General features: G+C 61.9%; 52 protein-coding genes and 3 pseudogenes (2 of these 55 only partly in view). 23 read left to right on the top strand and 32 right to left on the bottom strand.

Translation table 11 applies throughout. The features are described 5' to 3' along the window. From QMO80_RS22130 to QMO80_RS22175, 10 genes are all read left to right on the top strand, one after another. Window positions 1-242, top strand: the final stretch of a protein-coding gene (locus QMO80_RS22130; protein ID WP_283200572.1) for a GntR family transcriptional regulator. It extends 475 nt beyond the left edge of the window; the window shows 242 of its 717 coding nt (coding positions 476-717); its start codon lies beyond the left edge, outside the window; it ends in the stop codon at window positions 240-242. Continuing rightward, window positions 239-1150: a dihydrodipicolinate synthase family protein gene (locus QMO80_RS22135; protein WP_283200573.1), complete on the top strand. Its 912-nt coding sequence runs from the start codon at window positions 239-241 to the stop codon at window positions 1148-1150. Before QMO80_RS22130 ends, QMO80_RS22135 begins: the two co-directional genes overlap by 4 nt. Next, window positions 1143-2660, top strand: coding sequence for an aldehyde dehydrogenase (locus QMO80_RS22140; RefSeq protein WP_283200574.1), 1518 nt, complete (start codon window positions 1143-1145; stop codon window positions 2658-2660). Before QMO80_RS22135 ends, QMO80_RS22140 begins: the two co-directional genes overlap by 8 nt. After that, window positions 2657-4003, top strand: a complete 1347-nt coding sequence (locus QMO80_RS22145; protein WP_283200575.1) for an FAD-binding oxidoreductase — start codon at window positions 2657-2659, stop codon at window positions 4001-4003. The genes QMO80_RS22140 and QMO80_RS22145 overlap by 4 nt, the downstream gene beginning before the upstream one ends. Before the next feature lie 77 nt (window positions 4004-4080). Next, window positions 4081-4932 (top strand): glycine betaine ABC transporter substrate-binding protein, encoded by an 852-nt coding sequence (locus tag QMO80_RS22150; protein WP_283200576.1) that lies wholly within the window; start codon window positions 4081-4083, stop codon window positions 4930-4932. A gap of 84 nt (window positions 4933-5016) precedes the next feature. Then, on the top strand, window positions 5017-6108 hold the full coding sequence (locus tag QMO80_RS22155; RefSeq protein ID WP_283200577.1) for a glycine betaine/L-proline ABC transporter ATP-binding protein: 1092 nt from the start codon (window positions 5017-5019) through the stop codon (window positions 6106-6108). A 21-nt stretch (window positions 6109-6129) separates the two neighbouring features. After that, window positions 6130-6978, top strand: coding sequence for a proline/glycine betaine ABC transporter permease (locus tag QMO80_RS22160; RefSeq protein WP_283200578.1), 849 nt, complete (start codon window positions 6130-6132; stop codon window positions 6976-6978). After that, window positions 6975-7826, top strand: coding sequence for a proline/glycine betaine ABC transporter permease (locus tag QMO80_RS22165; protein WP_283200579.1), 852 nt, complete (start codon window positions 6975-6977; stop codon window positions 7824-7826). The genes QMO80_RS22160 and QMO80_RS22165 overlap by 4 nt, the downstream gene beginning before the upstream one ends. A 14-nt stretch (window positions 7827-7840) precedes the next feature. Then, window positions 7841-8839 carry a 4-hydroxyproline epimerase gene (locus tag QMO80_RS22170; protein ID WP_283200580.1) on the top strand — a complete coding sequence of 333 codons (999 nt, stop codon included), beginning with the start codon at window positions 7841-7843 and terminating at the stop codon, window positions 8837-8839. A 40-nt stretch (window positions 8840-8879) separates the two neighbouring features. Further along, entirely contained in the window at window positions 8880-9893 is a 1014-nt protein-coding gene (locus QMO80_RS22175; RefSeq protein WP_097629755.1) for a GlxA family transcriptional regulator, read from the top strand. 7 nt (window positions 9894-9900) lie between these two features. Here QMO80_RS22175 and QMO80_RS22180 read toward each other — a convergent pair whose 3' ends face one another. Genes QMO80_RS22180 through QMO80_RS22190 form a run of 3 tightly spaced genes read right to left on the bottom strand, consistent with a single transcriptional unit; the run spans window position 9901 to window position 13556 of the window. After that, complete coding sequence (locus QMO80_RS22180) at window positions 9901-11181, bottom strand: Xaa-Pro peptidase family protein (RefSeq protein WP_283200581.1); 1281 nt, start codon at window positions 11179-11181, stop codon at window positions 9901-9903. Between the two features lie 40 nt (window positions 11182-11221). After that, window positions 11222-12313 (bottom strand): hybrid-cluster NAD(P)-dependent oxidoreductase, encoded by a 1092-nt coding sequence (locus QMO80_RS22185; RefSeq protein WP_283200582.1) that lies wholly within the window; start codon window positions 12311-12313, stop codon window positions 11222-11224. Beyond that, window positions 12303-13556 (bottom strand): SRPBCC family protein, encoded by a 1254-nt coding sequence (locus QMO80_RS22190; protein WP_131711821.1) that lies wholly within the window; start codon window positions 13554-13556, stop codon window positions 12303-12305. The genes QMO80_RS22185 and QMO80_RS22190 overlap by 11 nt, the downstream gene beginning before the upstream one ends. 110 nt (window positions 13557-13666) lie before the next feature. Here QMO80_RS22190 and QMO80_RS22195 point away from each other — a divergent pair, with 110 nt between their 5' ends. Then, entirely contained in the window at window positions 13667-14554 is an 888-nt protein-coding gene (locus tag QMO80_RS22195; RefSeq protein WP_283200583.1) for a LysR substrate-binding domain-containing protein, read from the top strand. Between the two features lie 15 nt (window positions 14555-14569). Here QMO80_RS22195 and QMO80_RS22200 read toward each other — a convergent pair whose 3' ends face one another. Next, window positions 14570-16222, bottom strand: coding sequence for an acyltransferase (locus QMO80_RS22200; RefSeq protein WP_283200584.1), 1653 nt, complete (start codon window positions 16220-16222; stop codon window positions 14570-14572). Window positions 16223-16365: 143 nt separating this feature from the next. Between QMO80_RS22200 and QMO80_RS22205 the strand changes: the two genes are divergently transcribed. Next, entirely contained in the window at window positions 16366-17058 is a 693-nt protein-coding gene (locus tag QMO80_RS22205; RefSeq protein WP_283200585.1) for a hypothetical protein, read from the top strand. Window positions 17059-17097: 39 nt separating this feature from the next. On the opposite strand, the pseudogene QMO80_RS22210 reads toward QMO80_RS22205, so the two are convergent. From QMO80_RS22210 to QMO80_RS22220, 3 genes and pseudogenes are all read right to left on the bottom strand, one after another. Next, window positions 17098-17320: pseudogene (locus QMO80_RS22210) on the bottom strand (cyclophilin-like fold protein); the annotation flags it as partial. 12 nt (window positions 17321-17332) lie between these two features. Beyond that, window positions 17333-18079: an SDR family NAD(P)-dependent oxidoreductase gene (locus QMO80_RS22215; protein ID WP_283200586.1), complete on the bottom strand. Its 747-nt coding sequence runs from the start codon at window positions 18077-18079 to the stop codon at window positions 17333-17335. Window positions 18080-18119: 40 nt separating this feature from the next. Then, a complete protein-coding gene (locus tag QMO80_RS22220; protein ID WP_283200587.1) occupies window positions 18120-18515 on the bottom strand; it encodes a hypothetical protein in 396 nt (131 codons plus the stop codon). Between the two features lie 158 nt (window positions 18516-18673). Here QMO80_RS22220 and QMO80_RS22225 point away from each other — a divergent pair, with 158 nt between their 5' ends. Then, the gene (locus QMO80_RS22225; RefSeq protein WP_283200588.1) at window positions 18674-19054 is read left to right on the top strand and encodes a helix-turn-helix domain-containing protein; all 381 of its coding nucleotides are present in this window, start codon (window positions 18674-18676) and stop codon (window positions 19052-19054) included. 12 nt (window positions 19055-19066) lie between these two features. Here the strand turns inward: QMO80_RS22225 and QMO80_RS22230 are convergent, their stop codons facing one another. Continuing rightward, entirely contained in the window at window positions 19067-19561 is a 495-nt protein-coding gene (locus QMO80_RS22230; protein WP_088685734.1) for an Lrp/AsnC family transcriptional regulator, read from the bottom strand. Between the two features lie 172 nt (window positions 19562-19733). Here QMO80_RS22230 and QMO80_RS22235 point away from each other — a divergent pair. The 3 genes and pseudogenes from QMO80_RS22235 (at window position 19734) to QMO80_RS22245 (ending at window position 26583) form a co-directional block, all read left to right on the top strand. After that, window positions 19734-19941: pseudogene (locus QMO80_RS22235) on the top strand (hypothetical protein). Between the two features lie 28 nt (window positions 19942-19969). Continuing rightward, entirely contained in the window at window positions 19970-23677 is a 3708-nt protein-coding gene (gene putA / locus QMO80_RS22240; RefSeq protein WP_283200589.1) for a trifunctional transcriptional regulator/proline dehydrogenase/L-glutamate gamma-semialdehyde dehydrogenase, read from the top strand. A gap of 368 nt (window positions 23678-24045) precedes the next feature. Continuing rightward, window positions 24046-26583: a methyl-accepting chemotaxis protein gene (locus QMO80_RS22245; RefSeq protein WP_283200590.1), complete on the top strand. Its 2538-nt coding sequence runs from the start codon at window positions 24046-24048 to the stop codon at window positions 26581-26583. 94 nt (window positions 26584-26677) lie between these two features. Here QMO80_RS22245 and QMO80_RS22250 read toward each other — a convergent pair whose 3' ends face one another. From QMO80_RS22250 to QMO80_RS22310, 13 genes and pseudogenes are all read right to left on the bottom strand, one after another. Continuing rightward, window positions 26678-27376: an aspartate/glutamate racemase family protein gene (locus QMO80_RS22250; protein ID WP_283200591.1), complete on the bottom strand. Its 699-nt coding sequence runs from the start codon at window positions 27374-27376 to the stop codon at window positions 26678-26680. Between the two features lie 179 nt (window positions 27377-27555). Continuing rightward, window positions 27556-28881 (bottom strand): FAD-binding oxidoreductase, encoded by a 1326-nt coding sequence (locus tag QMO80_RS22255; RefSeq protein WP_283200592.1) that lies wholly within the window; start codon window positions 28879-28881, stop codon window positions 27556-27558. Window positions 28882-29030: 149 nt separating this feature from the next. Next, window positions 29031-29655, bottom strand: a pseudogene (locus QMO80_RS22260) (aldehyde dehydrogenase family protein); the annotation flags it as partial. Window positions 29656-29681: 26 nt separating this feature from the next. Next, window positions 29682-31007: an FAD-binding oxidoreductase gene (locus QMO80_RS22265; RefSeq protein ID WP_283200593.1), complete on the bottom strand. Its 1326-nt coding sequence runs from the start codon at window positions 31005-31007 to the stop codon at window positions 29682-29684. Window positions 31008-31134: 127 nt separating this feature from the next. After that, complete coding sequence (locus QMO80_RS22270; RefSeq protein ID WP_283200594.1) at window positions 31135-32790, bottom strand: ABC transporter ATP-binding protein; 1656 nt, start codon at window positions 32788-32790, stop codon at window positions 31135-31137. Then, window positions 32787-33653: an ABC transporter permease gene (locus tag QMO80_RS22275; protein WP_283200595.1), complete on the bottom strand. Its 867-nt coding sequence runs from the start codon at window positions 33651-33653 to the stop codon at window positions 32787-32789. Before QMO80_RS22275 ends, QMO80_RS22270 begins: the two co-directional genes overlap by 4 nt. Continuing rightward, window positions 33650-34600, bottom strand: coding sequence for an ABC transporter permease (locus tag QMO80_RS22280; RefSeq protein WP_283200596.1), 951 nt, complete (start codon window positions 34598-34600; stop codon window positions 33650-33652). Before QMO80_RS22280 ends, QMO80_RS22275 begins: the two co-directional genes overlap by 4 nt. Window positions 34601-34687: 87 nt before the next feature. Continuing rightward, a complete protein-coding gene (locus QMO80_RS22285; RefSeq protein ID WP_283200597.1) occupies window positions 34688-36298 on the bottom strand; it encodes an ABC transporter substrate-binding protein in 1611 nt (536 codons plus the stop codon). Window positions 36299-36332: 34 nt separating this feature from the next. Continuing rightward, a complete protein-coding gene (locus tag QMO80_RS22290; protein ID WP_283200598.1) occupies window positions 36333-37046 on the bottom strand; it encodes an HAD-IA family hydrolase in 714 nt (237 codons plus the stop codon). A gap of 470 nt (window positions 37047-37516) precedes the next feature. Continuing rightward, entirely contained in the window at window positions 37517-38797 is a 1281-nt protein-coding gene (gene otnK, locus QMO80_RS22295) for a 3-oxo-tetronate kinase (protein ID WP_283200599.1), read from the bottom strand. 3 nt (window positions 38798-38800) lie between these two features. After that, window positions 38801-39577 (bottom strand): 2-oxo-tetronate isomerase, encoded by a 777-nt coding sequence (otnI, locus tag QMO80_RS22300; protein ID WP_283200600.1) that lies wholly within the window; start codon window positions 39575-39577, stop codon window positions 38801-38803. A gap of 2 nt (window positions 39578-39579) precedes the next feature. Beyond that, window positions 39580-40518 (bottom strand): L-threonate dehydrogenase, encoded by a 939-nt coding sequence (ltnD, locus tag QMO80_RS22305; protein WP_283200601.1) that lies wholly within the window; start codon window positions 40516-40518, stop codon window positions 39580-39582. A 170-nt stretch (window positions 40519-40688) separates the two neighbouring features. Further along, window positions 40689-42005, bottom strand: coding sequence for an MFS transporter (locus QMO80_RS22310; RefSeq protein ID WP_283200602.1), 1317 nt, complete (start codon window positions 42003-42005; stop codon window positions 40689-40691). Window positions 42006-42245: 240 nt separating this feature from the next. On the opposite strand from QMO80_RS22310, the gene QMO80_RS22315 reads away from it, so the two are divergent. Together QMO80_RS22315 and QMO80_RS22320 are read left to right on the top strand one after the other, a co-directional pair. Then, window positions 42246-43244: a LacI family DNA-binding transcriptional regulator gene (locus tag QMO80_RS22315; RefSeq protein WP_283200775.1), complete on the top strand. Its 999-nt coding sequence runs from the start codon at window positions 42246-42248 to the stop codon at window positions 43242-43244. 15 nt (window positions 43245-43259) lie between these two features. Next, complete coding sequence (locus QMO80_RS22320; RefSeq protein ID WP_283200603.1) at window positions 43260-43928, top strand: aldolase; 669 nt, start codon at window positions 43260-43262, stop codon at window positions 43926-43928. A 62-nt stretch (window positions 43929-43990) separates the two neighbouring features. On the opposite strand, the gene QMO80_RS22325 is transcribed toward QMO80_RS22320, so the two are convergent. Both QMO80_RS22325 and QMO80_RS22330 read right to left on the bottom strand, forming a co-directional pair. Continuing rightward, a complete protein-coding gene (locus tag QMO80_RS22325; RefSeq protein WP_283200604.1) occupies window positions 43991-45034 on the bottom strand; it encodes a tartrate dehydrogenase in 1044 nt (347 codons plus the stop codon). 304 nt (window positions 45035-45338) lie between these two features. Beyond that, window positions 45339-45545, bottom strand: a complete 207-nt coding sequence (locus QMO80_RS22330; protein WP_283200605.1) for a hypothetical protein — start codon at window positions 45543-45545, stop codon at window positions 45339-45341. Between the two features lie 339 nt (window positions 45546-45884). On the opposite strand from QMO80_RS22330, the gene QMO80_RS22335 reads away from it, so the two are divergent. Continuing rightward, the gene (locus QMO80_RS22335; RefSeq protein ID WP_283200606.1) at window positions 45885-46106 is read left to right on the top strand and encodes a hypothetical protein; all 222 of its coding nucleotides are present in this window, start codon (window positions 45885-45887) and stop codon (window positions 46104-46106) included. A gap of 61 nt (window positions 46107-46167) precedes the next feature. Here QMO80_RS22335 and QMO80_RS22340 read toward each other — a convergent pair whose 3' ends face one another. Beyond that, complete coding sequence (locus tag QMO80_RS22340; RefSeq protein WP_283200776.1) at window positions 46168-46479, bottom strand: hypothetical protein; 312 nt, start codon at window positions 46477-46479, stop codon at window positions 46168-46170. Here QMO80_RS22340 and QMO80_RS22345 point away from each other — a divergent pair. The 4 genes from QMO80_RS22345 to QMO80_RS22360 all read left to right on the top strand — a co-directional run bounded on the left by QMO80_RS22345 (window position 46424) and on the right by QMO80_RS22360 (window position 49159). After that, on the top strand, window positions 46424-46639 hold the full coding sequence (locus QMO80_RS22345; protein ID WP_283200799.1) for a hypothetical protein: 216 nt from the start codon (window positions 46424-46426) through the stop codon (window positions 46637-46639). The two genes, QMO80_RS22340 and QMO80_RS22345, sit on opposite strands and share 56 nt — an antisense overlap. Before the next feature lie 95 nt (window positions 46640-46734). Next, window positions 46735-47640, top strand: a complete 906-nt coding sequence (locus QMO80_RS22350; protein ID WP_283200607.1) for a LysR substrate-binding domain-containing protein — start codon at window positions 46735-46737, stop codon at window positions 47638-47640. A gap of 58 nt (window positions 47641-47698) precedes the next feature. Then, on the top strand, window positions 47699-48877 hold the full coding sequence (locus QMO80_RS22355) for an HPP family protein (protein WP_283200608.1): 1179 nt from the start codon (window positions 47699-47701) through the stop codon (window positions 48875-48877). Window positions 48878-48880: 3 nt separating this feature from the next. Continuing rightward, window positions 48881-49159: a DUF6522 family protein gene (locus QMO80_RS22360; RefSeq protein WP_283200609.1), complete on the top strand. Its 279-nt coding sequence runs from the start codon at window positions 48881-48883 to the stop codon at window positions 49157-49159. 12 nt (window positions 49160-49171) lie between these two features. Here the strand turns inward: QMO80_RS22360 and QMO80_RS22365 are convergent, their stop codons facing one another. From QMO80_RS22365 to QMO80_RS22400, 8 genes are all read right to left on the bottom strand, one after another. Beyond that, the gene (locus QMO80_RS22365; RefSeq protein WP_283200610.1) at window positions 49172-50101 is read right to left on the bottom strand and encodes an electron transfer flavoprotein subunit alpha/FixB family protein; all 930 of its coding nucleotides are present in this window, start codon (window positions 50099-50101) and stop codon (window positions 49172-49174) included. A 23-nt stretch (window positions 50102-50124) separates the two neighbouring features. Continuing rightward, window positions 50125-50886 carry an electron transfer flavoprotein subunit beta/FixA family protein gene (locus QMO80_RS22370; RefSeq protein ID WP_283200611.1) on the bottom strand — a complete coding sequence of 254 codons (762 nt, stop codon included), beginning with the start codon at window positions 50884-50886 and terminating at the stop codon, window positions 50125-50127. 10 nt (window positions 50887-50896) lie between these two features. Continuing rightward, window positions 50897-52327 (bottom strand): aldehyde dehydrogenase family protein, encoded by a 1431-nt coding sequence (locus QMO80_RS22375; RefSeq protein WP_283200612.1) that lies wholly within the window; start codon window positions 52325-52327, stop codon window positions 50897-50899. 13 nt (window positions 52328-52340) lie between these two features. Next, on the bottom strand, window positions 52341-53075 hold the full coding sequence (locus QMO80_RS22380; RefSeq protein WP_097628131.1) for an ABC transporter ATP-binding protein: 735 nt from the start codon (window positions 53073-53075) through the stop codon (window positions 52341-52343). Continuing rightward, the gene (locus tag QMO80_RS22385; RefSeq protein WP_283200613.1) at window positions 53072-53890 is read right to left on the bottom strand and encodes an ABC transporter ATP-binding protein; all 819 of its coding nucleotides are present in this window, start codon (window positions 53888-53890) and stop codon (window positions 53072-53074) included. Before QMO80_RS22385 ends, QMO80_RS22380 begins: the two co-directional genes overlap by 4 nt. Next, window positions 53887-55197: a high-affinity branched-chain amino acid ABC transporter permease LivM gene (gene livM / locus QMO80_RS22390; RefSeq protein WP_283200614.1), complete on the bottom strand. Its 1311-nt coding sequence runs from the start codon at window positions 55195-55197 to the stop codon at window positions 53887-53889. The genes QMO80_RS22385 and livM overlap by 4 nt, the downstream gene beginning before the upstream one ends. A gap of 15 nt (window positions 55198-55212) precedes the next feature. Beyond that, window positions 55213-56130 carry a branched-chain amino acid ABC transporter permease LivH gene (locus tag QMO80_RS22395; RefSeq protein WP_097628128.1) on the bottom strand — a complete coding sequence of 306 codons (918 nt, stop codon included), beginning with the start codon at window positions 56128-56130 and terminating at the stop codon, window positions 55213-55215. Window positions 56131-56206: 76 nt separating this feature from the next. Then, window positions 56207-56770: the 3' portion of an ABC transporter substrate-binding protein gene (locus QMO80_RS22400; RefSeq protein ID WP_131710463.1), read on the bottom strand. It continues 552 nt past the right edge of the window; the window shows 564 of its 1116 coding nt (coding positions 553-1116); its start codon lies off the right edge, out of view; the stop codon is at window positions 56207-56209.

The following is a 56770-nucleotide window of genomic DNA, read 5'->3' on the forward strand; positions in this document are numbered from 1 at the left end:
GTCACACGTTCTTCCGGCCGAGGAACGAGGACATGAAACGGCGGCTGCAGGTGGCGGTCGACCACCATGACGGCTTCATCGCAGCGCTCGGCGCTCATGACGAGAATGCCGTCGTCGATCTCGTTTTCGAACACTGGGAATTGTCCCGCGAGAACATGGAGATGTTCATCGCTCCGCAAGGCCTGAAAGCGGACGCCTTCCTCGGCGGTCCGGCCACGCAAGTATTGGAGAAGTCGTCGTGAAGTTTGAGGGGATCTATACGCCGGCGGTGACGCCGCTCGACAGGAATGGTCAGATCGACCGGGCCGGATTTGCCGACGTGCTCGAGTCGCTGATCGAGGCGGGCGTCCACGGCATCATCGTCGGCGGCTCGACGGGCGAATATTACGCCCAGAGCAGCCAGGAACGTTACGAACTCGCGGCCTATGCCAAGGACGTCATCGGCGCGCGGCTGCCACTGATTATCGGCACCGGCGCCACGCGCACCGAAGATTCGGTCGAATACGCCAAATCGGCGAAGGAAATCGGCGCGGATGCAATCCTGGTGTCGTCGCCGCCCTACGCGCTGCCGACCGAACGCGAGAATGCGGTCCATGCGCTGACGGTCGATCGCGCCGCCAACCTGCCGATCATGCTCTACAATTACCCGGCCCGCATGGGCGTGGTGATGGGCGAGGAGTATTTCGCCCGTGTCGGCAAGTCGAAGAACGTGATCGCCATCAAGGAAAGCTCCGGCGACATGGGCAATCTTCACCGGCTTGCCCGGAAGTTTCCGCATATCGCACTGTCCTGCGGCTGGGACGACCAGGCGCTCGAATTCTTCGCCTGGGGTGCGAAGAGCTGGGTCTGCGCCGGTTCCAACTTCCTGCCGCGCGAACATGTCGCCCTCTACGAGGCCTGCGTCGTCGAGAAGAACTTCGACAAGGGCCGGGCGATCATGAGCGCGATGCTGCCGCTGATGGATTTCCTCGAATGCGGCAAATTCGTCCAATCGATCAAGCACGGCTGCGAGATCATCGGCCTTAAAGCAGGCCCGGTGCGGGCGCCGCTGCGCGGACTGAACTCCGAAGAGAAAAGAACCCTTGAGACCGTCGTCGCCACGTTGAAGCGCACGGTCGCCCAGATCACGTCGGGAGCCAATCATGCATGAACCCTTGACCGCCGCCGAATACAAGGCGATCGCCGCCGAGCTTCAGTTTCCGACGAACGCCTTCATCGACGGCGCATTTCGTCCGGCAAATTCCGGCAAGATTTTCACCACCACGAACCCTGCGACGGGCGAGGTCCTTGCCGAAATCGCAGCCTGCGATTCCAGCGATGTCGATTTCGCCGTGCAGAAGGCGAAGGAAGCGTTCGAAGACGGGCGCTGGCGGCTCCGCTCGCCGGGTGAGCGCAAGGAAGTGCTTCTGAAGCTTGCCAAGCTGATGGAGCAGAACAGGCACGAGCTCGCCGTCCTGGAAAGCCTCGACAGCGGCAAGCCGGTGCGCGAATGCCAGACGGTCGACGTTCCCGATACCATTCATACGATCCGCTGGCATGCCGAGCTCATCGACAAAATCTACGACAACACCAACAATGTCGGCGCCAATGCGTTGGCCATGGTGGTGCGCGAGCCGATCGGCGTCGTCGGATGCGTGCTGCCGTGGAATTTCCCGCTGCTGATGCTGGGCTGGAAGATCGGTCCGGCGCTCGCCGCCGGCTGCTCGGTCATCGTCAAGCCGGCGCAGGAAACGACGCTCACCACGCTGCGGGTCGCCGAGCTTGCCCATGAAGCCGGTATTCCGGCTGGCGTGTTCAACGTCGTCACCGGCTCCGGCCGGGAGGTCGGCGAACCGATCGGCCTGCACATGGACGTCGACATGGTGGCCTTCACCGGCTCGACGCCGACCGGTCGCCGCTTCCTGCGTTACGCCGCGGACTCGAACCTCAAGAAGGTCGTGCTCGAATGCGGCGGTAAGAACCCGGCGGTGGTGCTGGCGGATGCCGAAGACCTCGATCTCGTCGCCGAGCAGGTGGTCAACGGCGCCTTCTGGAACATGGGCGAGAACTGCTCGGCCACGTCGCGCCTGATCGTCCATGCCAGCATCAAGGACGAATTGCTGCAGCGTATCGGCGCCTATATGCGCGAATGGAAAACGGGTGACCCGCTGAACCCGGAAAACCGCATCGGTGCACTGGTCAGCAAGAGCCATTTCGAGAAGGTGAAATCCTTCCTAGATGACGTGAAGACCGAAAAACTCTCGCTCGCCCATGGCGGCGAAACTTTTGAAGGGGCCTTCATCGAGCCGACGGTGGTCGACGGCGTCACGCCGAAGAGCCGGCTGTTCCAGGAGGAAATTTTCGGACCGATCCTTTCGGTCACCACCTTTGAAAACCTGGCTGAGGCCACCGCACTTGCCAACGACACCAATTACGGCCTGACCGCGTCGATCTATACCGGCAGTCTGCGCAATGCGATCCGGCTGTCCCGCGACATCCGCGCCGGCCTCGTCACCGTCAATTGCTTCGGCGAGGGCGATGCCTCGACCCCCTTCGGCGGCTACAAGGAGTCCGGTTTCGGCGGCCGCGACAAGTCGGTCTTCGCTCATGACAATTACTGCGAGCTCAAGACCATCTGGATCGACATTTCGGAACGCTCCGTCGACGAGACGATCCGATGACCCGCCATGTGATCAAGCACCTGCCGACTGATACCGGCGTTTCGGGATGGGAGGCGACCAGCGAACGCGCCTTTCCCGTAACGGCGCTTGAACACGACATTACCGCCGACTGGCTGATCATCGGCGGCGGATTTGCCGGCCTGTCGGCGGCCCGCCGCCTCTCGCAAACGCGGCCTGAGGACAAGATCGTCGTTCTGGAGGCGCGCGAACTCGCCAAGGGTCCGGCCGGACGCAATTCCGGCTTTATGATCGACGTGCCGCACAATCTGTCCTCCGGCGAGTATTCAGTCGCCGACGAAGCGGCGACCAAGGACGAGATCCGGCAGAACCGTCTGGCGATCTCCTTCGCAGCCGATGTCGCGGCCGAATACGGCCTGTCCCGGGAAACCTTCGATCCCTCGGGCAAGGTGAATGCCGCGGCCTCCGAGCGGGGAATGGGTCTCAACGACAATTATAGGAAGTCGCTTGAGAAGATCGGCGAGGAGCATCGCGTTCTCGATGCCGACCAGATGCGAGAGATGACCGGCTCGCACTATTATCGCGGCGGCCTCTACACGCCCGGCGCGGTGATGATCCAGCCGGCCGATTATATCAGAGGCCTGGCGCGCGGGCTCTATTCAAAGGTTGCCATCCACGAGCACTCGCCGGTGCTGGAGCTTTCGCGTGAAGGCGGGACCTGGAAGGCGAAGACCGCCCGCGGCTCCGTTTCGGCACCGAAGGTCATTCTCGGTGTGAACGGCCATATTCAAAGCTTCGGTCATTTCCGCGGAAGGCTGATGCATATCTTCACCTATGCGTCGATGACCTCGGCCTTTTCGCAGAACGAATTCGCAGGCGATGTCACCGGTGTGGATCGCTGGGCGCTGCTGCCGGCCGATCCGATGGGCGCGACGGTGCGCAAGATCACCAAGGACGGGCTTTCGAGGATCGTCGTCAGGACGAGGTTCACCTATGACCCGAGCCTGAAAGTGTCGGAGAAGCGCGTCGCCGGAATTGCTGCCGAACAGCGCCGGTCGTTCGATGCCCGTTTTCCGGGGATGGAGCGCCTGCCGATGGAATATAGCTGGGCGGGCGCGCTCTGCCTCTCCAGAAACCATGTGCCGGCATTCGGCGAGGTCGAAGAGGGGCTCTTTTCCGCCTGCTGCGAGAATGGTCTCGGCACCGTCAAGAGCACTTTCGCCGGCATGATGGCGGCCGACTTCGCGACCGGCGCCGCCAGCCCGGAGCTTGAGAAATACAAAAACCAGCCGGAGCCGACCAGGCTGCCGCCCGAGCCCATTGCGTGGCTCGGCGTCAACTCGGTCATCCGCTTTCAGGAATTGCGGGCAGGCCGCGAGGGATGATCCCTCGGCCGCGCAATATGAAGACTGCCGCCTGCAGACTTCGATGAGAATGGGAACGAAAACCAGGAGTAAGAACAATGAAGATTTTGTGGAAGGCGCTTTGCGCCGCTGCAGTAATCGGGATGAGCGTCCTTCCGGCTCGCGCTGAGGAAAAGACGATCACTCTCGGCACGATGGCTTGGGAAGACCTAACGCCCATCACCGGCATCACCAAGAAGGTTCTCGAAGACGCCGGTTACACCGTCAAGGTCACCGAATTCTCCGAATGGGGCATCGCCTATGCCGCTCTCGCCAAGGGTGACATCCAGGCTCTCACCTCGCAGACCGACTACGTCGCCCAAGACTATTGGGACAAGAACAAGAACCGTCTCGAAAAGATTTCGCCGGTTTCGCACGGCCTCTATCAGGGTGTCGCCGTTCCGAAATACGTTCCGATCGACTCGCTCGAACAGCTCAATGAAAACGCCGACAAGTTTGGCGGCAAGATCATCGGCATCGAACCGGGCGCCGGCCTGATGCGCGATACGTCGAATGCGGTCAAGGATTACGGCCTCAAGCTCCAGCTCGTCGAAGGCAGCACGGCCGCGATGACGGCGGCGCTGAAATCCGCCTACGATCGCAAGGAGTGGATCGCGGTCACGATCTGGGAGCCGTCATGGATGGTCCAAAAGTACGAGGTCAAGTACCTCAAGGATCCGAAGGGCGTCTTCCCGCCGCCGCAGAGCTATTACTGGATCGGCCATAAGGGCTTCTCCGAAGAATACCCGCACGCCCGCGAAGTCATGGCCAGCGTCTACGTGCCGATCGCCGACATCACCACCATCAACGGTGAAGTCAAGGACGGCAAGACTATGGATCAGGCCGTGCAGGATTGGATCGGCGGCCATGCCGACCTGATCAAGCGCTGGGAAAACATCAAGAAGAAGTAAGCATCTCGTGGCCGCCCGACACGTCGGGCGGCCATCTTGGAACCGAATAAAGAAGCCAGCGCCATTGGCTCAAAGGGGATCGCTATGAAAGCTGTCAATATCGAAGCCAAAGATGTCCTGATCGACTGCCAATCCCTCTGGAAGGTCTTCGGAAGCAAGTCAGCTGCCGCGATGAAATCGATCAAGGAACGCGGCCTCGGCAAGAATGAGGTCCTCAAGGAATTCAACTGCGTCGTCGGCGTCTCCGATGCAAGCATCGAGGTCCGGCGCGGCGAAATCTTCTGCATCATGGGACTGTCGGGAAGCGGAAAATCGACGCTCATCCGCCTTCTCAATAAGCTGATCACACCGAGCTCCGGTAAGGTCCTCGTCAAGGGACGCGACCTTGCCAGCCTGTCGCCCGTCGATCTCAGGCAGATGCGCGCCAAGAACATCGGCATGGTGTTCCAGAGCGTCGCGCTGCTGCCGCACCGGACGGTGCTCGAAAATGCGGCCTTCGGCCTCGAAGTCCAGGGTATTGCGAAGGCGGAGCGAAACAAGACTGCTTCTGCCGCTCTCGAGAAGGTCGGCCTCGCCGACTGGCTGAGCCGTTATCCCAACGAGCTTTCCGGCGGCATGCAGCAACGCGTCGGGCTTGCCCGTGCGCTCGCCTCCGACCCCGAGATCATCCTGATGGACGAGCCGTTCAGCGCGCTCGACCCGCTGATCCGACGCCAGCTTCAGGACGAGTTCCGCCAGCTGACCAAAGCTCTCGGTAAGTCCGCAGTCTTCATCACCCATGATCTCGACGAGGCGATCCGCATCGGCGATCGCATCGCGATCATGAAGGACGGCGTCATCATCCAGACCGGCACGGCCGAGGAAATCATCCTCAACCCGGCGGACGCCTACGTCGCAGAATTCGTCGCGGGCATCTCCCGCCTTCACCTGATCAAGGCGCATTCCGTCATGCGCAGCGTCGCCGAATTCCAGCAGGGCGCACCGAACTTCGACATTGCCTCGCTGGCGCGCACGACGCCGGACGCCGATATCGACGAGCTCATCTCTTTAACGATGCAGTCGGAGCGCGACGCCATCGCCGTCGTCGACAATGATCGGGTCGTCGGCGTGGTCACGCCGCGCAGCCTGCTGATGGGTGTCAAGGGGACCTCCGCCCCCGATCTCACGGCGGCGTGACCCCAACTGGAGGTGATTGACATGGATAGTTCAGCCTTCACCGATGTTTTCGACGAATGGACGGACTCGGCGCTCGAATGGGTGAGCGACAACGGGGAGTCCCTCTTCGACTATATCAGACAGGTTCTTGAAGGGCTTTATGACGGCATCCTCTGGCTCCTGCAGCTTCCGCCCTTCTATCTGATCGCCCTGGTCGTGGCGCTTATCGGCTGGCGGCTGGTCAATGTCTGGTTCGCCCTCTTGAGCTGCATCGCGCTGGCGCTTTGTTTTTGGATGGGGCTCTGGCCGGAGACGATGAGCACGCTGGCTCTTGTTCTGACCGCGACTGTGATCGCCTTGGCGATCGGCATCCCGATCGGCATCGCCGCCGGCTTCTTCACCGCCCTCGATCACTTCATGGAGCCGGGCCTCGATCTGATCCAGACGCTTCCGCCCTATATCTACCTGCTGCCGGCGATCGCCCTGCTCGGCTACGGGCCGGCAACTGCGTTGATCGCAACCGTGATCGTCGCGGTGCCGCCGGCAATCCGCCTGACCTCGCTCGGTATCCGCATGACCCCCAAGGAATTCATCGAACTTGGGGAGGCGCTCGGGATGACGCCGGCAAAGATGTTCTTCAAGATCCGTCTTCCCTTTGCCCTGCCGAGCATCATGGCGGGTATCAACCAGAGCCTGATGATGGCCTTCGGCATGGTGGTCATCGCCGGCATCGTCGGCTCCGGCGGGCTGGGAGAGACGATCTACGGCGCGATCAGGACACTCGACATCGCCACTTCAATCAATGGAGCGATCGCCATCGTGGTATTGACCATGGTGATTGACCGGATCACCCAGAGTGCCGCTCGCTTGGGAACAGGGAGGAAAGCATGAATCTTTCGACCTTGCAGTTTTCGCCCGGCGCCTTCCTGGCCCCATCAGTCGATTGGCTCAACACCAATCTTCACCCGCTGTTTGCGGCCATCAGCTATCTGGTGGAAACGGTGCTTTCGGCAATCGAGGCAGCACTGCTCTTCGTGCCGCCCTATGCGCTGATCGCGATAGTCGTCGTCCTGGCATTCTTTGCCGTCGGCCTGCGCGCCGCGATCCTTGCCGGTCTCTGCCTCGGCTTCTGCCTGCTCGTCGGGCTGTGGACGGCATCGATGCAGACCCTTGCGCTGGTCAGCGTCGCCGTGATGATCTCGGTGCTCATCGCCTTTCCGATCGGCGTCCTGTGCTCGCGGCATAAGACGCTGGAGACGGTGGTTCGGCCAATTCTCGACGTGATGCAGACCGTGCCGCCGTGGGTCTATCTCATTCCGGCGGTGATGATCTTCAGCCTTGGGCGCGTGCCGGCGATTATCGCCACCATCGTCTACGGCATTCCGCCGATGCTGCGCCTGACGACGCTGGCCTTCAACCAGGTGCCGAAGGTGTTCATCGAACTCGGCAGCGCGATCGGCGCGCCGCCGCGCTCGATCCTCTGGAAGATCGAAATCCCTCTGGCCAAGCAGACGCTGCTGGTCGGGCTCAACCAGTGCATTCTTTTGTCGCTGGCGATGGTCGTGCTGGCCGGCCTCGTCGGCGCAGGCGGTCTCGGCGCCGAGGTGACGCGCGGCCTGACGCGCATGGAGATGGGGCTTGGCCTGAGAGCCGGCCTGGCAATCGTCGCGGTCGCCGTTCTGCTCGACCGGTTGTCCCGTGGCCTGCTCGACCGCGACAGGCTGCCGAAGGCGAGATGAGCAAGGGCACGAGGATGAGAAACAGCTTTTTCTGCATCGATGCGCATACCTGCGGCAACCCCGTCCGCCTCGTTGCCGGCGGCGGTCCGCTGCTTCCGCACGTGCCGATGGGCGAGCGCCGGGAAATCTTCGTCCGCGACCACGACTGGGTCCGCAGGGCGCTGATGTTCGAGCCGAGGGGGCATGACATCATGTCGGGCTCGATCATCTATCCCCCCTATCGGGAGGACTGCGATTTCGCCGTTCTTTTCATCGAGGTCAGCGGCTGCCTGCCGATGTGCGGCGCCGGCACGATCGGCACCGTGACCGCCGCGATCGAAGAGGGACTGGTCAGACCGCGCAAGCCCGGCAGGGTCGCTATCGAAACGCCGGCGGGCAGGGTTGATGTGACCTATGAGGAGAAGGGCGGCTATGTCGATTCCGTTCGTCTCCACAATGTAGCGAGCTATCTCCATGAGGCGGATGTCGAGGTCGATGTGCCTGGTATGGGCCGTCTGCGCGTCGATATCTCCTATGGCGGCAATTATTATGCGGTCGTCGAGCCGCAAGAGAATTGGAGCGGGCTCGACGCCATGAGCGCCTCCGACATCGTCGGCTGCAGCCAGAAGCTCAGATCAGCGCTTGCCGATGTCTGCGATCCGGTTCATCCCGACGATGCCAGAATCCGCGGCGTACATCATGCGATCTGGTGCGACCGTCCGTTGAACGACGTTTCGGACGGACGCTGCGCGGTCTTTTATGGCGACAAGGCCATCGATCGGTCGCCGGGCGGCACCGGCACTTCGGCGCGCATGGCGCAGCTCCACGCCAAGGGGCGGCTCGATGTCGGGTCGAGATACCGGCATGAAAGCCTGATCGGAACCATTTTCGAGGGCCGGGTCGAAGCCGAGACGAGGGTCGGACCTTATCGCGGCATCCTTCCAAGCATTGGCGGCTGGGCGCGGGTCATCGGCCACAACACCATTTTTGTTGACGAGCGTGATCCACTGGCACACGGATTTCAAATTCGATGAGCGCATTTTCCGAGTTTTGAGAGGCGGCAAGGAGATGAATATGCGACCGGAGCAGCATCGGCAGGGAGACGGCGCCGCGAAACCCGGTGCTCGGCTTAAAGTGGGATTCGTGCTGTCGCGGTCATTTACGCTGTCGGCCTTTGCACTCTTCATTGATACGCTGCGGCTTGCCAGCGACGAGCAGGATCGCTCCGGGAGGGTGCTTGCAGATTGGCAGGTGATCGGCAGCACGCGGCATCTGATCACCTCGAGCTGCGGAGTTCAGGTTGCCCCGACCTCCGATTTCGTCGATCCGTTGAAATTCGATTACATCGTGGTCGTCGGCGGACTTCTGACTGTGGAGAACCCTGTCGACCAGCAGACCATCAACTTTCTCAGGCAGGCGGATGCCAAGAAGGTCCCGCTGATCGGCGTTTGCACGGGCTCGTTCATTCTTGCCGCCGCTGGCCTGATGAAGCGGCACGAGTCCTGCGTGAGCTGGCTGCATTACAAGGAGTTTCGCGAGCGGTTTCCCGACCTCGGCGTTCGATCCGACCGGCTCTTCAATCTCGATCGCCAGCGCGGATCCTGCGCCGGCGGCAGCAGTTCGGCCGACATGGCCGCGTTGCTGGTCAGGAAATATATCAGCCGGGATGCCGAGCGAAATGCGCTTGAGGTGCTTCAGATCGAGAAGGCCCGGGCGCCGGCGGACATCCAGCCCCGCCGCCCGCTGTATGACGACTATGACGACGCCCGCGTCAAGGCGGCGATGATTACGATGGAACAGTTCGTCGACGGCAGCATATCGATCCAGAAGCTTGCCGGGATGGTTGGGCTGTCACGGCGGCAGTTGGAGAGAATTTTCATCGACAAGACGGGAATGTCTCCCGCCAAGGCCTATAATCGGGTTCGCATGGAGCGGGCAAAATCGATCCTGGTCCAGTCGAAGGCGCCGCTTATCGAGATCGCGCTCGACGTCGGCTTCGAAAATGCCTCCCAGTTCACACGAACCTTCAAGCGGACCTTTGGGCAGACCCCATCACAGCATCGCGCGGCGGCTTTGAGAGCTCACTGAACGCACTTCAGATCTCTTCCCACGGAAACGTGTCCAGCCGCTCCGCGCCCTTTGATGTGATCAGCGCCTGGGTCTCCAGCTTGATGCTCTCCGATCCGGCTTCGGCGATCAGGCTTTCGACGTTGAGCACCATGTTCTCCTCGATGATGCCGCTGAAAGCGGGATCGAAATCCGGATGCAGCATCACGCCCGGCCATTCGTCGGCCATGCCGGTTCCGTGCAGGGCCAGCGTATAGCGATAAGGCTGGTATTTCTCCGGGATCTGCCAGGACCGTTCGTTGAACTCCCGGAACGTCATGCCGGGCCTGATGATGGACAGATTGTGCTCGATCTGATCCCTGGCTGCTGCGAAAAGCTCCCTCTGCTTGGCGTTCATAGCGACATGTCCACAGGTCCATGAACGTGAGAGATCGGCGCAATAGCCGTAGGGGCCGATCATATCGGTGTCGAAGGATATCATCTCGCCGCGCTTGATGACGTAATCGGAACATTCCTGATACCAGGGATTGGTTCTCGCGCCCGCGGTCAAGAGCTTGGTTTCCAGCCATTCGCCGCCGCTGCGCGCGTTTTCGAAGTGCAGCTCGGCCCAGATTTCCCGCTCGGTGCGGCCCGGCTCCGATACCTCGTACATCCGCGCCATGCCGGCTTCGCAGACGCGGATCGTCCAGCGCATCAACTCGATTTCTTCGGCGCTTTTGATCGACCGCGCCCGTTCGGCCAGCTCCTGGCCGTCGAGAAGGGTAAACCCGCGTTCCGTGAGTTCGAAGGCGCCTGATGGTTCGAGCCTGTCGACGGCGATGCGTCTGTTGCCGCCATTGCCGGTCACAAGATCCGCGACTTCGTCAGCCCAGGCTTTCAGGCGGGGTTCTATGAGGTTGCCTGCCGTGAAGAAGATCCAGGACTTCGCCAGCCGGATCTCGTCGATGCCGGGCAGCCCGTCATTGACGTGCTCGGCGCCTTCGAATTCGAACATGATGGCCGGGCCGTCGGCCAGGATCAGTGCGTAGCGCGACGGATTGTGCATCGTCCAGATGCTCATATTCGACGAGTCGAAGGCGTAGCGGATGTTGACGGGATCGTAGAGCAGCAGGGCGCCGCAATCCCATTCGAGCATCTTCATGCGCAGCCGCTTCAGGCGGTAGCGGCGCGCCCGGTCGAGTGTCGTGGCCGGCACAGGACTGATGAGAGGCCGGTCCGCTCCATCGGGATTGAGGTAAGCCTGCTTCCGCTCGTCCTTAAAGACGGTTGAGCCGGCCAGCTCGACGGATTCGTTTTCGTCTCGCAGCATCCGAGTTATCCCCTGTTGTCGGTGAATAGTGCGGTGTCGCTCAGCGTTCGATGACGAGATTGCTGAGCGGCTTCGAGCAGCAGGGCAGGAAAAAGCCGGCGTCGATTTCCCTCTGGCGGATGCCGCCATTGTGGTTCATGTCGACCGTGCCTGATGTCAGCTTCGACTTGCAGGTGCCGCAAACGCCGTTGGCGCAGGAAGATGGAATCCTGACGCCTGACTTCTTCGCGCAGGAGAGCACGCTCTGGTCGCCTGTTACCTCGATGCTGCGGGCCTGCTTCGAGAAAGTGACCTGAAAGACCTTGGCGGCCGCTTCCTGGATCGCGGGGATCTCGGGTTCGTCAATGACCGCGGCGTCAAAGCTTTCCTCGAGGTAATGCGAGGCGGGGACGCCGAGATCGGCGGCAATGCCGCGCGCTGCCGCCATGAACGGGGCGGGGCCGCAGCACATCACCGTCCGTTCCGCAATATCGGGAACCGCGAGCCTGACATAGTCCGCCGAAATGCGGCCGGTGAGGCCAGGCCATGACGCCTCGCCCGCAACGGTTTCCGGCAGGAAGTGCAGCCGAAGGCCCTTGAGCCTGCGGGCGATGCAGGCGAGTTCGTCGCGGAAGATCAGATCCTGCGGCGTGCGCGCCGCATGCATGAAGACGACGTCGGCAGGCTCGCAGCTGTCGGCGAGTTCCCGCAGAATGGACATGACTGGCGTGATGCCGGAACCGCCGGAGAGCAGCAGAAGTTTCGGCTTCGACGCCTCAGGCCGGATGAAATTGCCAAGCGGGCCGTTCGCCTTGACGGACGCTCCCGGAACCAGGGTGTCGTGAAGCCAGTTGGAGATCTTGCCGCCCGGAACGCGTTTTACCGTAACGGAGAAGGCGTTCGTGCGATAAGGCGAAGACGAGATGCTGTAGCATCGGCTTTCCGCCTCTCCGTTATGCTCTAGGTCGAACAGAAAATACTGTCCGGCCTTGAAGGCGAACCGCTTCCCGTCAGGAGATGCGAAGGTGAAAGTCTTGACGTCATGGGATTCCTGCTGGACGTCGAGACAGACGAGCGCATCGTCTTCCTCGGGATTCCAGACGTCGTGACGGGCGGCCCTTGCGAGCAGCACTTGCGGGGTCCTAGTATCCATGAGCGCGCATCCGGTCGATGTACCAGCTGGCGAACTTGTCGAGGTTCGTCTCGGAAAAGCGGGAATAGGGGCCTGGCTGATAGGCGGGATCGAGAGCGCCGGCATGGGAACGGGCGACGAGATCGGCGTCCTGATCCGTCGTGGCGACCCAGACATCCGTCAGCTTGTCGATGTCGTAATCAACCCCTTCGACGGCGTCCTTGTGCACCAGCCACTTGGTTCTCACCAGCGTCTTGCCGGCCGACAGCGGGATGACGGTTGCCACGACAGCATGGTCGCCCATGAAGTGGTTCCAGCTGTTATGACCCCAGAGATGCGTGTCGCCGAGATCCTTGCGGGTCATCTGGCCGAGGAGCTTGGAGGATGCGGCGGTGGCGTCGTGGGTCTGGGATTCGCCCGCACCTGATATAATCAGCCGCTGCGTGCGGAAGTTCGTGGCGCAGTCGGAAAGCTGCTCAACAGCAGCCGAAGGGAAACCGTCGGCCTCCCATGCCTGCGTGCGCTCCTCGTACATCCGGAAATGCTCCTCGGCCTGCTCACGATCCTCAGGGCTCAGCGTTTCCGGATCGAAGCCGAAGTCGAGATCGACGAAGGAGACGCAGAGTTCCGGGTGGTTGGCGGAGCAGTGATAGCACTCGCGATTGTTCTCCATCGTCAGCTTCCAGTTGCCGTCCTCGATGACGTCGGTCTGGTGGGCGATCTTGGCATTGCGGATATCATAGGGAGCAAGGCGCTCGACCATCGCCTGTTCGAGTCCGGCAATGTCCTCGGGCGGATTGTCGGACAGGCAGACGTAGATCAGGCCGCCGATCGATTTGAAGGTGACGGGTTTCAGGCCGTGACAATCCTTGTCAAATTCCTTGCCCATATGGGGGGCGTAGCTGAGCTCGCCCGTGAGCTCATAGGTCCAGGTGTGATAGGGACAGACGAGCTTCGAAACGATCGTCTTGCCCGGATTGAGAAGGCGAGAGCCGCGATGGCGGCAGACATTGTGCAGGACGCGGATTTCACCGTCGTCGTCGCGCAGCAGGATCAGGCTTGTCTTGCCGATATCGACGACCGTGGCGTCGCCGGGCTCCGGAACATCACAGTCGAGGCCGACGCAGATCCAGTGCTTGTGGAAGAAGACCTCGATATCCGCTTCGAATACGTCTTCGCGGATGTAGAGGCCGGCCGGCAGCGAGTGGCCTTCCGAGCGGGAGTCCAGCAGCGCCGAAATGGAAGAAGGAAGCCTGTTTAGCATGAGAACCTCTTATGCGAGAGTTTCCCTAGATTGCACTTGCAGTGCAGGGCTTTCAACGGCATAAAAAATCACGTTCGCATAATCTTTTCTCATGTGAAAAGGTCTCCAAGATGCAATTTCGAAGACGGCTTCCATCACTGACGGCGCTGGTGACGCTGGAAGCGGTGCTGCGCAGGAAAAGCTTCACCCTGGCCGCGACCGAGCTCGGCGTCACCCAGGCGGCGGTCAGCAGGCAGATTGCGTTGCTGGAGGAGGAGTTCGGCCAGTCTCTGTTCGTGCGCAAGCACCGGGCGATCGAACCCACGGCGGCGTGCATCAGCCTTGGCGCGACACTGGCGAAGAGCTTTGCCGATATCGCCGAGAGTGTGGAAGCGCTCCAATCGCGCAGTCAGGACGTGGTGACGATCGGGGCGACCGTCGCATTCTCTTCCTTCTGGTTGCTGCCGCGGCTCGCCGAATTCCGCCGGGCAAATCCCGGCATTCTGGTGCGGGTGATCTCACAAGACAGCCCGATCGCGCTCGACGGCGGAGAGGTCGATGTGGCGATCCGCTACGGTCTGCCGCCCTTCAGCGATGGAACCGTCATCGCCTCGCGCGGCGACGTCATTTCCCCCGTCTGCTCTCCGGATTACCTCAGGCGTCGGGGAGATGGGCCGCTGGGCTCGGCCGACGAATTCATCGAAACGGACGTCGTCGATCGGTCCTGGTACAACTGGTCGCAATGGGTTTCGCTGATTGGCGCCAATATCGAAGTCAAGCCATCGCTTCGGTTCAACCACTATACCGAAACCATCGCCGCCGCCCGCGCCGGGCAGGGGATCGCGCTGGGATGGCGCATGCTGGTCGGCACGTTTCTGGAGGACAGAACCCTGGTGCAGGCCGACAGCAGCGAGCTTGCCGCCGAAGGGCGTTACAATGTCATCGTGCCCGTCAAAGCCAAGCGAAGCAATACGCGCGATCTCGCCGCCGCCTGGCTGACGGCGTCATTGCACGGTTGATCGAGAAGGCCAAAGCTACAAGCCCAACCCCGGAGTCGCCGTCCGGTGCACGCCCTTCGGAACAAAGGCGAAGCGATCCGACAGGCCGACAAAATCGGCCGCCAGGTGGATGACGGAAAGCCACATTTCCGTTCCCTGCAAGCTCGGTTCGCCACCGTCGGCGAAGGGGAATCCTTCGCCATCCCGCCATCTATCCAGCGCTCGTGAAATGAGATTGCGGGCAATCGCCTCGCCATCGGCCCGCCTGTAATCGGTCTGCCGGGCAATCAGCAGCAACGGATGGATCGTATCGAGCAGGTTGCAGGCATTGTATTTCTGAGCAACGAAGCCCTTGTGATTGCGGTAATTCAGGTGAACCGTTTCGAGCGAGGTATGCGGATGCGGGAGCGGCATGCCGAACTGCGCGTAGGTGCCGCGTGTCAGACGGTAAAAACCGTTCACCGGCTGGAGCCATCCTTCGAGCGCCGTCGGTTCGCCCCATAGGCCCGAGACTCTGTTGGCATTGCGGCTCAGCCACTCGAAGAGCGCCTGCCGTGGCCCTTTGATGCCGAAATACCTGGCGTTGAAATACATAGCGGTTCCGATGGCATCGATGACGCTTCCGGCGTGCCACGCGCGGCTCAACCAGGGCAGCGCGCTCAGCCATTGCTCCAGTTCCTGCGCATCGATCTGAACCGCCTGGATCGGGTGTCGCGGCCTGGAGCCGAGCAGCTCGAGCGCATAGCCGACCGAAAGCACGTTGTAGAGTGCCTTCGGATCTTCTCTCAACGCCCGGTCCTGCCCATGCGAATGCGCCTCCGGAAAGAGGCCTGTCTCCCGATCCTGAAGACCCTGGAGTCGCTCGACGGTTTGCGCCGCATCGAGCCCGGGCGGCAGCTGATCGAAGCCGGCAGCGATCTCGATGGCGTCGCAGAGATGCCGGATCGCCGGCCGCCTGATCCCGTCCGCTTCCAGCGATTCATAGCCCTCGCGTGTTTTCCAGCGCGCAAGGATGTCAGGCCATTGTTCTTTCGCCTTCTGCCCGAGACTGGCCAGTCGATCTTCGATCTCTCCAATGCCGGATTTCCTGGCCGGTGCGCCCCGGCTCCGCAGCACCTTTGCCGGCACGCCGCCGGCAATCGCAAGCGCAGGAATATCTTGCGTGACCACCGCTCCGGCCGCAATGACGGCGCCGTTGCCGATCGTGACGCCATCGAGGATCACGCAATTGGCGCCGATCCAGACATCGTCGCCGATGACGATCCCGATGCTGACGACGCCCTGTCGATGGATGGGCCGGTCGGGATCGTCGAAGCCATGATTGAAGCCGACGATCGAGGCATGCGAGGCAATCCGGACCCCATTGCCGCACGTCACCTTGCCGGAAACGCAGGCATAGGGATTGATCGAGCAATCGTCGCCGAGGATCACATCGCCCCGCACGAGCGCATGCCCCGCAATCCAGGACCGCTCGCCCATCGCCAGGCTCTCGGTGAAGATCGCCGCATTTTCGGCGATATAGGACGTCTCGGCCAATTCGGCGCCGCACGACCGTCGAAGCTCCGCTTTGCGGGCGAGGTGAGCGGGATGATGAAGGTCCGAGGCAATGCGTTCCCAGGGGAGATATTGAAGCCTGTGCGCTTCCCGTTGTTCGTTCGCCGATGCTGGCGAGCTGTTGGCCTGATCCATCTTTTCCTCATTCCATATTTCGGCAGCAATGCGCTATAAACGGACATTGCCTCCATTGTAGAACGTTATTAGGCATACACAATTTCAATGTCCGCATGCCTTTTTGAGAATTCAATCATGTCCTGGACAGGTTACGAGTGCATATGAGTTTCGTCGTTTTTACACTGGTCGCGCTCGCCATTTGCGCCCTGCTGTTCATCGCCGCCATAGCAATTGTCTTTCTCGGGCTGCGCCGTATCTGGCGGCGGACGCAGCCCAACCAATTCGTTCTAAGAAGCGTCATCATAGCTTGTGGTCTCGGGGCTATTGCATTGCCCTACGTTGCCAACAAAGTTGGCGAGCGAAACTACGTTCTCGCACGTGTTCCCGAACCACTTGAAGTGGCTGAGATCGAATACCGCCTGGAAGAATCTTGGGGTGTCGGTTTCATGCCCGGAGACAACGAGACCGGTTTTGTTGTCTATCGGCTGACCAATGACAGCGCAGACTGGGCACGGAAACAGGGAAGCCAGCTAGGCGATATGCTTTCGGGAGCAAAGGGAACGTGGCATGAAACACCGGTCGACGACAGGAGCGACGAGACCGCGATAAGCCAATGGCACCCCTACGACCGTGATCCGGAGATGATGGCAATGGAGCGTCTTCAGCGCCACCCTCCTACAATATATGAATACCTCGAAAAGTACGGTTTCATGATCTCGATCGAAAAAGATCGCGATCACGAAGCCGACCGGGCAATCCAGTCAGGTGGGTCGTTTTACTCCTACGGAAAGGGCGGCAGCGTCACGATCGTCGATCCGGCAAGGGGCAAAGTTTATTTCGCCTATGCTGGATGAGCATCGATGGCCTGCCGCAATACTATGTACGTAAGTCTGTCAGAGCAGTTCGATGCGCACGGGAAATTCTCCCCGCACGAGCAGCGGCTCGAAACCAGAGTCGAAGCGGCCGCGCCGCATCAGTCCGTCCCAGGGGTGCTCGCCGTAGAAGAGGGCGAGGTTTCCCAAGGGCTTGAAGTAGGAAAATCGCCCGGCTGTTCGTTGCCGAAGAGGCCACCGCCTTCTTCCGTGAGTCGCGCGGCAGATGGGCGATCTTCTCGTTGTTCACCGGCAATTACCGAGCGCTGTCGATAGTGGCGCCGCCGTCGGGTGTAAGGCTGTAACCGGTGATGAACTGCGAATCTTTGCTGGCAAGGAACAGGACGACCGGGGCAATGTCGTCTTCCGGTGAGCCGAAACGCGCAAGCGCGTTCGCCGGCGGAGGAACGTTCTTTTCCGCGGCGCCCCAGGTGTCGGCGATCGGCAGAATGTTGTTCACGGTGATATTGTCGGCACCCCATTCGCGAGCCGCCGTGCGGGTCAGTGCGCGCACCGCCTCCTTGGCCATGTTGTAAGGACCATAACCAGCCAAGCCGATGGTGCCAGCCATGGAGCCGAAGTTGATGATCCGGCCTTCTCCGGCTTGCTTAAGGTGAGGATAGCAAGCCTGCATGAAACGCAGATATGCAATCGGTCCTGTGTCCAAGTTTCGTTGCAGTTGCTCGACGGAGAGGTCGATGACCGAAGACAAGACAGCAGCGCCGTCGAAAGCATTGTTTACGAGGATGTCGATGCGGCCGTATGCAGAGATGACGGTATCCACCGCGGCGGTGATCTGATCGGCTTCACCGACGTCGCCGACGACACCGAGCGCGGTGCCGCCAGCGTCAAGAATGTCGGCAACCACGCGCTCTACGCCTTCGGAGGTTCGCGAAAGAACTGCGACCTTGGCGCCTTCAGCCGCAAAAAGCATTGCGGTGGCGCGGCCGATGCCACGGCTTGCGCCGGTGACGATGGCAACTTCTCCATTGAGTCTACCCATGTACATCTCCATTCGATAGTGTTTGGGATTGATCGAGACGTCAGCGCGCGACTGCGGCCTGAACGTAAGGGGAGGGAAGATCGCGTGCGTCGTTCTGCGTCATGAACGAGGCGACCAGTAGCGCCAGGCCAACCGCCGCCGGCAGAGCGCCGAGGGGTTTTCGAACGCCGATATGCGCCAGCCCCGACAGGAGCAGATGAAAGAAGATGCCGGCATAGGCGAGATCGCTGAGAGGCACGCTGACGCGCGCCAGGATCGCGATCGGGCGGAGAACCTTGATGGCGATCATGAGCGGAATGAGATAGGGAGCGTTAAATCCAAGGTCCGTCAGAGCCGCGCGAACCCAGTCTCTCTTTGTTGCATACAGGTAGGCCGAAGCAAGGTAGAGCGCGGATAGAAGTGTTGTGCTGATCCAGTATATGTAAAATTCAAGCATAAGCTTATCCCTGTCGCTGCCGGCGCAGCAACATTCCTCTCATCTATTCTGTCGTTTGCCATGTTGAGAGCGCTATTTCGCTGCGCCCTCTGATGCACGGATGGAAAATGTCGTCTAAGGTTTAATTTTGCAAGTAGGATGATTTACTTGCTGTTAGTATGGAAAAGCAGACTATGGGCGAAGAAGACATCAATATGCATGAAGAGATGCGGCGAGCCTTCGCGTTGCTTTCCGGCAAATGGAAGCTGGAAATCATGTGGCTGCTCAATCAGCGGGTCTATCGGTTCGGCGAATTGAGAAAGGCTATTCCCGGCATCACCCAACACATGCTGACGGCGCAACTTCGCGAACTCGAAGCGGACGGTTTGGTATCCCGCACTATCTTTGCGGAGGTTCCTCCGCGCGTCGAATATGAGATCACGCAAAAAGCGCGGGGCCTCGGCCCCACGATGGAAGCTTTGACGGCATGGTGGAACGAGTACGGCAAAAGCGTGCCGGTGAAGCCGAGCGCACGCGGCCGGAAAGCGAGAGATCGCTGAACTGCTTCACATTCACGAAAGACTCGACCCGAACTTGTCCCAGCCTTCCTTGATCGTCTCCATCGCCACATTGGTCGAGGTGTTGGCAACATGGGGCAGCGTCGAGATGCGCTCGCCCAGCACGCGGCGGTAGCGGCCGATGTCGCGGGTGCGGATCTTGAGGAGGTAGTCGAACCGGCCGGCGATCATGTGGCACTCTTCGACTTCCCGGATCTTCTTGATGGCCTCGTTGAAGCTCTTCAGCGCATCCTCGCGGGTGTCGGAAAGCTTCACCTCGACGAAGGCGATGTGGTCGAGCTGCATTTTCGACGGATTGAGGACGGCTTTGAAGCCTTCGATATAGCCGTCGCTGATCAACCGCTTGAAGCGAATCTGGCATGGTGTCTTGGAAAGCCCGACGCGCGCGGCGAGATCGGTGATCGACAGCCTGCCGTCCTCGGCGAGCGCGGCGAGGATCTTTCTGTCGAATTGGTCCAATTCACTAAAGATGTCGGTTTCCGTGGCCATTTGAACTATCGATGCTCTGTTTATAAGTTCATACAGCTTGAAAACGGTTGAAATCAAGTGAGATCGCGATTCGCGACTGTGGTAGATTGTGCATCGGCAATCGGAGGAAGGGCGCAGCCGCTCGGGCATTGCCGGAATAGGTGGCTGCGACGCTTGAAAAGGGAGATCATGGATGCATGAGAGAAAAGCGGATGGCGATCAAAAACCGGATCTGCTCGCTCACTATCGGCCGGTGGCGATAAGAGCGGTCGCAGCCGCATTCACCCTCAAGCGCGACAAGCCCAATGCGCGCCCGCTTCGCGAGACGGAATATTCCGGCCCGAATTTTTACGGACGATGGCACCTGGGACGATGAGCCCGGTGTTCCATTTATCCGTTAGACGAAACATTCACTGATCAGGGACTCCCATGTTGAACGCAGCGATCGACCCCGCATCCTCCAAAGAACCCGCCGGCGGCGCGCCGTTCGCCGCATTCGCGCCGCCGATCCGGCCGCAATCGGAACTTCGCCGGGCGATCACATCAGCCTATCGCCGCCCGGAAACCGAATGCCTGCCGCCGCTCGTTGCGGCCGCGCGCGTTTCCGAAGCGAAGCGCTATGACATCCGCAGCACCGCCCGCACGCTGATCGAGGCCTTGCGCGCCAAGCACAAAGGCACCGGCGTCGAAGGGCTGGTGCAGGAATATTCGCTTTCCAGCCAGGAAGGCGTGGCGCTGATGTGCCTTGCCGAAGCGCTGCTGCGCATTCCCGATACCGACACCCGCGACGCGCTGATCCGCGACAAGATCGCCGAAGGCAACTGGACCTCGCATATCGGCGGCGGCAAATCGATGTTCGTCAATGCCGCCACATGGGGCCTCGTCGTCACCGGCAAGCTGACCTCGACGGTCAACGACCGCAGCCTGTCGGCAGCGCTGACGCGGCTGATCGCGCGCGCCGGCGAGCCGGTCATCCGCCGCGGCGTCGATATGGCGATGCGCATGATGGGCGAGCAGTTCGTCACCGGCGAGTCGATCGAGGAGGCGCTGAAGCGCGCCCGGCCGCTCGAAGCCCGCGGTTTCCGCTATTCCTACGACATGCTGGGCGAGGCGGCGACCACCGCTGCCGACGCCGAACGTTATTTCAAGGATTACGAAAAGGCGATCCATGCCATCGGCAAGGCATCGGCCGGCCGCGGCATCTATGACGGCCCCGGTATTTCGATCAAGCTTTCGGCCCTGCACCCCCGTTATGTCAGGGCGCAGGCCGGCCGGGTGATGGGTGAGCTGCTGCCGAAGGTCAAGGCGCTCGCCGTTCTCGCCAAGTCCTATGATATCGGCCTCAATATCGATGCGGAGGAGGCCGACCGGCTGGAGCTGTCGCTCGATCTGCTCGAGGAGCTTTGCTTTGCCCCTGATCTCGCAGGCTGGAACGGACTTGGATTCGTCGTCCAGGCCTATGGCAAGCGCTGCCCCTTCGTGCTCGACTATGTCATCGATCTCGCCCGACGCTCCGGGCGCCGGATGATGGTCCGTCTGGTCAAGGGCGCCTATTGGGATGCGGAGATCAAGCGCGCCCAGCTCGACGGTCTCGACGATTATCCGGTCTATACCCGCAAGATCTACACCGACGTCGCCTACATCGCCTGCGCGCGCAAGCTGCTGAACGCACCCGATGCCGTCTTCCCGCAGTTTGCCAGCCACAATGCGCAGACGCTGGCGACGATCTATCATCTCGCCGGTCCCGATTTTGCAGTCGGCAAATACGAGTTCCAGTGCCTGCACGGTATGGGCGAACCGCTCTATGACGAGGTCGTCGGCAAGGACAAGCTCGATCGGCCCTGCCGCATCTATGCGCCTGTCGGAACGCATGAGACGCTGCTCGCCTATCTGGTGCGGCGTCTGCTGGAAAACGGCGCCAATTCCTCCTTCGTGCACCGCATCTCCGATCCGAATGTCTCGGTCGAGGCGTTGGTCGCCGATCCCGCCGAGACCGTTGCCGCCATGCCGGTCGTCGGCGCGCCCCACACGCAGATCGCCGCGCCGAAGGCGCTTTACGGCAGCGCCCGCGCCAATTCCGACGGTCTCGATCTCTCCAATGAGGCGACGCTTTCCGACCTGGCTGAGACGCTCGCCGCCTCGGCTGCCAGCCCATGGCACGCGCTTCCGATCCTGGCCGATGGCTCCACGGATGGGGTGACGCGCGACGTTCTCAATCCTGCCGATCACAGCGACGTCGTCGGCACGGTCACCGAGCTGAAGGTCGAAGAGGCCGCCCGCATCGTTGCAATGGCTGCCGACTATGCGTCGCAATGGGCGGCGGTGCCGCCAGCGGAGCGCGCTGCCTGCCTGGAGCGGGCGGCCGATATCATGCAGGCCCGGATCAAGACCCTGATGGGCATCGTCATGCGCGAGGCCGGCAAATCGGCGGCCAACGCAGTCGGCGAAGTGCGCGAGGCGATCGACTTCCTGCGTTATTACGCCGAGCAGGCGCGCAAGACCCTCGGTCCGTCCCATGCGCCCCTCGGCCCCATCGTCTGCATCAGCCCGTGGAACTTCCCGCTGGCGATCTTCACCGGGCAGGTGGCTGCCGCACTGGTGGCCGGCAATCCCGTGCTCGCCAAACCTGCCGGCGTCACGCCGATCATCGCGTCGGAAAGCGTCAAGATCCTCCATGAGGCGGGCGTGCCGGTGGGCGCCCTGCAGTTCGTGCCCGGCAGCGGCCGCCTAGGCGCCGGCATGGTGGGTGCCGCGGAAACGGCAGGCGTCATGTTCACCGGCTCGACCGAAGTCGCCCGGATGATCCAGGCGCAGCTCGCCGAACGGCTGTCTTCATCAGGCAAGCCGATCCCGCTGATTGCCGAAACCGGCGGCCAGAACGGCATGATCGTCGACTCCTCGGCTCTCGCCGAGCAGGTGGTGGCCGACGTCATCGCCTCGGCTTTCGACAGCGCCGGCCAGCGCTGCTCGGCGCTGCGCGTCCTCTGCCTGCAGGACGACGTGGCCGACAGGACCCTCAACATGCTGAAGGGCGCCTTCCGCGAGCTGACGATCGGCCGTACCGACCGGCTGAGCATCGATGTCGGGCCTGTCATCAACGATGGCGCAAAGGCCGAGATCGACCAGCATATCGAGCAGATGCGCGGCGCCGGCCGCAAGGTGGATCAGCTGCCGCTGCCCGAAAGTGCCGCGGCGGGAACCTTCGTTCCGCCGACGATCATCGAGATCAAGGCCTTGTCGGACCTGACGCGGGAGATCTTCGGGCCGGTCCTGCATGTCGTCCGCTTCAAGCGAAACGGCCTCGATCGCCTGATCGACGACATCAACGCATCCGGCTACGGCCTCACCTTCGGGCTTCACACCCGGCTCGACGAAACGATCGCGCATGTGACCAGCCGCATCAAGGCCGGCAACCTCTACGTCAACCGCAACATCATCGGCGCCGTCGTCGGCGTGCAGCCTTTCGGCGGCCGCGGCCTGTCGGGAACGGGTCCGAAGGCCGGTGGTCCGCTCTATATCGGCCGGCTGGTGCAGCGCGCTCCCGTGCCGCCGCAGCAGGATTCCGTCCATACGGACCTTGCCCTTCGCGATTATATCGTCTGGCTCGACAAGAAGGGTTTGCCGGCCGAAGGGGAAGCGGCGCGCAGATATGCAAGCCGTTCGGCGCTCGGGCTCGAACGCGAACTCACCGGTCCGGTCGGCGAGCGAAATCTCTACGCGCTCCATCCCCGCGGCCGCATTCTTGCCGTGCCGCAGACCGAAACCGGGCTCTATCGCCAGATCGCCGCAGCCCTGTCGACCGGCAACCACGTTGTCGTGGATGCGGGTTCCTTAGCGAAATCGGTCCTGGCAGACCTGCCGGCGGCCGTCGCCGGCCGGGTTTCCTGGACGTCGGATTGGGAGAAAGACGGGCCGTTCTCCGGCGCACTTGTCGAAGGCGATCGCGACAGGGTTTTGGTGGTCAATCAGAAGATCGCTGCGCTGCCGGGGCCGCTTCTGTTGGTCCAGGCTGCGACGAGCGAGGAATTGGCTAGCGATCCCGAGGCCTATTGCCTGAACTGGCTGCTGGAGGAGGTGTCCACGTCGATCAACACCGCCGCAGCCGGCGGCAATGCCAGCCTGATGGCGATCGGCTGAGAAAACGAGAGGGCGCGCAAATGCGCCCTCGATCGCCGCTGACAGAATTGCCATCTCCTCCTCTTTCGTCATGCTCGGGCTTGTCCCGAGCATCTGCCTCCGGTCGATAGGGCAGCAGATCCTCGGCACAAGGCCGAGGATGACGAGGAGGAGAGAGCGAATTTGTCAGCAAATCGGAGGATGGCCTTCGATCATGTCCAATGCCTCTTGAGTAAACTCGACACCATTGACCATTTTTTTATGAGTTGCGACTAACGTCGCCCCTGAGGCGTGACCATCGCCGGTCTGGGGCAGCGAATATAACGCTGTTGCCGATGTGAGTGGTCGCGCCGGAGAAGCAGGCAATTTCCTGAGGTGGGGGCTTCCTTATGGCGTTGATTGACCGACTGTTGCAGCGTATGCGGATCGTGACGAAGGTGCTCTTCTTCGTGGTGCCGCTGATCGTGCTGATCGCCGGCATCGGTCTTTTCGGCTATTTCACCGCCGGTACGCTCAACGGCCAGATGACCCTGACCCGGCAGACGATCGATACGCTTTCCAGTTTCCAGCAACTGCGATCCTCGCTGACCGCCTTTACCGACCTTCCGAGTGCGGCCACGCGCGATCGATTGATCGCCAACATCTCCGATCAGCAGAAGGGCGCGGCGACGCTCGATGCCATGCTGATCGATCCTGCACAAAAGCAGCAGATCGCCGCGGTGCGCGAACTGGGGGCTAAGATGCAGGGCGCCGCCGACGCGCTATGGGCTGTGTCGCAGGAGCGCGTCAATACCGAACAGGCGATCGACGACGCGGTGGCCGGGCTGTTTAAGGAAAGCCAGACGGCGCGCAAACAGCTCGACGTTCTCCAGGATCAGGCGAATGGCAAGGAGGCCTTCGTCCGGGCGCTACTTCTCGACGCCTCGGCCTATAAGAATCTCGCGGGTCGCATTGCCAAACTGCGCAAGGCGACCGCGGCGGCAGCCGACCCTCAGAAGCTCGGCCAGGCCATCGGCAGCCTTCTGCCGCCGCTGGTCAAAGAAGTCGGCGACAGCGGGGCGCTTGCCTCCGACAAGGCTCAAAGCCAGATCGCTGCGCTGAAGCCGGTCCTGGACAAGCTCGCCCCCATGGCCAAGGACAGCAGCCTGACGCTCGAAGCTTACGCTCCCGTCGATCAGGATCTGCAGGGCCTGCAGGAACAATTTGCAAAACTCGCCTCCGGCAATGCGGACACGGCGATCGAGCGCTTTACCGGCATGGATGCGAGCATTTCAACGCTTCGTTCGATGGTGGCGATCGTCAACACCGCCTTCAAATCGATCGACGATCTGCGCCTGCACCTGAGTGAACTGAACAGGCGGGTCGATGCAGAGTCGCGGGATGCGGTTCTCGCCGATCTCAAGGCATTGCGCGAAAGCGCTGCAAAGCTTGTTCCCTTGAGCGGCAAGAATGCCGCGCTGCAGGATCTTGCCAAGAAGATCGAGCCGTCGCTTGCGACGATCGAGAAGGACACCTCGCTTCTGATCTCGATCGCCGACCGGTGGCGCGCGGACAAGGAGGCGGCGACCGCGCTTGTGGCCGACGCAAGCCACACGCTCGAGCAGTTTGTCAGCACGGCGCAGGAGAGCGGCAGGGAAATCAGCCAGCGCTCGGCGACGATGTCGCTCGCGGCGATGATCGCCGGCACCGTGCTTGCGATCATCGGCGGCCTCATGCTGATCGAAACCCTGCGCGGGCCGCTGAAGCGGATCACCCAGACGATGATGCGGCTTGCCGCCGGCGATCTGAACGTTGCCATCGGCGACGGCAAGCGTGGCGACGAAATCGGCGACATGATCCGCTCGGTGACCGTTTTCCGCGATCAGGCGCTTGAGAAGACCAGGCTGGAAGAGGTGGCCGAGGCAAACAGGGCGCGGGACGAACGGGAGCAGGCCCGCCGCGCCGCCGAGCAGGCGCGCATCGAGGCGGAACAGAGCGAGGCTCTGACGGCGCTGTCGGACATGCTGGGCAAACTTGCCAATGGCAATCTCGCGGCCGAGATGAGCGAGGATCTGGCCGCAGACTATGTCGCCATGGCGCAAACCTACAATCACGCCATCGACGCGCTGCGCCTGACGCTCGCCGAGGTTCGCAACACGACCTACGAGATCGCCGAGGGCAGCACCAATCTTTCAGGAGCCGCCGACGATCTGGCGCGGCGCACGGAACAGCAGGCCGCAGCACTCGAGGAGAGCTCGCGGGTGCTGGGTGAACTGACCGACAGCGTGCGGACGACCGCTGAAAACGCCCGCCAGACATCGCTTTCGGTTGCGGAAGCACACCGCCAGGTCGAGCATTCCGCAGCCGTCGTGGCGAAGGCCGTCGATGCCATGGGCGCCATCAACCGGTCGTCCGAGAAGGTCACCAGCATCATCGGTGTGATCGACGAGATCGCCTTCCAGACCAATCTTCTTGCCCTCAATGCGGGTGTGGAAGCGGCGCGCGCAGGCGAGGCCGGCAGAGGTTTTGCCGTGGTTGCTCAGGAGGTGCGTGAGCTTGCCCAGCGTTGCGCCAAGGCTGCCCGCGAGATCAAGGACCTCATCTCCAACAGCGCATCGCAGGTTGGCGCCGGCGTCACCCTCGTCGAGGAAACCGGCCATGCGCTTTCTGCCATCATGGATCACTTCACCTCGATCAATGGACTGGTGCAGGTCATTTCTGCTTCCACGACCACGCAATACAAGGGCATCGACGAGGTGAACAACGCCGTTCGCGACGTCGAGCATATCACCCAGCACAACGCAGCAATGGTCGAGGAAAACACCGCGGAAATTCACAGGCTTCGGCAGCAGGTGGAACTGTTGAACGAAAGAATTTCCCACTTTCAAACCGCCGACGGCCGCAGGACTTCGCCTGCCAGCATCGTGCGGATGGCCGCGGTCTCCTAAAGGGATTCCCTCGGAGTCCTTCCGCATGGTGAACAAGCGTCGTCGACGCTGACCGTCGAGGTGTCATTTTCCGCTCTACCGCACCCCGACCCCGTTAGGTTCCGCCCTGGTCCTTTGGCGCCACCAAACGCCGTTTCACGTTTTCAATCCCAAGTACCGGGCTTGTCAGAACTGGAAGACCTTGGTGCATGCCCTGCACTGCACGAGCCATCGAGGCCTGCGCAAAAACGATCACGTCGACCCTCTGCGACAGCTCTTCCAGCGCTCGGCGGATTTGCGCGTCATGCGCTTCGACGTTCCCATCGGCGAGGAATTGAAACGCCCCGTGAACAAGCACATCGTCGATCACGACATTTTTGCCCGCCTCGCATGCCTGGCGCCTCAGCAGATCTGCTGTCGGCACCAGCGTTGTAGATAATGTCGCTAGGACGCCTATGCGGTTTCCATGCTCGACAGCGGCTTTGGCCATGCCTTCGTCAATACGGAACAGCGGCACAGGACAAAGCGGCGCAATGGCATCGACCGCCGGCCCAAGCGTTGAGCATGTGACGACGATCGCATCTGCCCCGGCGTCGACTGCTGACCATACGTAGGTAGCAAGCCTTCGTTTCGTCAGATGGCCTAACGACCCGCGCTCGATGGTATTTCTCAACAGGCTCTCATCGAGGATCGCGAACGGCTTCCAGTCGGGCAAATGTTCTTTAGCAAGGGCCCGAAACTCCGAAACAAGATCGGACACCGTGTGGATGAAAGCCAGCTTTCTGACAGAGGCACTGGCAGTTTGAATTGACATATGATTTTCCATCCGGGTGTTGGAAACTGATTGGGGGAAGTGTGCAGCAGTTCATCACGTTAAACTCGGTGTGCGAATCCTTCTCTGGTTACGGATCGGGCAAGATCGCGCTTTGATCCCATAGAAATGCGCCAACTCGCAATCGCTCTGTGCCTGTTCTTCCACGCGAATGAATTGCGTCAGATGGCGCCAACCTCAATTTTCGATCTGTCCCTGAAACGCGAGAGGCGGAAGGGTGTCGGATCGACGATTGCCGTGTCGCCCCCGACCAGATCCGCCGCCAGATGGCCAATGCCAGGGCCGGCGCCGAAGCCGTGTCCGGAACAACCTGCGGCGACAAACACTCCGCCGATACTGTCCACCGGTGAAATCGCGGGTATGGCGTCCGGGGTGGAGTCGACATATCCACCCCAAGCAGACGTGACGCCGGCCTCGGCAACGGCGGGGAGCAGGGCTCTTATCCGCGCCATTATGGCAGCCGTCATCCGAGTGTCCGGAGCAGGATCGAGTACGCGAATGCGTTCGAAGGGGGTCGGCCTATCGAGACGCCAGCGACCGAGTGTTTCCGGACCCTGGAAAAACGAGCGGCCTATGCCGATCTCGACGGCCTTCCGTCGTTTCAGGAACATCGGCAGAAACGGGCGGGCATAGCGGATGCTCTGCGGCGTAAGCTCGAGCGTCGCTCTGCCGCTGACGGCTATGGTGTAGCTGCCATCGATCCGGCGCGTCAGGGCGCAATCAGAAGTATAGATTGCGCCTCCAAAATCGGGTGCAGGACCGGTCCGCAAGGCGGTCTGACGGACACTAGCCTGCGGCAGGGAAACCGCATGCATGCGCAGAAAAGCAGAAGCCCAGGCGCCGGCGGCACATAGCACCCTATTGGTGCGGATAAGGCCTTTCTCGGTGACGACGCCGCTTACTTGGCGATTGGTGATATCCAGGCCGCGCGCCGCGCAGTTCTGATGAATGGTCGCGCCATATTTGCGCGCGCCCTCGGCTATCCGAGGAGCGGCGAGCCAGGGCTCAGCCTTGCCGTCGTCCACCGCGTGGACACCGCCCAGCCATTTGCGGCCGTCGGCCGCTGGAACAGCGGCGGCGGCCTCGCTGGCGGTCAGCATTCGGGTATTGACGTCAAACCTTCGGGCAACCTCGCGCCAACGTTCCCATTCACCGAGCTGCTTTGGATCAGCGGTTGCATAGAGGAGCCCGCAACGGCGAAAGCCAAGGTCATGCCCGATCTCTACGGTCAGCTCTTCCCATAGGCGCAACGCCAGATTGGCAAGCGGCAATTCACGTTCATCCCGGTTCTGCCGACGGCACCAGCCCCAGTTCCGGCTCGACTGTTCGCAGCCGACATATCCCTTTTCGACAAGCGCTACCGATAGACCGCGCCGTGCCAAGAAATAGGCCGCGCTGGCGCCAACAATCCCGCCCCCGATGATGACGACATCTGATGACGTGGGTAGAGTTTCATCGCTGCTGATGTGGTGGATTAAAGGGGACATGGCGGCCTCGAGGTGAATGATAGCCGGCAGTATCAAGAAAAGGGTGCGGCAGAATGCACTGGTTGCAGCGGATTCGCCGTATTTTGCATCGAATATCGTCGGTCGGAAAGTGACGGCGACTTTGAGCCGGCAGGCGCGTCAGAGCATGCCTAATCTGCGTGCCCGACAATGCCCTTGATCTCGGTGAATTCCTGCAATCCGAACTTCCCGTATTCGCGGCCGTTGCCGGACTGCTTATAGCCGCCGAACGGAGCTGCGCTATCCCATGCGGATTGATTGAGGCGCACGATGCCGGTGCGAAGCCGACGGGCGAGCGTCCGCGCCTCCTGCGGGGTCGCCTTGGATATAGGCGGCGAGACCGCAAGGTGTGTCGTTGGCGATCGCGACAGCATCGTCCTCGGTGTCGTAGCCGATGATCGACAGTACGGGGCCAAAAATCTCCTCCCGTGCGATGGTCATCGAATTCTTCACGCACGCAAATACCGTCGGACGCACGTAATAGCCCGCGTTCAGATTGGATGGGCGCCCGGGACCGCCGGCCACCAATTCGGCGCCCTCGGCAATGCCTTTCTCGATCAGCGCCTGGATCTTAACGAATTGGGCAGCGCTCGCCACCGGACCAAGATCAGTGCCCGGGTCATGAGGCGGTCCGACCGTCAGCGATGCTGCCGCCCTTGCTGCGATGGCACTCGCTTCATCCATGCGCTCGGCCGGCACCAGCATCCGGGTCGGCGCATTGCATGACTGTCCGGAATTGGCGAAGCACCGGCGCAGGCAATGTCCCTCCGGCCGAGCCGAAATCAAAAGTCGGCCACTTTGCCCCAGGCGGATGTCCCGAAACGGTCCGGATGATAGGGCCGGGGATCGACGATCGGCTCATCGCCTGTGGCGATATCGGCAATCAGATGACCGGCGCCCGGCCCGATGCCGAAGCCGTGGCCACTGAAGCCCGCAGCAAGGATGAAGCCGGGAAGGGAGGCGATCTCGCCGATCCCCGGCACGCCGTCGGGTGTGCTGTCGATATAGCCCGCCCAGGCCGCGCTGATGCCGGTTTTCTTCAAGGCGGGTAGAAGCTCGAGCGCGCGCGCATGCGTCAGGCGGATGGTCGCCTGATTGATCGCGGGGTCGAGGATGCGCATGCGCTCCATCGGCGTCGGCCTGTCGAGCCGCCAGCGTGCAAGAGACTCGTGGCCGGAACGAAACCCCTCCAAGCCGCCGGGCGCGAGACTGCGCCATCGCCGGGCGAACATCGGCAGAAACTCTCGGGCGAAGCGGAACTGCTGCGCGGTCGGATCGACGCGGCCGCGGCCGCTGATCGCCAGCGTGTAGCCGCCATCGCTGCGCCGCGTAACGGAGACCGCAGACGTGTGGAGTGCGTCCGGCAGCCCGCTTGCCCCAGGCGAAACGGAAAGGATCGATGAACGGATCGATGCCTGCGGAAATCGAATGCCGAGCTGGCGGCAGAAGGTAGAGGCCCAGGCGCCGCCGGCCAGGATCGCGATTTTTGTCCGGATCGTGCCGTGCTCGGTGATGACGCCGGCGATCCTGCCGCCTTCGATGTCGATGCCGCGGGCCGCACAGGATTGATGCACCGTGCCGCCGAGCTTCAGGATCGCCCGCGCGACGGCGGGCGCGGCGCGTGCCGGATCGGCGGTGCCGTCGGTCGGCGAAAACACCCCGCCCTTCCACGAGGCGCCGGTGGCGCGCCCGCGTTCGGTTGCCTCTGCACCGCTCAGCATATGCGTCGTGACGCCGACCGAACGCGCGAAGTCGCGCCAGCGTGCCCAGCCGGCCAGTTCCTCGTCGCTATTGCTGAGATAGAAGAGGCCGCAGCGGCGAAAACCGGTATCCTCCCCAGTCTCGGCAGCGAAGCGCTCCCACAGATCGAGGCTCTTCGTCGACATCGGCAGTTCCCGGGCGTCGCGGTTCTGCTGCCGGCACCAGCCCCAGTTGCGGCTCGATTGCTCCGCCCCGACAAGGCCTTTCTCGACGAGGGCAACCTTCAATCCGCGCCGGGCAAGATAATAGGCCGCGAAAATGCCGACGATACCGCCGCCGATCACCACAGCATCGGCGGCAACGGGCAGCTCCGCCGTGGTATCGACGCGATCGAGCGGTGCAGGCATGGTGTCGTCTCCGTTTCATACTCTAGAGCGGTTCAGCCTTTCGCCGAAGCGCAGAACCTCTCTAACATTTTGTTTTTACCTGATTTCCGGTGGAACGTTGCCGGACAAACGATCGCGACGGCGACCCTCATTGCCGACAATAGGCCCGCACCAGTTCAGGATCCTGCTGGAGACCGTCGAGCCAGGCCGGATCAAGCGTCGGTACTGAGGAGAAGAGCAGCTGCGAATAGGGATGCGTCGGCGCCTTCACCGTCGAGGGCGTGATTTCCTCGACCTTCCGGCCGCCATACATCACCACGATCTCGTCGCAGATCGCCTCTACCACAGAGAGGTCATGGCTGATGAAGATGTAGGAGAGACCGAGTTCCCGCTGCAATTCCTTGAGCAGGTCGATGACCGCGGCGGCAACCACCGTGTCGAGCGCCGAGGTAATCTCGTCGCAGAGGATCAGCTTCGGATCGGCGGCGAGCGCCCGGGCGAAATTGACGCGCTGCTTCTGCCCGCCCGAGAGTTCTCCCGGCCGGCGATGGCGCAGGCTGCGGGGCAGGCGCACCATGTCGAGAAGTTGATCGATCCGGGCATTTCGCGCCTGCCGATCCATACGATGGTAGAAAACCAGGGGCCTGGCGAGAATGTCCTCGACCGATTTTGCCGGGTTGAGAGCGGTATCGGCATATTGAAAGACGATCTGCATCTCGCGCAACTGGTCGCGCGAACGCTCGCGAGCGCTGCGGCGCAGCTCCGTGCCGTCGAAGACGATCTTGCCGATTGCCGCCGGCAGGATGCCGGCGATGGTGCGGGCGAGTGTTGACTTGCCGCACCCGGATTCGCCGATGATGCCGAGATTTCGCCCTTTCTCCACCTTCAGGCTGACGTGCTCGACCGCGCGAACGAGGGGCAGGCCGTCGGCCTGGCGCTGTCCATAACCCGCGACAAGATCTTCGATCTTCAGAAGCGGCGCGGTCGCACTTGCTGCCAGTCCTGCCGCGCCGCGCGATTTCGGTTCAAAGGCCGCGAGCAGCTCTCTGGTATAGGGATGCTTCGCATTGTTGAGGATTTCATTGGTGGTGCCGGTTTCCTGGGCCTCCCCGCCTTTCAACACGACGATGCGGTCGGCGATCTGCGCGACGACGGCGAGGTCGTGCGAGACATAGACGCCTGATATGCCGCCCTTCTTCATGACCGATTTGAAAGCGCGCAGCACTTCGATCTGGGTCGTCACGTCGAGCGCCGTCGTCGGCTCGTCGAAGATGACGAGGGTGGGGTCGCCGATCAGCGCCATGGCCGCCGCCAGGCGCTGCAGCTGGCCGCCGGAAACCTGATGCGGGTAACGGCTGCCGATCGTCTCGGGTTCCGGCAGCGACAGTGCTCGGAAGAGTTCGACCGCCCGGGCACCCGCCTCCTCCGGCGACATCAGCTTATGGATACGGGTGACTTCGATCACCTGGTCCATGATCGTTGTGGCCGGGTTGAAGGCGGCTGCGGCTGATTGCGGGACATAGGCGACTTCGGTGCCGCGCACCTTGGCGCGCTGCTTCTCGGTGAGCGTGACCATGTCCTTGCCGCCGACCGAAACGCTGCCGCCTGTGATGCGGCAGCCCGCACGGGTATGGCCCATCAGGGTCAGGGCGATGGTTGTCTTGCCTGAGCCGCTCTCGCCGATCAGCGCGACGATCTCGCCCTCGGCAACGTCGAGGCTGACACCCTTGATGATCTCGACACGCCGGCCGGAATCGGTAGTGGCCTCGATCTTCAGGTCGCGGATTTCAATGAAATTGCTCATGACACGCTCCGGTCGCGAATCTTCTGCGGCAGGTTGTCTATCAGCAGGTTGACGCTGATCGTCAGGCTGGCAATCGCAAGCGAGGGAAACATCACCGCCGGCGCGCCGAACGGCAGCCCGCCGATATTTTCGCGCACCAGGGCACCCCAGTCGGCATAGGGCGGCTGTACGCCAAGGCCGAGGAAGGAAAGCCCGGATAGGAGCAGAACGATGAAGACGAACCGGATGCCGAGGTCGGCAAGCACGGGGCCGACAATGTTGGGCAGGATTTCCGAGCGAATGAGATAGAGAGTGCTTTCGCCGCGGATGCGCGCCACCGTGATGAAATCCATCGCATTGATGTTGACGGCCAGCGCCCGGGCGAAGCGGTAGGCGCCGGGGATGTAGATCACCGACAGCGTCAGGACCAGAACCGGGACCGATGAGCCGACGGCGGCAACGACCACCAGGCCGAACAGCTTGCTCGGGATCGAATTGAGGGCGTCGAGGAAGCGGCTGAGGATCGTGTCCAGCCAGCCGCCGGCGACCGCTGCGATCATGCCGAGCACGACACCGCTGAAGCAGGCAATCGTCACCGCCGCCAGCGAGATGCCGACCGTGTACCGCGCGCCCATCAGAATCCGCGATAGCATGTCGCGGCCGAGATAATCAGAGCCGAGCCAGAGTTCCCGACTCATCGGGCCGAAATAGTCGAGATCGACAATTTCGCCGACGGGATAGGGGATGATCAACGGCGCGAAGATCGCGACGAGCGCCCAGGAGAGGATGACGGCAAGCCCGATCGCTCCGACGATGTTGAATCGATAGCCAAACGAGGTTCCGGACAGCCGGCCGGACGTGGTTTCGGAACTGCTCATGGTCATCGGAGCCTCGGATTGGAAAGGATGGCGATGATATCGGCGATGGTGATCAGGAGTAGATAGCCCAGGCAGAAGATCATCGCGCAGCTCTGGATCAGCGGCAGGTCGCGGGTGGCGACCGCATCCAGCATCAGCTTGGCGATGCCGGGATAATTGAAAATCGTCTCGACGATGATGACGCCTCCGAGCAGATAGGACAGGGAAAGTGCAACAGCATTAACGATCGGGCCTAGCGCATTGGGCAGTGCATGGCGAAAGACGATGCGTGGCCGGGAGGCGCCCTTGAGCAAGGCCATTTCGACATAGGGTGTGTTGAGCGTCTCTATGACAGCCGCGCGCGTCATGCGGATCATCTGCGCCGAGACGACGAAGGTGAGCGTGATCACCGGCATCGCGTAGACACGCAACATGTCGGCCAGGCTATGGATTTCATTGGCGAAAGACAGCGCCGGCAGCCATTTCAGATAGACGGCGAAGATCAGCGCGGCGGAGGTCGCGACCATGAACTCCGGCACGGAGATGACGCCGATGGTGATCACGGTGACGATCCGGTCGTAAAGCGTGCCGCGCAGCATCGCGGCGGTAATCCCGAGCGTCAGCGCAATCGGCACGGAGAAGAGCGCGGTGACGCCGGCGAGTTTCAGCGTGTTGACGAAGCGGCCGGCAATAAGGTCGGCGATCGGCATCTGGTTGGCATAGGACGTGCCAAGGTCGCCCTGCAGTAGTCCGACGGACCAGCGCAGGAAACGAAAGAGTGCCGGCTCGTCGAGATGCATGGCCTTGCGAAGACCTTCAACGGCTTCCGGCGTGGCGGCCTGGCCGAGCAGGATCGTCGCCGTGTCTCCGGGCAGGAGCGTTGTCGCAAAGAAGACGGCGAAGGAGACGATCACCAGGGTGATCAGGGCGATGAGCAATCTGCTCAGCACAAGGGATAAGACCTGGTTGTTCACGCGCGGCTCCCTTTTGGCGTTCGAGTTGAGTCTAAAGCAATACAAGTGGAAGAACCGGGGCCTGCAGCCCCGGCTCCCGGTGCTTTATCAGGCTTCGAGCCAGACATATTCGGCAAATGCGTATCCCATCTGGCCGCCAAGCGGGCTGGGCTCCAAACCCTTAAGCTTGGCGGTGGTGGCATCGACATTCGAAATATAGGCCGGAATGATAGTGCCGGCTTCCTGAGCGACCATAGCCTGCATCTCGTTGTAGATCGACTTGCGCTTCTCCTGGTCGAGTGAACCGCGCGCCTCGATCAGCATCTTGTCGAACTTCTCCGACTTGTAGTGGCTTTCGTTCCACGGGGCGTCCGAGCTGTAGAGTAGGGAAAACAGGATGTCAGGGGTCGGCCGCGGGTTGATATTGCCGAAGTGGATCGGCGCTTTGAGCCAGTAATTGTCCCAGTATCCATCGGAAGGTACCCTCTGGACGTCGAGCTTCATACCGATTTCAGCGCCGGCGGCCTGAATGATCATGGCCATGTCGATCGACGAGTTCGCCGCATCAGAGGCGATGATGGGAATCGATTGGCCGAGAACACCGGCTTTTTCGAAGTGGAACTTCGCCTTCTCGGGATCGAAGTCCCGCGGCTTCAGGTTCGGGTCATGAAAGAAGTTCGCCGGTGAAATGGGTTGGTCGTTGCCAACCTCTCCAAGTCCGCGCAGCGCCGACTTGACGATCTGCTCGCGGTTGACGAGAGACTTCATGCCTTCGATGAAGTCCCGCTTGTTGCCGGGCTCCATATCCAGCCGCATATTGAGGTTGGTATAGCTGCCGGAAGTCGTCTTCGACAATGTAAACCCATCGCCCTGAGCCTCGACGAGGCGCATGGAGCGCGGATTGATCGTGGCTGCGAGGTGGATGTCGCCGGCAAGCAGGGCGTTGACGCGGGCGTTGTCGTCGCTGATCGCGAAATATTCGAAGGAATCGACGTTCGGGCCCGATTTCCAATAGTTCTTGTTCTTGATGCCGACCGAGCGCACGCCGGGCTCGAAGACCTCCTTGACGAAAGCGCCGGTGCCGTTCGCCTTTGAAAAGTCGGTCGTGCCGTCGGCAACGATCATGAAATGATGCAGAGACAGGATGGTCGGTAAGTCCGCGTTTGCATCGGCAAGGGTAATCTCGACGGTCTGCTTGTCGACGGCCTTGAAGCCGGTCATCTGGGCAGCGATCTTGGCGACCTTCGAGCCGACCGCGGGGTCGAGATGGCGCTTCAGCGAGAAGACCACGTCGTCTGATGTCAGCGGCTTGCCGTCGTGAAATGTGACGCCGCTCTTCAGCTTTACGGTCCAGGTCTTCGCATCCTTGGACTCGATCGCGTCGGCAAGCTCCATCTGCGGCTTGCCGCTCTGGTCGAGGATGGTCAGGCGGTTATAGAAAGAGCAGCACCGGACATAATCGGTGGAGAGCGACGCCTTGGCGGGGTCGAGCGTATCGGCCGTGGAGGATGACCAGCCGGCTGCCTTGAGCGAACCGCCGGAAACCGGCGTCGCCGCAAGCGCCTTGCCGGCGCGGCCGAGCACGAGCCCGCCGGCAGACATGGCTACGCCGCCCGCCAGCATCATATGCAGCAACTCGCGACGGGTCGCGCCACGACGGATGGCGGTTTCGATCATGGCATCGTCGGAGCTGGTCCAATTGGTAATCTTGCTGTTCATCTCATTCCCCTTTTCTTCTGTGGCGGTTTTAAAGTCAGGCGCGTGCAGCAGCCACGGCATCCGTAAGGCCTGCCATGGACGTGAAATGGAAATCGGGTTTGGTGAACTCGACCGGCTCGATCGTGCCGCCGTAACCCTTCTGGGCATGTCGCCGCTCGATCCAGCAATTGGCCAGCCCGAGTTCCCTGGAAATCCCGATATCGTGGTACTGGCTCTGGGCGACATGCAGGATGTCGTCCTTCGAATGGCCTTGCGCGGCAACGTAGGCAAAGACCTTCTGGAAGAATGCGGGATCGGGTTTTTCGGTGCCCGTATCGTCGGCCGTGAAGGCGGCATAAAAGGGATTGCCGAGTTCCTTCTCGAACAAATCGAATGCCCAGCGGCGGGCATTGGTCATCGCGACAAGGCGGTAATCCTTGGCAAGTCTGGCCAGTGCTGCGGCGCTGTCTGCAAAACCCTTCCAGTTCTTCGCCGAGTCACGCAGCCGTTCGCCATATTTCTGATCGGCGGGCAGACCGAGCTTCGGCGCGATCGCGAGGTAGACGCGCACGAGGTCGTCGGGAAAGAGGCCGGCATCCTCGGCGTAGCGGGCTGCGCGGTAGAGGCTCAGCGCCTGCTCGCCGTCGACGGTAATTCCCGCCTCGGCGGCGATCTCGGCGAGGCAGGTCTTGAGGCCGCTCTCGAAGTCGATGAGCGTGCCGACGACATCGAATGTCATATATTTGAATTCCGGAAGGCTCTTGCTCACGTGAATTCCCCAGTGTTCGGCTCCCAGTGGGAGCACGGTGTCTCGAAGAAGAATATTCTGTTCCCGCAGGCGAGATCGTTTTCCCGCTCTTCTGTGGAAGGCCTCGCATTTGCCGGGATCCGAGCCCTTCAGTGATCGTAGTGTGTCACCTGCACCGCGCCGGATTCTCCTGAAAGGCGTCATATGGCGGCACAAAATACCGAATCTGACCGTTTCGCGATATTCTGAGGCTTGCATCGCCCACGCGCCGGTTGGTGTTGTTCATGTTTTGTTCGAAGTGGGCGCTCGCGCGCTCGATGATAATACCTGCCGTTTCGGGGCCGCGCGAGGCGGCGCATGGCAAGGACGCCATCGTCGAAGGCGGGGAATGAAGAAGTCAAAGGCCGCGTGTTCAAGCGCCGTGCTGGCGGGGGATCGGCGGTGCCGGCGGGTTCCGTTTCCGCCGGCACCTCTGCCAAGCTGGCGATAGGTCAGTGCATCATCGCCAGCGCTGCCGCAAAGAAATCCTCGCCTCCGAAGTTGCCTGACTTCAAAGCCAGAAGCATGTCGCCCTGGGCATTGCCGACCGTGCGCAGCACCGGCACGCCGGCCGCAATCTCGGGCCCGATCAGAAATGCCGGAATAGCAAGCCTGTCGACCGCTGCGCCCGACGTTTCCCCGCCTGCAACCACGAGGCGCCGGACGCCTCTTGCCACCAGTTCGGCGGCGATGATCGAGGTTGCAGTCTCGATCGCGTGGCCGGACGCCTCCCGCCCATGAAGGGATTGCAGCCGGGCCACGGTTTCGGGGGCAGCGCTTGCGGCGACCACGATGGGGCCGGCGGCGATGCGGTCTCCAGCCCAGGAAATCGCCGCGGCGATCTCATCCGGGCCGGCAAGCAGCCGTTCCGGGTCAAGCCGCAGGACCGGCATCGACCGTTCGGCGACCTCGAGCTGGCGCAGCGTTGCCTTGGAGCAACTGCCGGCAACGATCGCGGAAAGCCCGCCGACCGGGCGAATGGCATCGGCCGGCGCCGCCCCGCCGGACGATATCCGACCGGAGCGGACGAGCGCGCGGGCAAGGCCGAGACCGAGCCCGGATGCGCCGGTGGATACCGGTGTTTCCAATGCGATCTCGCCGAGCGTTTCAAGATCCCGCTCGAAAATCGCATCGGCGATGGCAGCGGTAACGCCGGCCGCGCGCAGGGCCTCGAGCCTCGCTTTGACGGCGCCGGGGCCGGCCGCGATGGCCGTGAGATCGACCAGCCCTACGGCGCCATGCGATTGCCGGGCGAGAACCCGCACGAGATTGGCATCGTGCATCGGATTGAGCGGGTGGTCCTTGAGCGGGCTTTCGTTCAACGGCTGTCCGCCGACGAAGAGATGGCCAAGATAGACGGTGCGACCCGTTTCCGGGAAGGCTGGGGTAACCAGCACGATCCCGCCGCCCGCAGCGTGGCTCAATGCTTCGGTGACCGGTCCGATATTGCCGGCATCGGTGGAATCGAAGGTCGAACAGATCTTGTAGAGCACGTGGCTCGCGCCCCGCCGGCGCAGCCATCGTTCGGCGCTGGTTGCAGCCGTTACGGCGTCCATCGCCGGGACGGAGCGGATCTTCAGGGAAACGACGACGGCGTCGACGTCGGGCAGCGCCAGCGACGGATCGGGGATGCCGACCGTCTGCACCGTGCGCAGGCCGTTCTTCGTTAGCGTGTTGGCGAGGTCGGACGCGCCCGTATAGTCGTCAGCGATTGATCCGAGCAAAATGGCCATTGTCTAGCTCCGTGCAAAAGGTCTGAACCAGCCGAGGCCGTCCAGTGTGTGGCCGCGCGGGACGTATTCGCAGCCGATGAACCCGTCGTAACCCAGGCGGTCGATTTCGCCGAACAGATAGGGATAGTTCAGTTCTTCCCCGTCCGGCTCGTTGCGGGACGGCACGCTGGCGATCTGGATATGGCCGGTGACCGGCAGCAGGCGCCGCAACGCCATCGTGACGTCGCCATGGATGATCTGGCGATGATAGATGTCGAACTGGAGTTTCAGGTTGGGCAGGCCGCATTCGGCAATCAGACTTTCGGCGGCGCCGAAGTCGTTGAGGAAATATCCCGGCATGTTCCGGCCGTTGATCGGCTCGAGCACGAGATCGATGCCTTTGTCCGCAAGCCGCCCGGCGGCATAAGTAACGGAGCGCCGATAAGAGGCGGCGGCGGCTTCGTCACGAGGGTCGGCGATGCCCGCCATCAGGTGCAACCGCCTGACGCCGGTCGCCGCCGCATAGTCGAGTGCCCGCTCGACATCCGCCTTCAGCGCATCGAACCGTGCGGGAAGGGCTGCGATGCCGCGCTCGCCTGCCGCCCAGTCGCCCGGCGGCAGGTTGAACAAGGCCTGCTGCAGATTGTTGCGGGCAAGCCGTTCGGCGATTGCCTCCGGCGCAGCTTCGTAGGGAAAGAGGTATTCGACGGCGGCAAAGCCGGCATCGGCTGCGGCGTCGAAGCGGTCGAGGAATGGCCATTCGTTGAACATCATCGTCAGGTTGGCGGCGAAAACCGGCATGGCTAGCGTTCCTCTTTGTTGGAACCGGGCAATTCCGCGCCGGAAAGCTGCGCATAGAGCCGCGCGAGCGAGGAATCGTCATCACGGCCCATGCCGGCGCCGGCGGCGGCCAGATACATTTGCAGCGCCGCTGCCGCGAGCGGCACCGGATAACGCTCGGAGCGGGCCATGTCCTGGACGATGCCGAGATCCTTGACGAAAATCTCGATGCTGCTGAGCGGCGTATAGTCTCCGGCCAGCACATGCGGCACGCGGTTTTCGAACATCCACGAATTGCCGGCTGAGGCGGTGATCACCTCATAGACTTTGTCGAGGTCGAGGCCCTGCTTAGCAGCAAATGTTATGGCCTCGCAGGCGGCCGCGATGTGCACGCCGGCGAGAAGCTGGTTGATCATCTTGAAGGCCGCGCCTGCTCCGGCGGCGTTGCCGAGCTCGTACACCTTGCCGGCCATGGCGTCGAGACCCGGACGGGCGGCGTCGAAAGCCTGTCTGGAGCCGGACGCCATGATCGTCAGTTCGCCCAGCGCAGCCTTGGCTGCGCCGCCTGAAATCGGCGCGTCGAGATAATGCAGGCCGAGAGCTTCCACCCTTCGTGCCAGATCGCGGGCAACGGCGGGATCCATGGTTGCCGAGGAGATGAAGACGGCCCCGGGCTTCATCGTGTTCGCGACGCCTTCCGGCCCGAACAACACGGCTTCGGTCTGGGCGCCGTTGACGACGACGGAGACGACGATGTCGGCGTCCTTCGCGGCGGCTGCCAGGGTCGCCGCCCCACGTCCGCCGTCGGCGATGAAGCGATCCACCGCCGCCGGCGTGATGTCATATCCGACGACATTGAGCCTGGCGCGCTTCATCGACCGGGCCATCCCCAGCCCCATGGAACCGAGACCGATGACGGCCGCAACGACGGCAGGGCCTGGATTTTCAGCAAGTGGTGACATCAGGAGGTTCTCCGGTCTCGTGAGAAAAACTCTGTGCCCTCCGGGTGCAGTCCCGGAGGGGCTTTAGAGCGCCGTGCGTCCATAAGACACGCTAAGGACGCTCTAACATTTTGAATTTGCGCATAATCCTTTGCGAAAATCGATTCCGATTTTCGGGGTGATGCGCGCGTTCAGCGATTGACGGTTTTGGCGGGAACCGTCAACACGGCCAGCGAGCCGATGATCAACGCAGCCGCCAGCAGATACATGCCGGCGCTGTTGGTGCCGGTGAAGTCCTTCAGATAGCCTACTAGAAATGGCCCTAGGAAGCCGGCAAGGTTGCCGACCGAGTTGATCCAGGCGATGCCGGCCGCTGCACCCGTGCCGGCAAGAAAAGCTGTCGGGAGCGACCAGAAGAGCGGGGCGCAACTGATGGCGCCTGCGGCGGCGAGCGAAAGGCAGATAATCGAGATCGTCGTGCTGGTCGCCATCGTCGCCGCGACAAAACCACCGGCGGCGATGACGGCCGGGACGACGAGGTGCCACCGGCGTTCGCGCAGCCTGTCGGCCGAGCGCCCGAGGGCCAGCATGACGACGAATGTGCAGATATAGGGAATTGCGGAAATCAGGCCGATATTGAGGTTTCCGCTGACGCCTGAGGCTTTCACGATTGAAGGCATCCAAAAACTCAAGCCGTATTGCCCGAGCACGAAGCAGAAATAGATCAGGCACATCAGCCAGACGCGGCGGTCGGTCAGCGTTGCGGCAATGCTGTGCGGGCTGGTTGTCTTGACCCGGTTCTCCGCTTCGATGTTGTCCGTCAGCACGCGCTTTTCCTCATCGTTCAGCCATTTCGCGTCATGGATCGTATCATCAAGATAGAAGAAGGTCGCGACGCCGAAAAGAATGGCCGGAACGGCTTCGATCAAGAACATCCATTGCCAGCCGGAAAGGCCGTGCGTGCCATGGAAACTGTCCATCAGGAGACCCGAAAGCGGATTGCCGAAAATGGCGGATATCGGGATCGCGGACATGAAGGTAGTGATGATTCTGGCGCGGCGATCGGCCGGATACCACGCTGTGAGATAGAGAATGATGCCGGGAAAAAATCCGGCTTCGGCAACGCCCAGTAGGAAGCGCAGCACATAGAAGACCGTTTCCGATGAGGTGAACATGAAGGCGGCGGAAATGATGCCCCAGGTGACCATGATGCGGGCAATCCACATCCGGGCGCCAACCCTGTTCATGATGACGTTGCTCGGCACCTCGAACAGAAAATAGCCGATGAAGAAAATGCCGGCGCCGATGCCATAGGCAGCTTCCGAGAGGCCGAGCTCGCTCGACATCTGCAGCTTGGCGAAGCCGACATTGACGCGGTCGAGATAGGCAACCACGTAGCACAACATCAAAAACGGCACGATGCGCCAGAACACCTTGGCATAGGCGCGGTCTTCCGCCGTCTGGACGGGATGGGCGCCAACGGGCGGCGCTTGCGTCTGCAGAGTCATGATTTTTCTCCTCCAATTGTTGCCACGGTCTCCTGTCGGTCCTCCCGCAGCACGCCAAGCCATTTTTGGCAGCGCTGCCATTTTCATTAATCTATTTTGGCAGCGCTGCCAACATCAAATTGGTAGCGCTGCCAAAAAATCCTTGCTTCTTGGCGGGAGCAGTGAAAAATGGTGGCAGCGCGGCGGTTGCCGGCGGAGATGCCGGCAGCCATCCCAAAAGAGCTTGGGTTCAAACATACGATGGAATTCAAACAGCAGGTGACGGTAACGCTCGCCGAGGTCGCGGAAGCGGCCGGTGTCGGCGAGAGCACGGTGTCGCGCGTGCTGCGCAATCACGGCTCGTTTTCCGGCAAGACGCGGGAGCGGGTGATGGCTGCCGTCGAGCGGTTGGGCTATGTGCCGAACCGGATCGCCGGGACGCTGGCCTCCACCGGTTCGCGTCTCGTTGCCTTCGTCATTCCCTCGCTGTCCAACATCGTCTTCCCCGATGTGCTGCGCGGAGCCAGCGCCGTCCTGGAGGAAAACCGGTATCAGGCGGTGTTCTCCGTTACCGACTATGATCCGGGCAAGGAGGAAGCGCTCGCTGCTGCAATGCTCGCCTGGCGGCCGGCGGCGGTCATGCTGGCGGGATACGAGCATACCGAGGGAACGGTGAAGATGCTGCGCGCCAGCGGCTGCCGGATCGTGGAACTGCTCGATCTCGACGGAGAGGCGCTCGATCTCGCGGTCGGCTTTTCGAACCGCGCGGCCGGGCGGGAGAGCGCCGCTTTCCTGCTGAAGCGGGGCTATCGCCGGATCGGCTATGTCGGTCACGATCTCAACCGTGATACCCGCGCCGGCAAGCGGTTTTCCAGCTTTTGCGAAACGCTGGCGGCCGGCGGCGCCCCTCTCGTCGCGCGCGAGATTCTCGCCGGCGCTTCATCAGTGGAAAACGGCCGGCTGGGGCTGGAGCGTCTGCTTGCCCGGACGGCGGATCTCGATGCGGTTTATTTTTCCAACGATGATATGGCGCTGGGCGGCTACTTCCACTGTCTGGCCGAAGGGATCGCCATCCCCTCGAAGCTTGCCATTTTCGGCTATAACGGCCTCGATATCGGCCGGGCAATGCCGCAGCCCTTGTCGACCATCCGAACGCCGCGTGTGGCGACAGGGCAGATCGCCGCGCAACTGGTCGTTGCCAACGCGCCGCCCCAGGCCGTCGATCTCGGATTTGAACTGATCGACGGCGCAACCGCGTAATCTTGGAGGAATGTCATGTCCGACGCGCGCCAGCGTGAAGAAATCTGCCGATACGGCCGCTCGCTGTTCGAGCGCGGGCTGACGCCCGGTTCGTCGGGCAACATATCGTTGCGGCTGGAAGACGGCGGCTGGCTGGTGACGCCCACCAACGCCTCGCTCGGTTTTCTCGATCCGGCCCGGATCTCCAGGCTCGATGCCGAAGGCCGGCTGCTCTCCGGCGACAAGCCGACCAAGGAAATTCCGCTGCACACAGCCCTCTACGATACGCGCGGCAGCGCCCGCGCCATCGTCCATCTTCACTCCACCCACGCGGTGGCGCTGACCATGCTGCCGGAGATCGATCCGCGCGCCGTCCTGCCGCCGATGACGCCCTATTATCTGATGCGCGCCGGCGAAACCGCCCTGGTGCCCTATTACCGTCCCGGCGATCCCGATGTGGCCGACGCCATCCGCGGGCTGGCGGGCAAGTATTCGTCGGTGCTTCTGGCCAATCACGGACCCGTCGTCGCCGGCGACAGCCTTGAGGCGGCGGTCTTTGCGACCGAGGAACTGGAGGAAACGGCAAAGCTCTATCTGCTGCTGCGCAACCTCAATCCCCGTTACCTCAGCCCGGGGCAGGTGGCCGATCTGGTCGATACGTTTGGCCTCGACCTTCCTTCGCATCACGATCACGACGACCATTGAACCGCCAAGGTTCAGATTTAGGTCGGGGCGGCCAACCCGCTCACCCCTCGTCGGCATTTGCTCTATTCGAGCGCCGACAGCACCGATGCGGTGATCGCGTCCGTCTTGTCCCTGCCGGGACTTGCACCGATGCCGCGTGCCGTCGTTGCCTCGATTGCGGCCATCACCTTGCCGGCGGCAGCCGCTTCTCCCAGGTGCTCCAGCATCATTGCGCCCGACCAGATGGCGGCGATCGGATTGGCGATGCCGAGATGGGCGATATCCGGCGCGGAACCGTGGACTGGCTCGAACATCGATGGCGCCGAGCGATCGGGATTGATGTTGGCGGAGGCCGCAAAGCCGAGACCACCCTGGATGGCGGCGCCTAGATCTGTCAGGATGTCGCCGAACAGGTTGGAAGCGACGACCACATCGAGGCTCTCCGGCGCCATGACCATGCGGGCGGCCATGGCGTCGATATGATAGCTGGTCACCTCGACATCGGGATATTCAGCGGAAAGCCTTTCGGTGATCTCGTCCCAGAAAACCATCGAATATCTCTGCGCGTTGGACTTTGTCACCGAGGCAAGCTTGCCGCGCCGCGCCCGCGCTTGTTCGAAGCCGAAACGCAGAATGCGCTCGACGCCCTTGCAGGTGAAGATCGAGGTCTCCACGGCCACCTCGCTGTCGGTCCCCTGATGGACGCGGCCGCCGGCGCCGGAATATTCGCCTTCGGTATTTTCACGAATGCAGAGGATGTCGAAATTCTCCGACCGCAAGGGTCCCTGCACACCCGGCAACAGCCGGTGCGGGCGGATATTGGCATATTGCACGAAAGCCTTGCGGATCGGCAGCAGAAGCCCGTGCAGCGACACGGAATCGGGCACTTTGCGAGGCCACCCGACGGCGCCGAGCAGAATGGCATCGAAGGAGCGCAGCGTTTCGATGCCATTGCCGGGCATCATGCTGCCGTTCTCCAGATAGTAGTCGCAGGACCAGGGATAGCTTGTCGTCGCAAGCGAAAATCCGTTTCGTGCTGCCGCCTTTTCGAGCACGGCCTTGGCTGCCTCCGTTACATCGCGGCCGATGCCGTCTCCTGGCAGAAGGGCAATCCTGTAGGTCTTCATGGCAACTCCTCTCTCCGGCTGATCAGCACATTCCTGCTCTGCGGGTTGCGCCGTGCGGCAATGACTGTAGAGGGAGGCTCAGGCTTTATTTGCCGAAAGCGACCGGGATTTGGTCGATTGTTGTGTTTGCACCGGCATCGCCAGTGAATTCTATCGAACGATCTGTTCCGGGCCGGGCAGCGAAGTTTCCGGGCGCACACGCCTGCGGCCGGCGAAAAACGCGCAGGCGGGCGAAGGTTTCAATTCGGCGAGAAAGCGCGGGGATCGGCGGAAATCGATTGGGCGGGATCCTCGGCTGCCGGATTCACGCGCCGGGATAGACGGGCGTGGAGGCAAGAGCCTGTTGGCGTTCGGATTCGGGGCGGAACGAGCGGTATTGCCAGAAACCATCCGGGGATTGCCGCCGATAGACGGTTTCGAGCCAGAACACGGTGTCGTCGATCGGCAAGACCGGATGCCAGGCATACCATTCAGACCAGATCTTTCCGGCCTCGTTGCCCTCCATGGCCATCGCTCAACTCCCCATGCTCGGAGGCATTCATGATTGAAAAGCAGGCCGTGAGGGTTTTCTGCTGTCACCGCTCACGGAACGTTTCTCGTCGTTTGGTAGGCCCCTGACCCCATCATCGGATATTCCACAATAGAGAATAACAAAGAAATATCATTCTTCAATGGAGATTATTTTCCCCACGCTGCGTGAAAATTCCTTGGCTGTATCGTGGAGCGTTTGGGGGCTTGCAAACGGATGAGGATCGACACGCTTCCCCAAAAAGGGCTCTTGCAGCGTCTCTTGAAATTATATCGTAATACGATATATTTAAATGGCACCGATCGTTGAGGAGTGAGCTTTATGGAAAGCCGATTGCATCCCGCATTGCACCGCGCCGCGCCTTATCCCGCCGATGAGGCATTCGAAAATCTCAGGCAGAGGGTTCATGCCTTGCTCGATAGTGGAAAAGCTTGCCGCTGGGAGCTTTTGCGGGCGGAGTGGCGGTATGATGTGGCGCTGCTCACGAATGATTTTCGTCTTTGGATGCAGCATCTCGACAGCGGCTTCGATACCGCCCAATAGGCGAGTGTTCGATCATCGCCGGGCGGCGCATGCGGCGCCGCGTCTGGGAAAGCCGGGTGGCTCAGTTGATCGAACGCAAACCGAGATAGGCCGCCAGGCTGATGGCGGAGAGGGCGATCGTCAGCTTGGGCCTGGCATCGTCGAACATGGCCGCCAGCAACAGGCCGAGCACCAGGATGGCGGATGTCGCCCACAGATTCTGATCTGAGACGGTGAAAGCCAGCGTGCCCAGAAAAACGGCGCTTGCGACGATGGTCACGGGTGCGGACTTCTCGGCAAGATCGCCGCCCGGGAAATACGGCAGGAGAAAGCGCCGCATGCTCAAGCCGGAAGCGATGCTCAGAAGAAGACAGGTCAAGACAAGATGCACCATGAGGTCGTCGCCGATCGATCTGCAGATGGAATTGCAGATGCAAACCCCGTGCCAGCTGCAAACGCTGCAGTTCCCGGCAAGTGGCGGCAACATCGGCCGCCCGTGGCTATTTCCTCGGCGACGCGTTGCTTTTTTCGGCAACTGCTCCCTTTTCGCTTGAGCGGATGAATTATATCGTAATACGACTTGAGTGGCGGCGATGATTTTTGTATGGAGAATTATCCTCCTCTTTAATTCCGGAAACGAGATCTTTCATTGGACCTTTCGTCGATCGAAATATTCCTCGCCGTCGCCGGCGATCGCAGCGTTACCAAGGCTGCCAAGGCCGTCGGGCGGGTGCCGTCGAATGTGACGACGCGCATCCGGCAGCTGGAGGAGGATCTCGGTGTTGCCCTCTTCAGCCGTGACGGCAAGAAGATGACGTTGACGCGGGAGGGCGAGACGTTTCTGACCTACGCCAACCGCCTGCTGGCGCTCGCGCTCGAAGCGCGCCAGGCCGTGCGGCCTCTCGCTCCGTCAGGGACATTGCGCGTCGGCACGATGGAAAGCGCGGCGGCCAGCCGGCTGCCGGCGGCGCTGACGCAATTCAACCGGATGTGGCCTGAGGTGTCGCTTCATCTGACGATGGGCGCGTCCCGCGATCTCGCCCGCGCCGTTGTGGCCGATGCACTGGATTGTGCGCTGATTGCCCGCCCGCCGAAGACGATGCGCGGGGAGGACGCGGGTTTCGAGGCGGAGCTCAATGCGCTGGAGATGGAGCCGGTCTTTGTCGAAGACCTGTTGATCGTGCTGCCATCAGGGCATCCCGCGGTCAAATCCGCTGCCGATCTGCGTGTCGGGTCGATTGCCGCTTTGGAACCCGGCTGCACCTATCGCCGGATCGCCGAAAACTGGGCGCGCAAATCGAGTACCCTGCCGACGAGTGAGCATGGCTCCTATCATGCGATCCTGGCGAGCGTTGCGACCGGCAACACCGCAGGCGTGATGCCGAGATCCGTTCTCGACCTCATGCCCTGGCCGACATCGGTCCAGACCCATCCGCTCGGGCTGGTGGAGACGCTGCTGGTCTACCGCAAGGATGATCGCCCCAGCGCTTTCAACGCCTTCCACGAAGTCCTCAGCGCGACAAAAGGCAGGGATGTCAGGCTGGCGACAAACTAGCCCGCCCATCTTCCTTCCTCAGCCCGCCGGATAATCCTCGCTTCAAATTGGTCTTCTCATGCAATCTCCCGTTTCCCCGAAGGTGGGGCCGAGCCGCTTCCGTCGCTTCCGGTTGTTTTCACCGATCCTGGCCGGAGCGACCTTGCGAGAGCGGTTGATCGCATGCCTCGGCGCTTTGCTGGCCATTGGCCTCACCGGCGTCATCAGCGGCTATCTGTTCGGCCAGGGGCCACATCTTCCCCTGATCGTCGCGCCGATGGGGGCATCCGCGGTGCTGCTTTTCGCGGTGCCGGCAAGCCCGCTTGCGCAGCCTTGGTCGATCATCGGCGGCAACACGATTTCCGCCCTGATGGGAATCATTGCCGCCTACTTCATCCGCGATCCGATCATCGCGACCGGCGTCGGCGTATCGCTGGCCATCGGTGCGATGTCCTTCACGCGGTGCCTTCATCCGCCGGGAGGCGCCGCAGCACTGACCGCCGTGCTCGGCGGTCCTGTCGTTGCCGGCTGGGGGTTTCTCTTTCCCTTCGTGCCGGTCGCCCTGAACTCCTGCATCCTCGTCGGCCTTGGTCTGCTGTTCCACAAGCTTTCCAAGCGGAATTATCCGCACCTCGTTCCGAAGCCGGCGGAGAACACCCATCAGACGATCGATCTGCCATCGGCCGTGCGGGTGGGCTTTCGCGAGGAGGATGTCGATGCCGCTCTCGCGGCGCTCGACGAAACCTTCGATATCGACCGCGCCGACCTCGGCCGGCTGCTGCAGCAGGTCGAGCTGCAAGCCGCCATCCGCTCGAACGACAAGATCAGCTGTGCAGATATCATGTCGCGTGACGTCATCGCCATCGGCGAAGCTGCGGAACCGGCTGCGGCGCGGCATCTTCTCCTGAAGCACAATATTCGGACGCTGCCGGTGAAGGATCCGGAGGACCGCCTTATCGGCACCGTCGGCTTGCGGGAATTGTCCGAAGGCACGGAGACCATCGCGCACGCGATCTCGAGACCGGCGGTAGCGAGGTCTTCTGATGCGGCTTTGTCGTTATTGCCCGTTCTGACCGACGGCCGTACGCATGCCGTCATCATTGTCGATGACGACTACAGGATCCTCGGGCTGATATCGCAGACCGATCTCTTGAGCGCGGTGGCGCGGCTGCTGCCGAACGACAGCGCTCCGATCTCGGGCCGTGGCCTGAATGGCGGCGTAAAGCTGCTGTCATTGGGCAGCGCAGTTGGAGAATAGGCGGTGTTGATCGAGCGTGACCCGAACGGGGATTTTATCCTGGAATCGTCCGAACTGGCGGAACGGTTCGGATTGTCGCTGGCCGACCTTCGCCGCCATATGCGCCATGGCTCTTTCGTCAGCTCCGTGGAAATCGGCAGGGCTGAGCACGAGGGGACGAAACGGGTGTCGCTTCGGCTCGGCAACAGGCTTTGGCAAGCCGTTCTGAACGATAAGAATGAAGTTCAGCACGAGCAGATGACCGTTCTTCGGGGGAGATCCTCCGGACAGCACCCGCGCTGACTCCTGCGCAATTCAGAGCGCCTTTTCCAGTTCCGGCAGGGCCTCGAACAGATCGGCGACGAGGCCGTAGTCGGCGACCTGGAAGATCGGCGCCTCCTCGTCCTTGTTGATGGCGACGATCACCTTACTGTCCTTCATGCCGGCCAGGTGCTGGATGGCGCCTGAGATGCCGGCGGCGATATAGAGCTGCGGCGCCACCACCTTGCCGGTCTGGCCGACCTGCCAGTCGTTCGGCGCATAACCGGCATCGACCGCCGCACGGGATGCACCGACGGCAGCGCCGAGCTTGTCGGCAAGCGGCAGGATGACCTCCCTGAACTTCTCGGCAGAACCGAGCGCCCGGCCGCCGGAGAGGATGATCTTCGCCGAGGTCAGTTCCGGACGGTCGGAGGCCGACAGCGCATCGCCGACGAAACGCGACAGACCCGGATTGGAGATTGCCGGGATTGCCTCCACCGTTGCCGAGCCGCCTGTCGCGGCGGAAGCAAACGAGGCGGTGCGCACGGTGATGACCTTCCTGGTATCGCTTGCCTGCACCGTCTGGATGGCATTGCCGGCATAGATCGGCCGCTTGAAGGTATCGGATGAGATCACTTCGATGATCTCCGAGACCTGGGCGACATCGAGCAGGGCGGCGACGCGCGGCAGCACGTTCTTGCCGACCGAGGTGGCGGCCGAGAGGATGGTGTCGTAGGCACCGGCGAGCGAGACGATCAGGTCGGCGAGCGGCTCGGCCAGATTGTTGGCGAGTTCGTCGCTTTCGGCCAGCAGCACCTTCGCCACACCGGCGAGTTTGGCCGCGGCATCGGCCGCCGCCTTGGCGCCCTTGCCGGCGACGAGAACATGAATGTCGGAGCCGATCTGGGTCGCTGCCGTCAGCGCCTTGGCGGTCTGGTCGGAAAGGCTGACATTGTCGTGGTCGGCCAGAAGAAGAATGGTCATGATGGTGTTCTCTCTTTCCTGCCTTAAAGCACGCCGGCTTCGTTCTTCAATTTGTCGACCAGTTCGGCGACCGACTTGACTTTGACGCCGGCCTTGCGGCCCGACGGTTCCTCGGTCTTCAGCACCTTCAGCCGCGGCGTGGTGGAGACACCGAAATCATCAGGGCTCTTCTTGTCGAGCGGCTTCTTCTTCGCCTTCATGATGTTCGGCAGCGAGGCATAACGCGGTTCGTTGAGACGCAGATCCGAGGTGATCACCGCCGGCAGCTTGATCTCGATCGTCTGCAGACCGCCATCGACCTCGCGGGTCACGGTTGCCTTGCCCCCAGAACCTGAGGTTTCGATCTCGATCTTCGAGGCGAAGGTCGCCTGGGCGGTGCCGAGCAGGGCCGCCAGCATCTGGCCGGTCTGGTTCGAATCGTCGTCGATCGCCTGCTTGCCGACGATGATCAATCCCGGCTGTTCGGCATCGGCGACCCCCTTGAGGATCTTGGCGACGGCGAGCGGCTCGACCGCATCGTCGGTCTCGACCAGGATTGCCCGGTCGGCACCCATGGCAAGCGCCGTGCGCAGCGTCTCCTCGGCCTTCGCAGGGCCGATCGACACCACCACCACCTCTTCAGCCTTGCCGGCTTCCTTCAGCCGCAGCGCCTCTTCCACCGAGATCTCGTCGAACGGGTTCATCGACATCTTCACATTGGCAAGCTCGACACCGGAACCATCCGGCTTCACCCGGATCTTCACGTTGTAGTCGACGACGCGCTTGACGGGCACGAGAATCTTCATTTGTATCCCCCTATGCGAGTGTGTAGGCAGTCTTGACCGAGGTGTAGAATTCCGCGGCATATCGGCCCTGTTCGCGGGGGCCGAAGGACGAGCCCTTGCGGCCGCCGAACGGCACGTGGAAGTCGACGCCTGCCGTCGGCAGGTTGACCATCACCATGCCGGCCTCGGCGTTGCGCTTGAAATGCGTCGCATGCTTCAGGCTGGTGGTGGCGATGCCGGAGGAGAGGCCGAAGCTGGTATCGTTGGCGACAGTGAGCGCTTCGTCATAATCCCTGACCCGAATGACGGCGGCGACCGGGCCGAAGATTTCTTCCCGCGCGATCCGCATCTGGTTGGTCGCTTCGGTGAAGAGCGCCGGTTCGAGATAGAAGCCGGGCGTTGCCCGTTCCAGCCTGTTGCCGCCGAAGGCCAGTCTTGCGCCTTCCTTTTGGCCGATGTCGATATAATCGGTATCCTGCTTCAGTTGGCCTTGATCGACGACCGGGCCGATATGCGTTCCGCTCTTGAGAGCGTCATCGACGACGAGAGTCTCGAGACGTTTTGCAAGTGCGGCCACGAAGCGGTCGTGAATGCCTTCGGTGACGATCAGCCGTGAAGATGCCGTGCAGCGCTGGCCGGTGGAGAAGAAGGACGAATTGGCGGCCGCTTCGATGGCGACGTCGAGATCGGCATCGTCGAGGACCACGAAGGGGTTCTTGCCGCCCATTTCCAGCTGGAACTTGCGGTTATGCTCTATCGAGGCAAGCGCGACGCGTTTTCCGGTCGCCGCTGATCCGGTGAAGGTGAGCGCATTGATATCGGGACTGTCGAGCATGGCCTGGCCGACCACGCTGCCGCGTCCCATGACGAGGTTGACGACGCCGGCGGGTGTGCCCGCCCGATGGAGGATTTCGACGAGGGACCAAGCGCAGCCGGGCACGAGATCGGCAGGTTTCAGCACGACCGTATTGCCATAAGCAAGTGCGGGCGCGATCTTCCAGGCAGGAATCGCGATCGGGAAATTCCACGGGGTGATGACCCCGACGACGCCCACCGGTTCGCGCGTGATATCGATGCCGACGCCGGGGCGGACCGATGGCAGCGTTTCTCCCGACAGGCGGAGAACCTCGCCGGCGAAGAAATCGAAAATCTGGCCGGCGCGGGTGACTTCGCCGATTGCCTCGGTCAGGGTCTTGCCCTCCTCGCGGGCAAGCAGGCTTCCAAGCTCCTCCTTGCGCGCCAATATCTCGTCGCCGGTCTTCTTCAGGATGGCATGGCGTGCCAGGATCGGCGACTGCGACCAGACCGGCAAAGCCGACTTTGCGGCCGCGATCGCCGTCCTGACGTCATCTGCGCTGGCGCGGGAGAATTCGCCGACAATGTCATTGGTGTTGGACGGGTTGATGTTCAGCGAGATATCGCCTGCAACCCATTCCCCGGCAATCAGGTTCTTGTGCAGCATGAAGGTCTTCCGTTCAGTGCAGTCCGAGATAGGCTTTGCGGACGTCTTGGTTGTCGAGAAGCGAGGCGCTGTCGCCGGAGAGATGGATACGGCCGTTGACCATGACATAGGCGCGCTGAGAGAGCTTCAGAGCATGGTTGGCGTTCTGCTCGACGAGAAAGATGGTCTTGCCCATCGCCGCGATCTCTCCCAGGACTTCGAAAACCCGCTTGACGATCAGCGGCGCCAGACCCAGCGACGGTTCGTCGAACAGGATCAGCTCCGGCCGCGCCATCATCGCGCGGGCGATGGCGAGCATCTGCTGTTCGCCGCCCGACATCGTGCCGGCGGTCTGGTTCCGGCGCTCCTTGAGGCGCGGGAAGAGCTCGAACATGATGTTCCGGTCCTCTTCGAACCAGGCCATGCCGATCGGCGTCGTGCCCATCATCATGTTCTCTTCGACCGACATTTCCTGATAGATCTGACGCCCCTCGGGAACGAGCGCTATGCCGCGTCGGGAAATCCTGTTGGTTGGCATGCGGGAGATGTCTTCGCCGCGATGCAATATCCTGCCCGACGAGGCGCGCGGCGCGCCGAAAATGGAGGACAGCAGCGTGGTCTTGCCGGCTCCGTTCGCGCCGATCAGGCTGACGATTTCACCGGCGGAGATATGAACGTTGATGGCCTTCAGCGCTTCGATCGGACCGTAATGGGCATGAACGTCGGCGAATTCTAGAAGCGGCACCGGCGTGTCGGATGGCTGGCTCATGCATGGACCTCCTCTTCGCTGACGCCGAGATAGGCCGCGACGACGGCCGGATCGTTGGCGACGTGTTCAGGCGTGCCGTCGGAGATGACCTCGCCATGATCGAGCACGACGATGTGGTTTGAAATGCGCATGACGAGGCCCATGTCATGCTCGATGACGAGCACCGTCTGGTCGTGGTCGGCGCAGAGCCGCTGGATGACCTCCGCAAGATCCCGGGTTTCCGAGGGGTTCAGGCCGGCGGCCGGTTCGTCGAGGCATATGAGGCTCGGGCTCGTGCACATGGCGCGGGCGATCTCGACGCGGCGCTGCCGGCCATAGGGCAGCTCGCCGGCAAGGCGGTTGGCGTCCTCGGCAAGATTCATCTGTCTCAGCCAATGATAGGCGCGGTCGACTGCCTCGTCTTCGGCCTTGCGGAAGGTCGGGGTGCGGAAAACGCCGCTCAGAATATTGTTGCGGGTCGCGAGGTGCTGGGCGACCAGAAGGTTCTCGATGACGGACATTTCCTTGAACAGGCGGATGTTCTGGAACGTCCGGGCGATCCCGGCGCGGGTGACGAGGTGCGAGCCGCCGGTGATCGGTTTCGTCACCAGCTCGCCGATATCGGCCGGGCCATCGCGCCCGTTCAGGATGATGCGGCCTTCGCTGGCGCGATAGAAGCCGGTGATGCAGTTGAACATCGTCGTCTTGCCGGCGCCGTTCGGGCCGATCAGCGCGGTCACCGCGCCGCGTTCGACGGTGAAGCTGACGTTCCGGTTGGCGACGATGCCGCCGAAACGCATCGTGACGTTCTGTACGTCGAGGATGGTTTTGCTCATCGCCCCGCCTCTGCCTTGCTCGGGAAGGACAGTGCGCTGCCGACGCCTTCTTCCATCGTGCTCGGAAAGAAAGCCGGGCGCTTGATGCGGACTAGCCCGCGCGGCTTCCAGATCATCATGACGACCATCAGAATGCCGAAGACCAGCACCCGGTATTCGGCGAACTCGCGCAGGAGCTCGGGAAGAATGGTGAGGACCAGAGCCGCGGCGATGACGCCTGCCGTCGATCCCAGGCCGCCGAGCACGACGATTGCCAGGATCAGCGCGGATTCGAAAAAGGTGAAGGATGTCGGGTTCACGAAACCCTGTTGTGCGGCGAAGAAGACGCCGGCCAGCCCGCCGGTGGAAGCGCCGAGCATGAAGGCGGTGAGCTTGGTGAAGACGTGATTGACGCCGAGCGAACGGCAGGCGATCTCGTCTTCGCGCAGTGCTTCCCACATGCGGCCGAGCGGTATGACGCGCAGCCGCTCCACCGCGTAGATAACGAAGCAGACGACGAGAAACAGCACGAAATAGAGGAACCAGAACTTGTAATCCGCACTGTAGGGGATGCCCAGATATTCATGAATGGGCACGCCGCCCTGTTTGGCCGTGCGGGTGAATTCGAGGCCGAAGAAGGTCGGCGGCGGAACCGGAGCGCCGTTGGGGCCGCCGGTGAACTCAAGCCAGTTGTTCAGCACCAGGCGGATGATTTCACCGAAGCCGAGCGTGACGATAGCAAGGTAATCGCCATGCATCTTGAGGACGGGAAAGGCGAGAACCATGCCGCAAAGGCCGGCGAGGAACGGGGCAAGGATCAGCGCGCTCCAGAATCCCAGGCCAAGATATTGCGATCCGAGCGCCAGTAGATAGGCGCCGACGGCGTAGAAGGCGACGTAGCCGAGGTCCAGCAGGCCGGCAAGCCCGACGACGATGTTTAGCCCCAGGCCGAGCAGGCAGTAGATCAGCGCGAGGATCGCAATGCCTAGGAAATATTTGTCGGCAAAAAACGGCAGGCTCAGCCCTGCGACAAACAACAGGGCAAGGACGAGCATCGGCGACCGTTCCTTGCCGTTCATGACGGTCACGCCGGCGCTGTTGCCTGCCATGCGCAGGCTGAACTTTCGACCGAGGCTGCTCATCTGAAATAGCGAGAGCGCCGATCGGCCCACCGTGACAATGGCGGCGAGCAGCAGCGCCCGCGTCAGTTCGTTGGTGAAAGAAAATCCGTCGAGCACCAGTCCCGAGATCGGGCCGAACAAGATGATGGAGACCGTGAAGGTGAGGAGCGCTTGTTTGAGGAGCGTGTGAAGGCGATTGGGTTCCATGATTTCTGCTCCTCCTCAGACTTTCTGGATTTCAGGACGGCCAAGCAGGCCATACGGTCGGAAAAACAGAAGGGTGATGAGCAGCGCGAAGGCGAAGACGTCCTTGTAGTCGGTGCTGACATAGCCGGCGAACAGCGCCTCCGTCAGGCCGAGGACGATGCCGCCGAGCACAGCACCCGGCAGCGAGCCGATTCCGCCGAGAACCGCGGCCGTGAAGGCCTTGATGCCCATGACGAAGCCGATGAAGAAGTTGAAAGACCCGTAATTGAAGGTGACCAGCGTTCCACCAACGGCGGCGGTCGCTGCGCCCATGACGAACACCGTCGAGATGATCCGGTCGGTATTGACCCCCAGGATCGCCGAGATGCGGATATTCTGCTGGGTGGCGCGGCACTCGCGGCCGATCCTCGTGTAGTTGATCACATAGGTGAGCAAACCCATGGCGATCAGCGAGGCGAACAGGATGACCGTCTGCATATAGGTGATCTGCGCGAAGTGAGTTTCGTTGCCGATCCGGAACGCTCCCTGGATCAGCGTCGGTACGCCCTGGTCGCGCGCGCCCTGGGCGATCTGGACGTAGCTCTGCAGCATGAGCGAGATGCCGATCGCCGAGATGAGCGGAGCAAGCTTGGTCGAGCCGCGAAGCGGTCGATAGGCCACGCGCTCGATCACCCAGCCATAAACGGCGGTGATTGCGCAGCTGATCACCAGCACGGATATCAAGGCGAAGGGAACCGACTGGACGCCGAAATAAGCAAGCACGGCAAGGGTGATGGCGGCGATATAGGCCGATACCATGTAGACGTCGCCATGGGCGAAGTTGATCATCCGGATGACGCCGTAGACCATGGTGTATCCGACCGCGATCAGGCCGTAGATCGTCCCGAGCGTGATGCCGTTGAATAATTGTTGAACCAGGATGTAAAAGTCCATGGTGAACCCCTCTTATGTTTTCGGGGATGGATAAGCCGGCCGAACCTTGCGGTCCGGCCGATCCGGCAAAATTGCCTTACTTCACCAAAACAGGGCTTCCCTTGTCGTCGAAATTGTAGAAGACGAACTTGAAGTCCTTGATGTCGCCCTTCGCATCCCAGGTGATCTTGCCGATGGCGGAATCGACGGTGTTGTTGCGAAGATAGTCGGCCTGGGCCTTCAGCTCGTCGCCGGCCTTCAGCGCGGCGACGACCGCCTGCGCATTGGCATAGCCGTAGAGCACGTAGTTGGCGGGCGTAATATTGGCTTTCTTCAGCGCATCCTGGACGCCCTGCGTGGACGGATCCGCCAGCGGATCCGGTGTCGCCGAATAGTAGACGTTCTTCAGATTCTGAGCGCCGCCGGCGGCTGCGACGAGTTCTGCCTGGGCGAAGGCGTCGCCGCTGACGACGGCCACGTCGACACCCTGCTCCTTCAACTGGCGGATCAGCGGGCCGCCTTCGGGAATGAGCCCGCCGAAGTAGACGGCGTTGGCACCGGAGCTCTTGATCTTGGTGACGAGCGCATTGAAGTCGCGTTCGCCGCGGGTGAGACCCTCATACATGACCGGCTTTACGCCGCGCGCTTCGATCGTCTTCTT

The organism is Rhizobium sp. BT03 (genome assembly GCF_030053155.1).
Lineage (GTDB): Bacteria > Pseudomonadota > Alphaproteobacteria > Rhizobiales > Rhizobiaceae > Rhizobium.

Excerpts from the sequence above, each read along its gene's own strand:
- QMO80_RS22140 (WP_283200574.1), top strand. The coding sequence starts at position 1,143 with ATGCATGAACCCTTGACCGCCGCCGAATACAAGGCGATCGCCGCCGAG.
- QMO80_RS22145 (WP_283200575.1), top strand. The coding sequence starts at position 2,657 with ATGACCCGCCATGTGATCAAGCACCTGCCGACTGATACCGGCGTTTCG.
- QMO80_RS22150 (WP_283200576.1), top strand. The coding sequence starts at position 4,081 with ATGAAGATTTTGTGGAAGGCGCTTTGCGCCGCTGCAGTAATCGGGATG.
- QMO80_RS22155 (WP_283200577.1), top strand. The coding sequence starts at position 5,017 with ATGAAAGCTGTCAATATCGAAGCCAAAGATGTCCTGATCGACTGCCAA.
- QMO80_RS22160 (WP_283200578.1), top strand. The coding sequence starts at position 6,130 with ATGGATAGTTCAGCCTTCACCGATGTTTTCGACGAATGGACGGACTCG.
- QMO80_RS22165 (WP_283200579.1), top strand. The coding sequence starts at position 6,975 with ATGAATCTTTCGACCTTGCAGTTTTCGCCCGGCGCCTTCCTGGCCCCA.
- QMO80_RS22170 (WP_283200580.1), top strand. The coding sequence starts at position 7,841 with ATGAGAAACAGCTTTTTCTGCATCGATGCGCATACCTGCGGCAACCCC.
- QMO80_RS22175 (WP_097629755.1), top strand. The coding sequence starts at position 8,880 with ATGCGACCGGAGCAGCATCGGCAGGGAGACGGCGCCGCGAAACCCGGT.
- QMO80_RS22180 (WP_283200581.1), bottom strand. The coding sequence starts at position 11,181 with ATGCTGCGAGACGAAAACGAATCCGTCGAGCTGGCCGGCTCAACCGTC.
- QMO80_RS22185 (WP_283200582.1), bottom strand. The coding sequence starts at position 12,313 with ATGGATACTAGGACCCCGCAAGTGCTGCTCGCAAGGGCCGCCCGTCAC.
- QMO80_RS22190 (WP_131711821.1), bottom strand. The coding sequence starts at position 13,556 with ATGCTAAACAGGCTTCCTTCTTCCATTTCGGCGCTGCTGGACTCCCGC.
- QMO80_RS22195 (WP_283200583.1), top strand. The coding sequence starts at position 13,667 with ATGCAATTTCGAAGACGGCTTCCATCACTGACGGCGCTGGTGACGCTG.
- QMO80_RS22200 (WP_283200584.1), bottom strand. The coding sequence starts at position 16,222 with ATGGATCAGGCCAACAGCTCGCCAGCATCGGCGAACGAACAACGGGAA.
- QMO80_RS22205 (WP_283200585.1), top strand. The coding sequence starts at position 16,366 with ATGAGTTTCGTCGTTTTTACACTGGTCGCGCTCGCCATTTGCGCCCTG.
- QMO80_RS22215 (WP_283200586.1), bottom strand. The coding sequence starts at position 18,079 with ATGGGTAGACTCAATGGAGAAGTTGCCATCGTCACCGGCGCAAGCCGT.
- QMO80_RS22220 (WP_283200587.1), bottom strand. The coding sequence starts at position 18,515 with ATGCTTGAATTTTACATATACTGGATCAGCACAACACTTCTATCCGCG.
- QMO80_RS22225 (WP_283200588.1), top strand. The coding sequence starts at position 18,674 with ATGGAAAAGCAGACTATGGGCGAAGAAGACATCAATATGCATGAAGAG.
- QMO80_RS22230 (WP_088685734.1), bottom strand. The coding sequence starts at position 19,561 with ATGGCCACGGAAACCGACATCTTTAGTGAATTGGACCAATTCGACAGA.
- putA (WP_283200589.1), top strand. The coding sequence starts at position 19,970 with ATGTTGAACGCAGCGATCGACCCCGCATCCTCCAAAGAACCCGCCGGC.
- QMO80_RS22245 (WP_283200590.1), top strand. The coding sequence starts at position 24,046 with ATGGCGTTGATTGACCGACTGTTGCAGCGTATGCGGATCGTGACGAAG.
- QMO80_RS22250 (WP_283200591.1), bottom strand. The coding sequence starts at position 27,376 with ATGTCAATTCAAACTGCCAGTGCCTCTGTCAGAAAGCTGGCTTTCATC.
- QMO80_RS22255 (WP_283200592.1), bottom strand. The coding sequence starts at position 28,881 with ATGTCCCCTTTAATCCACCACATCAGCAGCGATGAAACTCTACCCACG.
- QMO80_RS22265 (WP_283200593.1), bottom strand. The coding sequence starts at position 31,007 with ATGCCTGCACCGCTCGATCGCGTCGATACCACGGCGGAGCTGCCCGTT.
- QMO80_RS22270 (WP_283200594.1), bottom strand. The coding sequence starts at position 32,790 with ATGAGCAATTTCATTGAAATCCGCGACCTGAAGATCGAGGCCACTACC.
- QMO80_RS22275 (WP_283200595.1), bottom strand. The coding sequence starts at position 33,653 with ATGACCATGAGCAGTTCCGAAACCACGTCCGGCCGGCTGTCCGGAACC.
- QMO80_RS22285 (WP_283200597.1), bottom strand. The coding sequence starts at position 36,298 with ATGAACAGCAAGATTACCAATTGGACCAGCTCCGACGATGCCATGATC.
- otnK (WP_283200599.1), bottom strand. The coding sequence starts at position 38,797 with ATGGCCATTTTGCTCGGATCAATCGCTGACGACTATACGGGCGCGTCC.
- otnI (WP_283200600.1), bottom strand. The coding sequence starts at position 39,577 with ATGCCGGTTTTCGCCGCCAACCTGACGATGATGTTCAACGAATGGCCA.
- ltnD (WP_283200601.1), bottom strand. The coding sequence starts at position 40,518 with ATGTCACCACTTGCTGAAAATCCAGGCCCTGCCGTCGTTGCGGCCGTC.
- QMO80_RS22310 (WP_283200602.1), bottom strand. The coding sequence starts at position 42,005 with ATGACTCTGCAGACGCAAGCGCCGCCCGTTGGCGCCCATCCCGTCCAG.
- QMO80_RS22315 (WP_283200775.1), top strand. The coding sequence starts at position 42,246 with ATGGAATTCAAACAGCAGGTGACGGTAACGCTCGCCGAGGTCGCGGAA.
- QMO80_RS22320 (WP_283200603.1), top strand. The coding sequence starts at position 43,260 with ATGTCCGACGCGCGCCAGCGTGAAGAAATCTGCCGATACGGCCGCTCG.
- QMO80_RS22325 (WP_283200604.1), bottom strand. The coding sequence starts at position 45,034 with ATGAAGACCTACAGGATTGCCCTTCTGCCAGGAGACGGCATCGGCCGC.
- QMO80_RS22330 (WP_283200605.1), bottom strand. The coding sequence starts at position 45,545 with ATGGCCATGGAGGGCAACGAGGCCGGAAAGATCTGGTCTGAATGGTAT.
- QMO80_RS22335 (WP_283200606.1), top strand. The coding sequence starts at position 45,885 with ATGGAAAGCCGATTGCATCCCGCATTGCACCGCGCCGCGCCTTATCCC.
- QMO80_RS22345 (WP_283200799.1), top strand. The coding sequence starts at position 46,424 with ATGCTCAAGCCGGAAGCGATGCTCAGAAGAAGACAGGTCAAGACAAGA.
- QMO80_RS22340 (WP_283200776.1), bottom strand. The coding sequence starts at position 46,479 with ATGGTGCATCTTGTCTTGACCTGTCTTCTTCTGAGCATCGCTTCCGGC.
- QMO80_RS22355 (WP_283200608.1), top strand. The coding sequence starts at position 47,699 with ATGCAATCTCCCGTTTCCCCGAAGGTGGGGCCGAGCCGCTTCCGTCGC.
- QMO80_RS22365 (WP_283200610.1), bottom strand. The coding sequence starts at position 50,101 with ATGACCATTCTTCTTCTGGCCGACCACGACAATGTCAGCCTTTCCGAC.
- QMO80_RS22370 (WP_283200611.1), bottom strand. The coding sequence starts at position 50,886 with ATGAAGATTCTCGTGCCCGTCAAGCGCGTCGTCGACTACAACGTGAAG.
- QMO80_RS22375 (WP_283200612.1), bottom strand. The coding sequence starts at position 52,327 with ATGCTGCACAAGAACCTGATTGCCGGGGAATGGGTTGCAGGCGATATC.
- QMO80_RS22380 (WP_097628131.1), bottom strand. The coding sequence starts at position 53,075 with ATGAGCCAGCCATCCGACACGCCGGTGCCGCTTCTAGAATTCGCCGAC.
- QMO80_RS22385 (WP_283200613.1), bottom strand. The coding sequence starts at position 53,890 with ATGAGCAAAACCATCCTCGACGTACAGAACGTCACGATGCGTTTCGGC.
- livM (WP_283200614.1), bottom strand. The coding sequence starts at position 55,197 with ATGGAACCCAATCGCCTTCACACGCTCCTCAAACAAGCGCTCCTCACC.
- QMO80_RS22395 (WP_097628128.1), bottom strand. The coding sequence starts at position 56,130 with ATGGACTTTTACATCCTGGTTCAACAATTATTCAACGGCATCACGCTC.